General features: G+C 72.4%; 53 protein-coding genes, 1 tRNA gene and 1 pseudogene (1 of these 55 running past the window's edge). 33 read left to right on the top strand and 22 right to left on the bottom strand.

All coding sequences use genetic code 11. The features are described from left to right. A protein-coding gene (locus tag ACZ42X_RS15065; protein WP_468289095.1) for a class I SAM-dependent methyltransferase crosses the window boundary here: on the top strand, positions 1–665 show its 3' portion. 643 nt of this gene lie to the left of the window's left edge; 665 of the gene's 1,308 nt are visible here — the last part of the coding sequence; its start codon lies beyond the left edge, outside the window; its stop codon occupies positions 663–665. 65 nt (positions 666–730) lie between these two features. On the opposite strand, the gene ACZ42X_RS15060 is transcribed toward ACZ42X_RS15065, so the two are convergent. Both ACZ42X_RS15060 and ACZ42X_RS15055 read right to left on the bottom strand, forming a co-directional pair. Beyond that, complete coding sequence (locus ACZ42X_RS15060; protein WP_468289092.1) at positions 731–3,259, bottom strand: ABC transporter permease; 2,529 nt, start codon at positions 3,257–3,259, stop codon at positions 731–733. Between the two features lie 84 nt (positions 3,260–3,343). Continuing rightward, on the bottom strand, positions 3,344–4,114 hold the full coding sequence (locus ACZ42X_RS15055) for an ABC transporter ATP-binding protein (RefSeq protein WP_468289089.1): 771 nt from the start codon (positions 4,112–4,114) through the stop codon (positions 3,344–3,346). A gap of 483 nt (positions 4,115–4,597) precedes the next feature. On the opposite strand from ACZ42X_RS15055, the gene ACZ42X_RS15050 reads away from it, so the two are divergent. Beyond that, a tRNA-Leu gene (locus ACZ42X_RS15050) sits at positions 4,598–4,678 on the top strand. 245 nt (positions 4,679–4,923) lie between these two features. Then, entirely contained in the window at positions 4,924–5,802 is an 879-nt protein-coding gene (locus ACZ42X_RS15045) for a Bax inhibitor-1/YccA family protein (RefSeq protein ID WP_468289086.1), read from the top strand. Between the two features lie 95 nt (positions 5,803–5,897). On the opposite strand, the gene ACZ42X_RS15040 is transcribed toward ACZ42X_RS15045, so the two are convergent. Further along, complete coding sequence (locus tag ACZ42X_RS15040; RefSeq protein WP_355362153.1) at positions 5,898–6,128, bottom strand: DUF4287 domain-containing protein; 231 nt, start codon at positions 6,126–6,128, stop codon at positions 5,898–5,900. 99 nt (positions 6,129–6,227) lie between these two features. Here ACZ42X_RS15040 and ACZ42X_RS15035 point away from each other — a divergent pair, with 99 nt between their 5' ends. Further along, the gene (locus ACZ42X_RS15035; RefSeq protein ID WP_468289083.1) at positions 6,228–6,563 is read left to right on the top strand and encodes a hypothetical protein; all 336 of its coding nucleotides are present in this window, start codon (positions 6,228–6,230) and stop codon (positions 6,561–6,563) included. On the opposite strand, the gene ACZ42X_RS15030 is transcribed toward ACZ42X_RS15035, so the two are convergent. The 3 genes from ACZ42X_RS15030 to ACZ42X_RS15020 all read right to left on the bottom strand — a co-directional run bounded on the left by ACZ42X_RS15030 (position 6,547) and on the right by ACZ42X_RS15020 (position 10,235). After that, positions 6,547–7,416 carry a hypothetical protein gene (locus ACZ42X_RS15030; protein WP_468290124.1) on the bottom strand — a complete coding sequence of 290 codons (870 nt, stop codon included), beginning with the start codon at positions 7,414–7,416 and terminating at the stop codon, positions 6,547–6,549. The genes ACZ42X_RS15035 and ACZ42X_RS15030 overlap by 17 nt on opposite strands. A gap of 429 nt (positions 7,417–7,845) precedes the next feature. Then, the gene (locus ACZ42X_RS15025; RefSeq protein WP_361418325.1) at positions 7,846–9,066 is read right to left on the bottom strand and encodes an acetyl-CoA C-acetyltransferase; all 1,221 of its coding nucleotides are present in this window, start codon (positions 9,064–9,066) and stop codon (positions 7,846–7,848) included. 140 nt (positions 9,067–9,206) lie between these two features. Further along, on the bottom strand, positions 9,207–10,235 hold the full coding sequence (locus ACZ42X_RS15020) for an SGNH/GDSL hydrolase family protein (RefSeq protein WP_468289080.1): 1,029 nt from the start codon (positions 10,233–10,235) through the stop codon (positions 9,207–9,209). A gap of 105 nt (positions 10,236–10,340) precedes the next feature. Between ACZ42X_RS15020 and ACZ42X_RS15015 the strand changes: the two genes are divergently transcribed. After that, positions 10,341–11,726, top strand: coding sequence for a cystathionine beta-synthase (locus ACZ42X_RS15015; protein ID WP_468289076.1), 1,386 nt, complete (start codon positions 10,341–10,343; stop codon positions 11,724–11,726). A 281-nt stretch (positions 11,727–12,007) separates the two neighbouring features. On the opposite strand, the gene ACZ42X_RS15010 is transcribed toward ACZ42X_RS15015, so the two are convergent. Beyond that, positions 12,008–12,625: a hypothetical protein gene (locus tag ACZ42X_RS15010; protein WP_468289073.1), complete on the bottom strand. Its 618-nt coding sequence runs from the start codon at positions 12,623–12,625 to the stop codon at positions 12,008–12,010. 127 nt (positions 12,626–12,752) lie between these two features. Continuing rightward, positions 12,753–13,496 (bottom strand): 3-oxoacyl-ACP reductase FabG, encoded by a 744-nt coding sequence (fabG, locus tag ACZ42X_RS15005; RefSeq protein WP_468289070.1) that lies wholly within the window; start codon positions 13,494–13,496, stop codon positions 12,753–12,755. Positions 13,497–13,740: 244 nt separating this feature from the next. On the opposite strand from fabG, the gene ACZ42X_RS15000 reads away from it, so the two are divergent. The 7 genes from ACZ42X_RS15000 (at position 13,741) to ACZ42X_RS14970 (ending at position 19,235) form a co-directional block, all read left to right on the top strand. Beyond that, complete coding sequence (locus ACZ42X_RS15000) at positions 13,741–14,220, top strand: helix-turn-helix domain-containing protein (RefSeq protein ID WP_361418340.1); 480 nt, start codon at positions 13,741–13,743, stop codon at positions 14,218–14,220. A gap of 185 nt (positions 14,221–14,405) precedes the next feature. Continuing rightward, positions 14,406–14,984: an ImmA/IrrE family metallo-endopeptidase gene (locus ACZ42X_RS14995; RefSeq protein WP_468289066.1), complete on the top strand. Its 579-nt coding sequence runs from the start codon at positions 14,406–14,408 to the stop codon at positions 14,982–14,984. Continuing rightward, the gene (locus tag ACZ42X_RS14990; RefSeq protein ID WP_468289063.1) at positions 14,981–16,177 is read left to right on the top strand and encodes an MAB_1171c family putative transporter; all 1,197 of its coding nucleotides are present in this window, start codon (positions 14,981–14,983) and stop codon (positions 16,175–16,177) included. The genes ACZ42X_RS14995 and ACZ42X_RS14990 overlap by 4 nt, the downstream gene beginning before the upstream one ends. 9 nt (positions 16,178–16,186) lie before the next feature. Continuing rightward, on the top strand, positions 16,187–17,107 hold the full coding sequence (locus tag ACZ42X_RS14985) for a DNA-binding protein (protein WP_468289060.1): 921 nt from the start codon (positions 16,187–16,189) through the stop codon (positions 17,105–17,107). Positions 17,108–17,177: 70 nt separating this feature from the next. After that, a complete protein-coding gene (locus ACZ42X_RS14980) occupies positions 17,178–17,648 on the top strand; it encodes a DUF3574 domain-containing protein (protein WP_468289057.1) in 471 nt (156 codons plus the stop codon). A gap of 75 nt (positions 17,649–17,723) precedes the next feature. Continuing rightward, on the top strand, positions 17,724–18,584 hold the full coding sequence (locus tag ACZ42X_RS14975) for a MurR/RpiR family transcriptional regulator (protein WP_468289054.1): 861 nt from the start codon (positions 17,724–17,726) through the stop codon (positions 18,582–18,584). An 87-nt stretch (positions 18,585–18,671) separates the two neighbouring features. Beyond that, complete coding sequence (locus ACZ42X_RS14970; protein ID WP_468289051.1) at positions 18,672–19,235, top strand: hypothetical protein; 564 nt, start codon at positions 18,672–18,674, stop codon at positions 19,233–19,235. Between the two features lie 7 nt (positions 19,236–19,242). Here ACZ42X_RS14970 and ACZ42X_RS14965 read toward each other — a convergent pair whose 3' ends face one another. From ACZ42X_RS14965 to ACZ42X_RS14940, 6 genes are all read right to left on the bottom strand, one after another. Next, entirely contained in the window at positions 19,243–19,614 is a 372-nt protein-coding gene (locus tag ACZ42X_RS14965; RefSeq protein ID WP_468289048.1) for a hypothetical protein, read from the bottom strand. A gap of 7 nt (positions 19,615–19,621) precedes the next feature. Then, a complete protein-coding gene (locus tag ACZ42X_RS14960) occupies positions 19,622–20,137 on the bottom strand; it encodes a roadblock/LC7 domain-containing protein (protein WP_468289045.1) in 516 nt (171 codons plus the stop codon). Next, a complete protein-coding gene (locus tag ACZ42X_RS14955) occupies positions 20,134–20,826 on the bottom strand; it encodes a transcriptional regulator (RefSeq protein WP_468289042.1) in 693 nt (230 codons plus the stop codon). The genes ACZ42X_RS14960 and ACZ42X_RS14955 overlap by 4 nt, the downstream gene beginning before the upstream one ends. Then, positions 20,823–21,272: a hypothetical protein gene (locus tag ACZ42X_RS14950; RefSeq protein ID WP_361418370.1), complete on the bottom strand. Its 450-nt coding sequence runs from the start codon at positions 21,270–21,272 to the stop codon at positions 20,823–20,825. The genes ACZ42X_RS14955 and ACZ42X_RS14950 overlap by 4 nt, the downstream gene beginning before the upstream one ends. Positions 21,273–21,428: 156 nt before the next feature. Beyond that, a complete protein-coding gene (locus ACZ42X_RS14945) occupies positions 21,429–22,790 on the bottom strand; it encodes an APC family permease (protein ID WP_468289039.1) in 1,362 nt (453 codons plus the stop codon). A gap of 28 nt (positions 22,791–22,818) precedes the next feature. Continuing rightward, complete coding sequence (locus tag ACZ42X_RS14940; protein WP_468289036.1) at positions 22,819–24,249, bottom strand: type III PLP-dependent enzyme domain-containing protein; 1,431 nt, start codon at positions 24,247–24,249, stop codon at positions 22,819–22,821. A 124-nt stretch (positions 24,250–24,373) separates the two neighbouring features. On the opposite strand from ACZ42X_RS14940, the gene hutU reads away from it, so the two are divergent. The 10 genes from hutU (at position 24,374) to ACZ42X_RS14890 (ending at position 36,777) form a co-directional block, all read left to right on the top strand. Beyond that, positions 24,374–26,038 (top strand): urocanate hydratase, encoded by a 1,665-nt coding sequence (gene hutU / locus ACZ42X_RS14935; RefSeq protein ID WP_468289033.1) that lies wholly within the window; start codon positions 24,374–24,376, stop codon positions 26,036–26,038. Positions 26,039–26,058: 20 nt separating this feature from the next. Further along, positions 26,059–27,249: an allantoate amidohydrolase gene (locus ACZ42X_RS14930; protein WP_468290121.1), complete on the top strand. Its 1,191-nt coding sequence runs from the start codon at positions 26,059–26,061 to the stop codon at positions 27,247–27,249. After that, a complete protein-coding gene (locus ACZ42X_RS14925) occupies positions 27,240–28,580 on the top strand; it encodes a formimidoylglutamate deiminase (RefSeq protein WP_468289030.1) in 1,341 nt (446 codons plus the stop codon). Before ACZ42X_RS14930 ends, ACZ42X_RS14925 begins: the two co-directional genes overlap by 10 nt. 83 nt (positions 28,581–28,663) lie before the next feature. Continuing rightward, on the top strand, positions 28,664–29,911 hold the full coding sequence (gene hutI, locus ACZ42X_RS14920; RefSeq protein ID WP_468289026.1) for an imidazolonepropionase: 1,248 nt from the start codon (positions 28,664–28,666) through the stop codon (positions 29,909–29,911). Between the two features lie 153 nt (positions 29,912–30,064). Further along, the gene (locus tag ACZ42X_RS14915; RefSeq protein WP_468289023.1) at positions 30,065–31,168 is read left to right on the top strand and encodes a GNAT family N-acetyltransferase; all 1,104 of its coding nucleotides are present in this window, start codon (positions 30,065–30,067) and stop codon (positions 31,166–31,168) included. Positions 31,169–31,183: 15 nt separating this feature from the next. After that, positions 31,184–32,491 (top strand): glycosyltransferase family 2 protein, encoded by a 1,308-nt coding sequence (locus ACZ42X_RS14910; RefSeq protein ID WP_468289020.1) that lies wholly within the window; start codon positions 31,184–31,186, stop codon positions 32,489–32,491. Further along, a complete protein-coding gene (locus ACZ42X_RS14905) occupies positions 32,488–33,282 on the top strand; it encodes a polysaccharide deacetylase family protein (RefSeq protein ID WP_468289017.1) in 795 nt (264 codons plus the stop codon). Before ACZ42X_RS14910 ends, ACZ42X_RS14905 begins: the two co-directional genes overlap by 4 nt. A gap of 200 nt (positions 33,283–33,482) precedes the next feature. Continuing rightward, complete coding sequence (locus tag ACZ42X_RS14900; RefSeq protein ID WP_468289015.1) at positions 33,483–35,240, top strand: hypothetical protein; 1,758 nt, start codon at positions 33,483–33,485, stop codon at positions 35,238–35,240. A gap of 14 nt (positions 35,241–35,254) precedes the next feature. Continuing rightward, positions 35,255–35,653, top strand: coding sequence for a hypothetical protein (locus ACZ42X_RS14895; RefSeq protein ID WP_468289012.1), 399 nt, complete (start codon positions 35,255–35,257; stop codon positions 35,651–35,653). Next, positions 35,650–36,777, top strand: a complete 1,128-nt coding sequence (locus ACZ42X_RS14890; RefSeq protein ID WP_468289009.1) for a glycoside hydrolase family 26 protein — start codon at positions 35,650–35,652, stop codon at positions 36,775–36,777. The genes ACZ42X_RS14895 and ACZ42X_RS14890 overlap by 4 nt, the downstream gene beginning before the upstream one ends. Here the strand turns inward: ACZ42X_RS14890 and ACZ42X_RS14885 are convergent. The 3 genes and pseudogenes from ACZ42X_RS14885 to ACZ42X_RS14875 all read right to left on the bottom strand — a co-directional run. Continuing rightward, positions 36,761–38,002 (bottom strand): annotated as a pseudogene (locus tag ACZ42X_RS14885) (lipopolysaccharide biosynthesis protein); the annotation flags it as partial. The gene ACZ42X_RS14890 and the pseudogene ACZ42X_RS14885 overlap by 17 nt on opposite strands. A gap of 46 nt (positions 38,003–38,048) precedes the next feature. Further along, positions 38,049–39,185: a DegT/DnrJ/EryC1/StrS family aminotransferase gene (locus ACZ42X_RS14880; RefSeq protein WP_468290118.1), complete on the bottom strand. Its 1,137-nt coding sequence runs from the start codon at positions 39,183–39,185 to the stop codon at positions 38,049–38,051. Positions 39,186–39,344: 159 nt separating this feature from the next. After that, positions 39,345–40,307 carry an RNA polymerase sigma factor SigF gene (locus ACZ42X_RS14875; protein WP_468289006.1) on the bottom strand — a complete coding sequence of 321 codons (963 nt, stop codon included), beginning with the start codon at positions 40,305–40,307 and terminating at the stop codon, positions 39,345–39,347. Between the two features lie 243 nt (positions 40,308–40,550). Here ACZ42X_RS14875 and ACZ42X_RS14870 point away from each other — a divergent pair, with 243 nt between their 5' ends. Both ACZ42X_RS14870 and ACZ42X_RS14865 read left to right on the top strand, forming a co-directional pair. After that, positions 40,551–40,919 (top strand): STAS domain-containing protein, encoded by a 369-nt coding sequence (locus tag ACZ42X_RS14870; protein WP_361428763.1) that lies wholly within the window; start codon positions 40,551–40,553, stop codon positions 40,917–40,919. A gap of 359 nt (positions 40,920–41,278) precedes the next feature. Continuing rightward, a complete protein-coding gene (locus tag ACZ42X_RS14865) occupies positions 41,279–41,902 on the top strand; it encodes an ATP-binding protein (protein ID WP_468290115.1) in 624 nt (207 codons plus the stop codon). A gap of 93 nt (positions 41,903–41,995) precedes the next feature. On the opposite strand, the gene ACZ42X_RS14860 is transcribed toward ACZ42X_RS14865, so the two are convergent. Beyond that, a complete protein-coding gene (locus ACZ42X_RS14860) occupies positions 41,996–43,501 on the bottom strand; it encodes a peptide MFS transporter (protein ID WP_468289003.1) in 1,506 nt (501 codons plus the stop codon). Between the two features lie 497 nt (positions 43,502–43,998). On the opposite strand from ACZ42X_RS14860, the gene ACZ42X_RS14855 reads away from it, so the two are divergent. Beyond that, the gene (locus ACZ42X_RS14855) at positions 43,999–44,676 is read left to right on the top strand and encodes a response regulator transcription factor (protein ID WP_361428759.1); all 678 of its coding nucleotides are present in this window, start codon (positions 43,999–44,001) and stop codon (positions 44,674–44,676) included. A gap of 40 nt (positions 44,677–44,716) precedes the next feature. Next, positions 44,717–45,982: an ATP-binding protein gene (locus ACZ42X_RS14850; protein WP_468289000.1), complete on the top strand. Its 1,266-nt coding sequence runs from the start codon at positions 44,717–44,719 to the stop codon at positions 45,980–45,982. An 11-nt stretch (positions 45,983–45,993) separates the two neighbouring features. Here the strand turns inward: ACZ42X_RS14850 and ACZ42X_RS14845 are convergent, their stop codons facing one another. After that, positions 45,994–46,524: a GtrA family protein gene (locus ACZ42X_RS14845; protein WP_468288997.1), complete on the bottom strand. Its 531-nt coding sequence runs from the start codon at positions 46,522–46,524 to the stop codon at positions 45,994–45,996. 149 nt (positions 46,525–46,673) lie between these two features. Between ACZ42X_RS14845 and ACZ42X_RS14840 the strand changes: the two genes are divergently transcribed. The 4 genes from ACZ42X_RS14840 (at position 46,674) to ACZ42X_RS14825 (ending at position 50,834) form a co-directional block, all read left to right on the top strand. Then, positions 46,674–47,825, top strand: coding sequence for a 5-(carboxyamino)imidazole ribonucleotide synthase (locus ACZ42X_RS14840; RefSeq protein ID WP_468288994.1), 1,152 nt, complete (start codon positions 46,674–46,676; stop codon positions 47,823–47,825). Positions 47,826–47,871: 46 nt separating this feature from the next. After that, positions 47,872–48,345 (top strand): 5-(carboxyamino)imidazole ribonucleotide mutase, encoded by a 474-nt coding sequence (gene purE / locus ACZ42X_RS14835; RefSeq protein WP_361428785.1) that lies wholly within the window; start codon positions 47,872–47,874, stop codon positions 48,343–48,345. After that, positions 48,342–49,556 carry a dipeptidase gene (locus ACZ42X_RS14830; protein WP_468288991.1) on the top strand — a complete coding sequence of 405 codons (1,215 nt, stop codon included), beginning with the start codon at positions 48,342–48,344 and terminating at the stop codon, positions 49,554–49,556. Before purE ends, ACZ42X_RS14830 begins: the two co-directional genes overlap by 4 nt. A 189-nt stretch (positions 49,557–49,745) precedes the next feature. Next, on the top strand, positions 49,746–50,834 hold the full coding sequence (locus ACZ42X_RS14825) for a dipeptidase (protein WP_468288988.1): 1,089 nt from the start codon (positions 49,746–49,748) through the stop codon (positions 50,832–50,834). Here ACZ42X_RS14825 and ACZ42X_RS14820 read toward each other — a convergent pair whose 3' ends face one another. After that, positions 50,835–51,209 carry a VOC family protein gene (locus ACZ42X_RS14820; protein ID WP_468288986.1) on the bottom strand — a complete coding sequence of 125 codons (375 nt, stop codon included), beginning with the start codon at positions 51,207–51,209 and terminating at the stop codon, positions 50,835–50,837. It lies immediately after the preceding gene. A gap of 29 nt (positions 51,210–51,238) precedes the next feature. Beyond that, complete coding sequence (locus ACZ42X_RS14815; protein ID WP_361428745.1) at positions 51,239–51,598, bottom strand: VOC family protein; 360 nt, start codon at positions 51,596–51,598, stop codon at positions 51,239–51,241. Positions 51,599–51,691: 93 nt separating this feature from the next. On the opposite strand from ACZ42X_RS14815, the gene ACZ42X_RS14810 reads away from it, so the two are divergent. After that, positions 51,692–52,198, top strand: a complete 507-nt coding sequence (locus ACZ42X_RS14810; RefSeq protein ID WP_468288982.1) for a CGNR zinc finger domain-containing protein — start codon at positions 51,692–51,694, stop codon at positions 52,196–52,198. A 486-nt stretch (positions 52,199–52,684) separates the two neighbouring features. Next, a complete protein-coding gene (locus ACZ42X_RS14805) occupies positions 52,685–53,029 on the top strand; it encodes a MerR family transcriptional regulator (protein WP_468288980.1) in 345 nt (114 codons plus the stop codon). A gap of 108 nt (positions 53,030–53,137) precedes the next feature. Here ACZ42X_RS14805 and ACZ42X_RS14800 read toward each other — a convergent pair whose 3' ends face one another. Then, complete coding sequence (locus ACZ42X_RS14800; protein WP_468288977.1) at positions 53,138–54,481, bottom strand: UDP-glucose dehydrogenase family protein; 1,344 nt, start codon at positions 54,479–54,481, stop codon at positions 53,138–53,140. A 178-nt stretch (positions 54,482–54,659) separates the two neighbouring features. Here ACZ42X_RS14800 and ACZ42X_RS14795 point away from each other — a divergent pair, with 178 nt between their 5' ends. Next, a complete protein-coding gene (locus ACZ42X_RS14795) occupies positions 54,660–55,817 on the top strand; it encodes an acyl-CoA dehydrogenase family protein (RefSeq protein ID WP_361428739.1) in 1,158 nt (385 codons plus the stop codon). Positions 55,818–55,940: the final 123 nt, after the last annotated feature.

Below are 55,940 nucleotides of genomic sequence, written 5' to 3'. Positions count from 1 at the left end.
ACGCCGCCCGCGAGTACGGCGCCAGAGTCGTCGGCGTCACGCTCTCCACCGAGCAGGCGGCCTTCGCGCGCAAGCGCATCGCCGAGGAGGGCCTCACCGACCGGATCGAGATCCGGGTCCAGGACTACCGGGACGTCAGGGACGGGCCGTACGACGCGATTTCCTCCATCGGGATGGCCGAACACGTCGGCGCCGTCCGCTACCGCGAGTACGCCGACGACCTGTACGCCCTGCTCAAGCCGGGCGGCCGGCTCCTCAACCACCAGATCGCGCGCCGCCCCGAGCCGGACGAGACCGCGTACCACGTGGACGAGTTCATCGACGCGTACGTCTTCCCCGACGGCGAGCTCGCACCCGTCGGCCGTACCGCCGCCACCCTGGAGGATGCCGGGTTCGAGGTCCGCGACATCGAGGCCCTGCGCGAGCACTACGCCCTGACCCTGCGCCAGTGGGTGGCCAACCTGGAGGCGAACTGGGCCCGGGCGCAGCGCCTGGCCTCCCCCGGCCGCGCGCGGGTCTGGCGCCTCTACATGGCGGCGTCCGCCGTCTCCTTCGAGCGCAACCGCATCGGCGTCAACCAGGTCCTGGCGGTGAAGACGCCCGAGAGCGGGGCGTCGGGCATGCCGCTGCGGGCAAGACGGTGGACCGGGGGCGGCGACCGCTGACACGCCGAAGGGCCGGGCCCCCGCACCACGGGGGGACCCGGCCCTTCGGCACATCACCGGCGGAGTTACTCGGCCTTGATGGCGTTCAGCATGTTCAGCTTCGCGGCGCTGCGCGCCGGCCACATCGCGGCGAGGACGCCGACCAGTGCGGCCAGGACCAGGAAGATCCCGATCCGGTCCCACGGGATGACCAGGGCGTAGCCGGGCAGTCCGGACTTGATGGACTGGCCGATCGCCCAGCCCAGGAACGTGCCGAGCCCGATGCCGACCACCGCGCCGAAGACCGAGATGACCACGGCCTCCAGCCGCACCATCCGCTTCACCCGGCGCCGGTCCAGGCCGATCGCCCGCAGCATGCCGATCTCCTGCTGCCGCTCGAAGACCGACATGGCCAGGGTGTTGACGACGCCGAGCACCGCGATGATCAGCGCCATCGCCAGCAGGCCGTACATGATGTTCAGCATCATGTTGATCATGCCGCCGAACTGGTCGCGGATGTCCTGCTTGTCCATGACGTTGATCGCCGGGTTGTTGCCCAGCGCGTCGACCAGAGCCTTGTCGTTCGCCGCAGTCTCACCGCCGTCCATCGTCACGAAGATCTGCGGCATGAACGGCTTGTTCTCGTGCGGCGCGACGACCTCGGTGGCCACCAGCGCCGGCGACAGGAACTCGGTGTCCTTGAAGAGGGCGCCCACGGTCAGCTCGCCCTTCTTCTCGTCGGCGAAGGTGACCGGCAGGGTGTCACCGACCTTCCAGTTCCGCTTGGCGGCGGTCTTCTCGGCGACCGCGATCCGCCCCTCGCCGAGGGAGGCCAGCGAACCGTCCACCACCTCGACCTTCAGCACCTGCTCGATGTCGCCGGGCGTGACGGCCGACGCGGAGATCCAGTCGTCCCCGATGTCGAAGGACGTGGCCTGCTGCGGCGAGACGGCCTTGACGCCCGGGGCCTTCTGCAGTGCGCTCAGCGCGGACTCGTCGAGGGCGCCGCCGCTGGCCATGGCGACCATGTAGTCGGCCTTGATCTGGTCCGTGGTCATCTTGTCCAGGGCCGTGCCGACCGTGACGCCCAGCACCGACAGGCCGGTGACCAGGGTGAGGCCGATGGCCAGCGCGGAGGCGGTGGCGCCGGTGCGGCGCGGATTGCGGACCGCGTTCTGCCCGGCGAGCTTGCCGGAGACGCCGAAGACGCGTACCAGCAGCGGGCGTACGAGGGCGATGACCGGGCGGGCGAGCAGCGGGATGAGCACGATCACACCGACCAGCGCGAGGAAGGCACCGCCGGCGATCAGCCACCGGCCGTCGGAGCCGGCCGCGGCGCCCGCCACGATCAGCGCCGCGCCGGCGGCGGTGATGAGCGCGCCGATGGAGTTGCGCACCACCAGGGACTTCGTCGTCGCCACCGCGTGGACGCTGCTCATCGCGGCCACCGGCGGGATCTTCGCGGCGCGGCGGCCGGGCAGCCAGGCGGCGAACATGGTGATCAGGACACCCACGGCGAGCGAGGCGAGCATCGGCGTCGTACCGATGACGAGCGACCCGTCGGGCATCTTCATGCCGAACGCCGCCATCCCCGAGCGCAGCCCCACGGCCAGGGCCACACCGAGCGCGAAGCCGACGACGGACGCGACGAGGCCGACCAGACCGGCCTCGGCCAGCACCGAGCGGGTGATCTGCTTGCGGGACGCGCCGACGGCGCGCATCAGCGCCAGCTCCTTGGTGCGCTGCGCGACCAGCATGGTGAACGTGTTGGAGATCAGGAACACGCCGACGAAGAGCGCGATGCCGGCGAAGCCCAGCAGCATCTGGTTGAGGCTGTTCAGCTCCCTCTCGATCATCTCCGCCTGCTCGTCCGCGAGCGCGGCACCCGTCTGCGCGGTGGCGCTCTCCGGGATGAGCGGCTTCACCGCGTCGAGGATCTTCGCGTCGTCGGCGCCGGGCGCGGCGGTGACCGTCAGCTCCTTGTAGTAGCCCGGCTTCAGGTAGAGCCGCTGGGCGACGGAGGTGTCGAACAGCACCAGGCTGCCGCCGGCGTTCACGGCGCCGTCCTCGGTGGTGAAGACGCCCGCGAGGGTGTACTCCTTCACCGGCCCGTTGGTGGCCACCCGCACCCGGTCGCCGACCTTGTACGCGCCCTTGGCGGCGGTGTCCTTGTCGAGCGCGATCTGGTCGTCCTTCACCGGGCCGGAGCCCTCGGTGAAGTCGTAGGCGGCGTCCTTGCCGTCCTTGCCGGGGGCGAAGTTGGAGCCCTTGTTGGACCAGCCGACGCCGATGAGCTTGCCGTCGGGGTCGGCGACGCCGGCGAAGCCGTCCACCCGACCGGTGACGGAGGCGACCCCGTCCAGCTTCCCGACCTTGTCGAGGGTCTGCTGGGAGAGGCCGGGCTCCTGCTTGGCGTCGTTCTGGTCGGCGTACGAGGTGACGGCGACGGCGACGTCGTCGTAACTCCTGGCCGACTGGTTGCGGAAGGCGTGGGAGAGGGTGTCGGTGAAGACCAGGGTGCCGGAGACGAAGGCCACGCCGAGCATGACGGCGAGCACGGTCATCAGCAGCCTGGCCTTGTGCGCGAGCACGTTGCGCAGGGCGGTACGGAACATGAGGTGAGTCCTGGGAGTGGGTGCGGGCGTACGGGGCGGTCGGCTGGTCGGCCGGCCGGCTGGGCAGCCGGTCCGGTCAGCCGGTCAGCTGGTGCGGCCCTTGGTGTCGAACTCCTTCATGCGGTCCAGCACGCCGTCCGCCGTCGGGCGGAGCATCTCGTCGACGATGCGGCCGTCCGCCAGGAAGACCACGCGGTCCGCGTACGAGGCGGCCACCGGGTCGTGGGTGACCATGACGACGGTCTGGCCGAGCTCGCGCACGGAGTTGCGCAGGAAGCCCAGCACCTCGGCGCCGGAGCGGGAGTCCAGGTTTCCGGTGGGCTCGTCGCCGAAGATGATCTCGGGGCGGGAGGCCAGCGCGCGGGCGACCGCCACGCGCTGCTGCTGGCCGCCGGAGAGCTGCGCGGGGCGGTGGGAGAGGCGGGCGGACAGGCCCACCATGTCGATGACCTTGCGCACCCACTCCTTGTCGGGCTTACGGCCCGCGATGTCCATCGGGAGGGTGATGTTCTCGGCCGCCGTCAGCGTCGGCAGCAGGTTGAACGCCTGGAAGATGAAGCCGATCTTGTCCCGGCGCAGCTGTGTGAGCTGCTTGTCCTTGAGGGAGCCGAGCTCGGTCTCACCGATGCGGACCGAGCCGGAGCTGAAGGTGTCCAGGCCGGCGACGCAGTGCATCAGGGTCGACTTGCCGGACCCCGACGGGCCCATGATCGCGGTGAACTCACCCTGTCCGAACTCCACGGTGACCCGGTCCAGGGCGACCACCTGGGTCTCACCCTGTCCGTAGACCTTGGACAGATCCGTGGCGCGGGCGGCCACCGTGGTGGCGCGGTGGGCGAGGGGGGTGGTGGTCACGAGGGTGCTCCTGTCGGGAACGGCGGTTCGAATCGAGTACTCGTCCATCGTCCGCGCCGGCCACCCCGCCGGACGTCCGTCCGCGTGCCCGTATCCGGGGCAGTCTCGAGTCGGACCGGAGGCCCCACCCCTCCTCCTGAGGTATGACACGACCCCTGAGACCCACCCCGCCACCGGGCCCGGTCGCCCCGCGGGCGGCCCTCGGTGCCCCCTCGCCGGACATCGCCCGGTCATCGGCCGGCCATCCGGTGGTCAGCCGGTGGTCGGCCGGCGGTCCGTGCGCCGGACCGGGGCGACGACTTTCCGTCATTCCTTTGCGCGGTTCTGTGCTGCCGCGAGCCCGACACGGCTACCGCGCCACGCGCCTCACCTGCGCTGACGCACCCTCAAGCGTCAATAAAATAAGACAACATCGGGCCAGCGTTCCGCTGTTCGAGGGACGCCTCCGGATAGGCTCATGTGCCATGCGGAGCCGCGTTCCGCGCCCGGGTGGTGGAATGCAGACACGGCGAGCTTAAACCTCGCTGGCCTTAGGCCGTGCCGGTTCGAGTCCGGCTCCGGGCACTCACCGTCCGCACCGCCGGGAGCGGTCCCACGGCTTGGCCCGGGACCCGCCCAGAAGGAAGCGGACGATGCCGTCCTCGTCGTTGGACGCCGTGATGTCGGCGCCCCGGAAAGGGCCGTACGCCTGCTGTGCGTGCGTTCTGTGCGTTCCGGCCCGAAAGATCCTCCCCGAGCACTAGGGTGTTTCCTTTGCGTCCCCATTACTCTTGTCTCAAGGCCGCGCACGGCGGCCATGGAGGAGTGAGATGAGGAGCAGCAACCCGGTCTTCTCGCGACGGGGGTTCAGCCGCGACAACGGCGGCTACGCGGGCTTCAACGCGCAGCAGCCGGCCGGGGGCCCCGCCGCTGGAACCAACCCGTACGCGACGAACCCTTACGCCACCAACCCCTACGCGCAGGACGCCGTCCAGCTCGGCGCCCCGCAGGCGCCGGCGCGCACGGGGGCCATGACGATCGACGACGTGGTCACCCGCACGGGCATCACGCTCGGTACGGTCTTCGTCACCGCGACGCTCGCCTGGCTCCTGCTGCCCGTCGACCCGGCGAACATCGGCACGTCGTACGGCATCGGCATCGGCGCGGCCCTGGTGGCCTTCGTCTGCGCGATGATCCAGGCCTTCAAGCGCAAGGCGTCGCCCGCGCTGATCCTGGCCTACGCGGCCTTCGAGGGTGTCTTCCTCGGGGTCATCTCCAGCGCCGTCTCCACGTACGTCACGCCGGGCGCGGTCCCGCAGGCGGTGCTCGGCACCATGGCGGTCTTCGCCGGCGTGCTCATCGCGTACAAGATGCGCTGGATCCGCGTCACCCGGCGCTTCTACGGCTTCGTGATGGCGGCCGCGCTCGGCTTCATCCTGCTGATGGCGGTGAACGCGCTGTTCGCCGTCTTCGGTGGCGGTGACGGCCTCGGCTTCCGCAGCGGCGGCCTCGGCATCATGTTCGGCGTGATCGGCATCGTCCTCGGTGCGTGCTTCCTGGCCCTGGACTTCAAGCAGGTCGAGGACGGCATCACCTACGGTGCCCCGCGCGAGGAGTCGTGGCTGGCGGCCTTCGGCCTCACCATGACGCTGGTGTGGATCTACCTGGAGTTCCTGCGGCTGATCTCGATCCTGCAGGGCGACGACTGACCCCGCCCACGCGGAACGCGTCACGCGGAACAGGGAAGGCCCCGTACCGGCGAGAGCCGGTACGGGGCCTTCCCGTCTGTCCCGTCCGAGTGCCGTCAGAGGAGTTTGCGCGCCGCCCGGCGCAGGTCGTACTCGTGGATGATCGCCTTGGCGTGCCCGTACGCGAGGTTGTGCTCGCCCCGGAGCCAGCTCACCTTCTCCTCGAAGCGGAGGAGGGAGGGGCCTTCCTCGACGGTGCGAAGCCAGTCGGCCACTTCACGGCCGGTGCAGGCGGGAATGCGCGCGAGCAGATTTCGGTGGGTCTCTTCGGAGAAGACTTGGGACATCGGCGCCTCCGGACGCTGTGCGCGTGTGCTCCTTCACGTCACCGTGCCTGAGCGTTCGCGTATTGGCAACAGTGCCGTACCGGCGCATAGGGTCGCGGCGTGGTGGACACGACTGAATTGACCCGTGCCGTGGAACGTTTCGCCGACTGGCTGCGGGCCGCCCCGCAGAGTCGCCTCCAGCGGGGCGCGGCCGCCGAAGGGCTCGCGTTGGCAAGGGAGTTGGCGCTGCGGGCGCAGCGCATCGAGGACCCGGGGGCGGAGCCGCGGACCATGCCGGACGCGGGGGTGTTCAGCGTCGCCGACCAACTTATGGTGGCCGGTAACGATCTGGCGGAGGTTCTGCGGACGGCCCCGGCCCCCGGCGGTACGGCCGCCGAGCAGCTGGACGAGGCCGTGGGGCTGGTGGAGCGGGCGGCGGCTAGAGCGAGGCTATGACGCGGTCGGCGAGGACGTAGACGTTCTCGGAGCCGCCGTCACCCTCGCCCGCGCCGTCGCCGCACGAGAAGGTCAGGGCGTACGCGCCGGAGACGCCGGAGCCGCCGAGCAGGACCGGTGCCGCGCCCTTGCGCAGCGCGTCCGCGAGGCGCTCGGCGGTCTCGCGGTGGCCGGGGGTCATGCACAGCGTCGTGCCGTCGGCGAAGACGTACACGTCGAGCGTGCCGAGGGGGCCGGGGCGTACGTCGGTGAGCGCCGTACGGGCCTCGGCGAGCTCCTCCAGGCGGGCCACGGTGCGCTCGTGGTCGGTGACGACGGGCGTCTGGACCGGCACGAAGTCCGGGTGCGAGGGGTGCCGGCGGCGGGCGGCGGCCAGCTCGGGGGAGTCCTCGGGGAACTCGGGGAGCTCGTACTCGGCGGCGTACTCGGCGTAGTCCGCGTCGTCGCGGTCGCGGTCGTGGTCGCCGTCGAGGCCCAGGGCCTCCAGGCCCACGAAGTCCGCCTGGCGCGGCACGAAGAACGGGCCGTCGTCGGGGAGGCCGGACAGGCCGCCGCCCAGCAGCGTGCCGGGGGCGTCGGCGGCGTCGCGGGCCTCCTGGGCGGCCCAGAAGGCGCGCGCCTCGGCGAGCTCGCGCTCGCGCTCCTCGGCCAGGGCCTCGGCGACGGCGGCGCGTATGTCGTCGGTGGTGGTGCGGGCGTGGGGCACGGTGGGGGCGTGGTCGGCGAGGTCGTGCGCGGCGGCGAGATCGGCGCGCAGGGCGACCACCTGCTTGCGCAGCCCGTGCGCAGCGTGCAGGGCGGCGGCGCCCACGGCCGTGGCGGTGGCCGTGGTCAGCAGCAGGGCGAGAGACATGGCGCTCACTGACTTACTCCCGGTTTCAATCGATCCCCCGCACTTCCTACATCAGCTTGTCGTGTCCTCGCGCCCCCTGTCAGTGCATTACGTCACGAATTGGACAGGTTTTTCGTCACCTGGATTTCACCCCTTCCCCAGTTGACCTGCATAAATGGATCTCCCCCGGGATGTAGGTCACATCCTGGGGGAGATTCGGTCACGACTGGGACGCGGTGCGATTAACTGCTCAGCTCAGCCGCTCGATCTTTTGGTCGCGCTTCGCTTCGCTACCGCTGCGGGCAGGTGCCGCCCTCGTTCCTCGGGCGCCCCCTACCCTTCGCTCCAGCTCAGCTCAGCCGCTCGATCTTTTGGTCGCGCTTCGCTTCGCTACCGCTGCGGGCAGGTGCCGCCCTCGTTCCTCGGGCGCCCCCTACCCTTCGCTCCAGCTCAGCTCAGCCGCTCGATGACCATCGCCATGCCCTGGCCCCCGCCCACGCACATGGTCTCCAGGCCGAACTGCTTGTCGTGGAACTGCAGGCTGTTGATCAGCGTGGTGGTGATGCGCGCGCCCGTCATGCCGAAGGGGTGGCCGACGGCGATGGCGCCGCCGTTGACGTTCAGCTTCTCCAGCGGGATGTCCAGGTCCCGGTAGGACGGGATGACCTGCGCGGCGAACGCCTCGTTGATCTCGACCAGGTCGATGTCGCCGATGGTCAGCCCGGCGCGGCGCAGCGCCTGCTTGCTGGCCTCGACCGGGCCGTACCCCATGATCTCGGGGGACAGGCCCGAGACGCCGGTGGAGACGATCCGGGCCAGCGGGGTCAGGCCCAGCTCGCGCGCCTTGGTGTCGGACATGATGACGAGCGCGGCGGCGCCGTCGTTCAGCGGGCAGCAGTTGCCGGCGGTGACGAGGCCGTCGGGGCGGAAGACGGGCTTGAGGCCCCGGACGCCCTCGAGCGTGACGCCCGCGCGCGGGCCGTCGTCCTGGGAGACGACCGTGCCGTCGGGCAGCGTCACCGGGGTGATCTCGCGCTGCCAGAAGCCGTTCTTGATGGCCTCCTCGGCGAGGTTCTGGGACCGTACGCCGAACTCGTCCATGTCCTGGCGGGTGACGCCCTTGAGGCGGGCCAGGTTCTCGGCGGTCTGGCCCATCGCGATGTACGCGTCGGGCAGCAGCCCGTCCTCGCGCGGGTCGTGCCAGTCGGCGCCCTCCTGCTGCGCGCGGGCCGCGGTGCGGGCCTCGGCCTCGGCGAAGAGGGGGTTGTGCGTGTCGGGCAGGCCGTCGCTGGTGCCCTTCACGGAGCGGGAGACCATCTCGACGCCGGCGGAGATGAAGACGTCGCCCTCGCCCGCCTTGATGGCGTGCAGCGCCATGCGGGAGGTCTGCAGCGAGGAGGAGCAGTAGCGCGTGACGGTGCAGCCGGGCAGGTGGTCCATCCCCATCTGCACGGCGACGATCCGGCCGAGGTTGTGGCCCTGCTCACCGCCGGGCAGGCCGCAGCCGAGCATCAGGTCGTCGATGTCGCGCGGGTCGAGCTCGGGCACCTTGGCGAGCGCGGCCTGGATGATCGTGGCGGTCAGGTCGTCCGGCCGCAGGTCCTTCAGGGAGCCCTTGAAGGCCCGGCCGATGGGGGAGCGGGCGGCTGAGACGATCACGGCTTCGGGCATCGGGGCTCCAGGTGCGGTGAGGCGGATGGCGGACCTGTGAGGTGAAGTTACCCGCACGTATCGCGCAGGTCACTGCACGGAACGTGTGATGAGCGCCGCATTTCTAAGCGCTCGCTCAGGCGTGCCGGGCGCACGGGCTGCTACGCGTGGCGCCCTCGGGCGTCGCCGCGGGCGTCCGGCCAGTCCGGCGACGGTGCCGGGCCCGTGACCGGGGGCAGGCGCCGGCGTCGGCGGTGCTTCAGGCGGGCCCAGGGGGCGCGGGCCGGGGTGACCTCCGTACCGGCCTCCTCCGCGGCCTCCGCCGCCGCCTTCGCGACCGGCAGGATGCCCTCGCGGCGGTCGGCCTCCAGCCGCTCCTCCTCCGGCCAGACGCCCAGGACGGCGCAGACCGTGGGCAGGACGGCCATCGCCGCCGTCGCGTACCCCTCCGCCGAGGGGTGGTAGTTGTCGGCGCCGAACATCTCGCGCGGGTTCGCCTCGAACTCCGGGCCCAGCAGGTCGCCGAGCGACACCGTACGGCCGCCCTGCTCCACGACCACGATCGTCTGGGCGGCGGCCAGCTGGCGCGAGGCCCGCCGCGCCACCCAGCGCAGCGGCTGGTACACCGGCTCGATCGTGCCCAGGTCGGGGCAGGTGCCGACCACCACCTCCGCGCCCGCCGTGCGCAGCCGCCGCACGGTCGTCGACAGGTACCGCACGGACTGGGTCGGCGACATCCGGTGCGTCACGTCGTTCGCGCCGATCATGATCACGCACACGTCGGGGATCCGCCCCGGGTGCGCGAGCAGCAGCGTGGCCTGGCGCTCCAGGTCGTCGGAGCGGGCGCCGGGCAGGGCGACGTTGCGCAGCTCGACGGGACGCTCCGCGACCGCCGCGAGCCCCGAGGCCAGCAGCGCACCCGGCGTCTGGCCGGCCCGCCGCACGCCCTGGCCCGCCGCCGTAGAATCGCCCAGAAGGGCGAGCCTGACCGGCTCGACGCCCTCGAAACCACGGCCGTACAGCCCGTCAGCCGCCGGTGGCAGCGGCGCCACCCCGCCGCCCACGGAACGCTTCGCCAGCTGGACCTCCGCCAGCAGCACCCCCACCGCCGCCGCGCCCAGCAGCCCGATGCCCCCGCCGCCGTACGCCGCGCCCGCGGCGATCCGTCGCGCCACCCTCGCCCTCGACATAGGGGCAGTCACCTCCTCCAGGCAATACAAGAGCTAACTGCCCCGTAACCGCCTCGTCCTACGCATACGCTGGCGGGACCATTACGGAGACCCCGGAGAACTACGGTGCAATTCCACGACTCGATGATCAGCCTCATCGGCAACACCCCGCTGGTGAAGCTCAACAGTGTGACCGAGGGCCTGCAGGCCACCGTCCTCGCCAAGGTGGAGTACTTCAACCCGGGCGGTTCGGTGAAGGACCGGATCGCCCTGCGCATGATCGAGGCGGCCGAGCAGAGCGGTGAGCTCAAGCCCGGCGCCACCATCATCGAACCCACGTCCGGCAACACGGGTGTCGGCCTCGCGATCGTGGCCCAGCAGCGGGGCTACAAGTGCGTCTTCGTCTGCCCCGACAAGGTCTCCACGGACAAGATCAACGTGCTCCGGGCGTACGGCGCCGAGGTCGTGGTGTGCCCCACGGCCGTCGACCCCGAGCACCCGGACTCGTACTACAACGTCTCCGACCGGCTTGTACGGGAGACGCCGGGCGCCTGGAAGCCGGACCAGTACTCGAACCCGAACAACGCCCGTTCGCACTACGAGACCACCGGTCCCGAGGTGTGGGACCAGACGGACGGGAAGATCACCCACTTCGTGGCGGGCGTCGGCACCGGCGGCACCATCACCGGCACCGGCCGCTACCTGAAGGAGGTCAGCGGCGGCAAGGTCCGCGTCATCGGCGCCGACCCGGAGGGCTCGGTGTACTCCGGCGGCTCCGGGCGTCCGTACCTGATCGAGGGCGTCGGCGAGGACTTCTGGCCCAGCGCGTACGACAGCAGCGTCACGGACGAGATCATCGCGGTCTCCGACAAGGACGCCTTCCAGATGACCCGGCGCCTGGCCAAGGAGGAGGGCCTGCTCGTCGGCGGCTCCTGCGGCATGGCCGTCGTCGCGGCGCTGCGGGCGGCGGAGGGGCTCGGCCCGGACGACGTGGTGGTCGTGCTGCTGCCGGACAGCGGCAAGGGCTACCTCTCGAAGATCTTCAACGACGAGTGGATGGCGGACTACGGCTTCCTGGAGGAGGCCGGCCCGTCCGCCAGCGTGGGCGACGTCCTGCGGCACAAGGAGGGCGACATCCCCAAGCTCGTCCACATGCACCCCGAGGAGACCGTCGGCGAGGCCATCGAGGTCCTGCGCGAATACGGCGTCTCCCAGATGCCCATCGTCAAGCCGGGCGCCGGGCACCCCGACGTCATGGCCGCGGAGGTCGTCGGCTCCGTCGTGGAACGCCAGCTGCTGGACGCCCTGTTCACCAAGCGGGCCTCCCTCGACGACCCGCTCGAGAAGCACATGAGCCCGCCGCTGCCGCAGGTCGGCTCCGGCGAGCCGGTCGCCGACCTCATGTCCGTGCTGGGCACGGCGGACGCGGCGATCGTGCTGGTCGAGGGCAAGCCCACCGGTGTGGTGAGCCGTCAGGACCTGCTGTCGTTCCTCGCGAAGGAAGGCAAGTAGCCGCGAGGCGGCCGCCCTTCGGGGCGGCTTCGCGCAAACGGTACGAGCACGTCATGTCACGGCAGCACCCGCTTAACACTGCTCGTGCACGGTAGGACGTGTCGGCGTCAGGAACCTCCGGAGCGGCTCCCGGACCTCCCGCACGCCACGGACGCGGAGACCGGCCCTGACCCGGCCCGCGTCCCCGCGGGGACCGCCGTCGTCCCGCCCCCCGGCAACGGGGGTGCGGCGGTCCCCGCGCTTCTCCCGTACGGTCCGTGCGGTCCGTACGGCCCGTGCGGTCAGGGGTTGTGGGTCTCGGCCCAGAGCATGGACATCCTCGCGATGCCGGCACGCACCGCGCCTCCCCGGGTGAGAACGGCCCGGTCGACTCCGGAGAAGAGGACCGCCAGGGCCAGATCGGCGGGCAGGACCCGGCCGTTCGCCTGGACGGAGACCTTCTTGTTCTTCCCGCGCCCCGACTGCCGCACCGTGAGGACGACGCCGGGGTCGTCGGCGTTGGGCGTCCGAGCGAGCGTGTACGCCTTCCGATCGATCGCCGTCAGCCTGTAGTGGTCACCCTGGTACGTCATGCGCAGGGAACGGCCCCTCTTCGTCATGGCGAACCTGTTCCGGCTCAGTGACACGAGGCCGTCGCCCACGCGCGCGGTCGCGCGGTTCAGGGTCGGCATCCCCACGAGTTCGGCGTGGATGCCGCGGGTCTCAAAGGTGGCCGTCGGAATGAGACCACCGCTCACCTGTGTGGTGATGAGCTCGTCCACGTAGGGAGGCGCGGGCCAGAGGACGCGCATGTCCCCGTATTCCGGAGACGTGCCCTGCCAGGCGCGCAGCAGCGGCTTGCCCCGAGACCGCTCCCCCTTCCAGAAAGTGAGCGTGAACGGGGTGAGGGTGGTGTGCATGGCGGTCCGTGACTGATCGAAGGGATGAGGGTCGCGGCCCGGCCTCTTCGTCCCGCCGGCGATCCCCGTCACCGCGTCGGACGTGGCCGGTCCGCCCTTGATCATGTCAGCGTCGCGGGTGGTCGGTTCAGAGGGTGACGCCCCCGTCGATGTGGAGCACGTTTCCGGTCATGTACTCCGCGGAGACCACGTAACCGACCATGTCGGCCACCTCCTCCGGCCGGCCGAAGCGGCGCAGCGGGATGGCCTGCAGTGCCTCGTCCCGTGCGGTCTCCGGCAGCGACGCGGTCAGGTCGGTCTCGATGAAGCCGGGTGCGATCGCGTTGGCGCGGATGCCGTACGGGGCGACTTCCTTGGCCAGTGCCTTGGTGAAGCCGATGATCCCGGCCTTGGAGGCGGAGTAGTTGGTCTGGCAGGCCTGTCCGTGGACGCCGGCGGCGGCGGAGATGTTCACGATGCAGCCGCGTCGGCGCTTCATCATCTCGAAGACGACCGCCCGGCTGACGTGGTACGTCCCGTCCAGGTTCGTGGCCAGGACCTGGTGCCACTCCTCCTCGCGCATCAGCGGCAGCGGGCTGTCCCGGGTGATGCCCGCCGCGGCCACCGCCACGTCGATCAGGCCGAGTTCGTTCTCGACCTCGCGGACCAGGGCGCGTACCTCGTCGGCCTGGGAGACGTCCGCGCGGCAGGCGAAGGCGCGCCGGCCCAGTTCGACGACCTCCTTCTCCACCTGCGCGGCGGCGTCGTCGTCGGACCTGTAGCAGAACGCCACGTCGTGTCCGTCGCGGGCCAGCCGGTGGACGACCGCCCGGCCGATGCCGCGTGAACCGCCGGTCACCAGGGCGACCGGTCGTACGTCCCATCCCCTCATGCACAACCCTTCTCGCTGGGTGGTGGCCGTCGCCCTGGAGAGCAGGGTCAGCACGCGGCGCGGACCACGCCTTGATCGATGAACTGGTGTGACACTTCAGCGAGTCGCCGCTCCAATACCAGTCGTAGTCGAGGCGTCACGCTAGTGCCGTCATGACAGGCCGTCAACTGGTGTTGGGAGATGGGCGACATGGACTGCACACCAGTGTGGGGATAGGTTGCAGTCACGGAGGTGAGGTGCGGCAATGACCAGTTCGTCGGACGTGCCGGGAAGAAAGAGTCTGGCCGACAAGATCAACCACCTTTTCGAGACAGTGGTTCCGGCCGGTCGCGGCCCCTACAGCACCGAGGAGGCCGCCCGGGCCATCAGCGAGCAGGGGGTGCCCATCTCGGGCAGCTACATCTGGCTGCTGCGCAAGGGGCAGCGCGACAACCCGACCATCCGGCACCTCGAAGGGCTGGCCCGGTTCTTCGGCGTACCCCCGGCCTACTTCTTCGACGACGAGGTGACGGCGGCCGTCGAGGCCCAGCTCGGCATGCTCGCCGCGCTGCGGGACGCCCAGGTGCAGCACGTCGCCCTCCGGGCGGCCGGGCTGTCCTCCAAGAGCCTGCGCTCGATCGCCGAAGTCATCGACCGGGTACGGGAACTGGAGGGCCTGCCCCCGCAGGAGGCGCCGCAGGACGGCCAGGACGAGCCCCGGGGACAGCCCGGACCCGGGAGCTGACGGGCCGTGGCGGGGGGCGCCTTTCGGTCAACCTCCGCCCGCCCGCCTCGGTCGGCCCTTGCGCCCGCCGGGACAGTTGGCAACGATCGAACGCCAACGGCACTGCCGGCATGTAGGCCGGAAAGGACACATCGGTGGGAGCATCTCCGCTACGCGTACCCGGTCGGCGCACCGCATTCCGGCAGATGCGCCGTACCTGCGAGAGGCTCATCGACGAGGCCGGCATCACCCCGGGCAGCGACATCATGGCCATCTGCGAACAGGTCAGCCGTCGGCGGGGCCGCGCCATCCGGCTCACCTCCATGGAGCTGGAGGACCCGTCGCTCCACGGACTGTGGATCGCCGTCCCGGAGACGGACATCATCGTCTACCAGGCGGACACCAGCAGGTCCCACCAAGAGCACATCATCGCCCACGAGTTGTCGCACATCATCTGCGGGCACGACGGCGAGGCGGCCCCGGCGACCACCGCCCGCGCGACCACCGCCCCCGCGACCACCGCCCCCGCGACGGCCGCCCCGGTGGCGGCGGCGCCCAAGCGGGTCACCGTTCCGGAACACCTCTTCCCCGACCTCGACCCGAACCTGGTCCGCAGGTCGCTGATGAGGTCCGTCTACTCGGACCGCGACGAGCAGGAAGCGGAGATGATGGCGTCGCTCATCCTGGCCGGTGCCCGCCAGGACGTCACCGGGGCGCCCCCCGCCCTCGCCCCCGAGATCGCCAGCGTCATGGCCCGCGTGGAAAGCGTCATCGGCCGCGGATGAACCTCTACGACGTGCTGGCGCACATCTGCGCCGCGGCCGGGCTCGCCGCGTTCTGCTACAAGCTCCCCGAACTGGTCCAGCGCAGGACCGACCCCGCCCTGTGGGCCCTCGCCGTCTACTTCCTGTGCTCCGGCGTCAGCTTCCTCATCGACTTCAACTGGCTGCGCGACCACGTCAACGCCCTCGCCGGATACGCCAACTTCACCACCATCCTCACGCAGGCCGCGGTCGTCGTCCTCACCGCGGCCCAGCAGGTCGTGCTGGTGCACTGGTCCCATCCCCCCGAAGAGGCACGCGTGCTGGCCAGACGGCGCATCCGGGCCTTCTCCGTCACGCTCGCGGCCCTCGTCGCCCTGTTCTTCATCGTCGAGCCCTACCGCAGGGACCCCTCCGCGGAGGGCACGCTGCTGCGGAACATGCAGGACCTGGACTACGCGGGCTACCTGCTCTTCTACATCACCATCTGCGCGGTGGGGCAGGTCGGAGCCCTGCGCCTGTCCTACCGGTACGCGCGCATCGCCCACCGCCCGTGGCTGCGCGTGGGCATGTGGACGGTGACCGCGGGCGCCTCCTTCATCCTGCTGTACTGCGCCATCCGCTACACCCAGACGATCGGCACCCAGCTCGGCTACGACATGAGCGCCTGGGAACCCGCGTACTGGCTCGCCGGGGACGTGGGCTCACTGCTCCAGGTCTTCGGTTGGACCGTCCCGTCCTGGGGGCTCGCGCTCTCCCGCTGGCTGTGGAACTACCGCTCCTACCTGCGGCTGCGCCCGCTGTGGTGGGCGCTGTACGAGGCGGCACCCGGCATCGCGCTGGAGCCGCCGCCGCCGAGGTGGCTGGACCGGCTGCCGCCGTACAGCCTCGAGTACCGGCTCTACCGGCGGGTCATCGAGATACTCGACGGGTTCCTCGCCCTGCGGCCGCACCTCACCCACGCCGCGGCGCTCCGCGGCGACGCGCCGGAGACCGCGCGGCGCTCCCCCGAGGACGAGGCCGGTTACCTGCACGCCGCCCTCAGGGCGCGGGCGGAGGACCCGGACGCCTCCGCGCCCTTCGTCCCCGGCACCGGGCCCTCGCCCGCCGAGAGCCGGGGCGACTACGCGAAGGAGGTGGCGTGGCTGGCCGAGGTGGCCACGGCCTTCGCCCGCACCGCGCCCAAGCGCCGTACCGCCCCGCGAAAGCCGAGGTGACCCGCTGGTATGGAAGGAACGGAGGAAACGTTCCGGTCCCCGCCCGGCATCGCGGCCATGACGGCGGAGCTGCTGGCGATCGACCGGGCGTCCGGGGCGCGCAGCGCCGCGCCCGTGGCCGTGCGCGCCGTCGCCGCGGTCCTGCGGCACCCCGGCCCGCCGCCCTGTGCGGCGGCTCCCGCCGATCTCGCCGTCCCGGCCGATCTCGCCGAGTTCTTCGAGGTCGCCGCCTGGATCCTGTTCGACGCCGAGCAGCACGCGCTCTCGTACCGCCTCAACCGGCGCGCCCTCGCCCTGGCCCGTGGACTCGGCGACGAGGACCGCTCCATCGAACTGCTGACCCTGTCCGTGCTGAGCATGCAGGCGGCCCACCTCGGGCGCACCGCCGACTCGCTGCGCATCTCCTCGGCCGTCCTCGCACGGAAGGGCCTGCCGACGCGGGTGGCCGCCCTCTTCCACGTACGCGAGGCCCGCGCCCACGCCCAGCGCCTGGACCGGCGTGCGGCGCGGCGGTCGCTGCGCATCGCCCACGAACTGCACGCCGACGGGCCCGGCGCGAAGGACCCCGAGTGGGCCTGGTGGTTCGACCGCGCCGAGCTCGACGGCCACCACGGGCTCGCCCTCGCCGACCTGGGCGATACGGAGCGGGCGGCGTCCTTGCTGCACACGGCCACGGAGGCGGGCGACGGGCCCGCCTACCGGTCCCTCTTCGCCGCCGAGCTCGGTCACGTCCTCGCGCGGGCCGGGGCGTGGCGCGAGGCCGACGCGTGGCTGTCGGGCCTGGTCGAGTCCGGGACGGTTCCGGCCATGGGGTCCGTACGCGCCCTCCGGGCCCTGGAGGCCGCGACGCGGGCCGTCGAACGCGGGCGCGGTGTGCCGCGTGGTCCGCGCGAGACGGCACGGTACCTCGCCCGCCTCCTGCCGCGCTGACCCCGTGCCCTGATCCGTCCGTGCAAGGAACCAAGGAACCCAGGAACCCGAGAACCCCCGGAGGACACCCGTGCTGTCAGGAACCACCTCGCGCCTGCTCCACCTCACCACCGCCGCCGTCGTCCTGGCGGGGGCGGCCGACACCGTCGCCGGCTGGGCCGCGCCGGCCGAGCCGGCGCAACAGGAAGCCGCCGCCCCCGTCCTGCGCGGTGAGCCGTACGTCGAGACGCACCTGTTCTTCGGCACCGGTCGCCACAACGGCGCTCCGCCGATCACCGAGGAGCAGTTCATGAAGTTCCTCAACGAGCACATCACGCCCCGCTTCCCCTCCGGCCTCACCCTCCAGGAGGGCCACGGGCAGTGGCGCGACAAGACCGGCTCCATCAACAGCGAACGCTCCTACGAACTGATCGTGCTGTACCCGAGGTCGGCGGCGCAGGCCCGGGACTCCGACATCGAGTACATCCGGGACCACTACACGCGGATGTGGGGCCTGGAGTCGGTGGGCAGAGCCGATGTGCAGGTGGTGGCCGACTTCTGAGCGGAGGGCATGGGCCGGGGGGTCTCCCGGGGGTGCAGCCGGTGCATAGAGTCATGCACACTTGTGCACGACTGAATGGACAGGGGGACGGACACCGTGAGCGACAGCCCCGCCGCGCGGATGCAGGCGCTCTTCGAAGGGCACCGGCTGACGCCGACGCAGCGCAGGATCGCGCACTGGATGGTGCGGCGCGCCGCCGACGTGCCGTTCCTGTCGAGCGTGGAGCTCGCCGAGCTGGCCGGGGTGAGCCAGCCGTCCGTGACCCGCTTCGCCGTCGCCCTCGGCTTCGACGGCTACCCGGGCCTGCGCAAGTACCTGCGCGAGGTGGCGCCCGCCGAGCCGGTGCCGGCCGGGGGCTCGGAGTTCAACGAGTACCAGCAGGCCGTCCACGCCGAGATCGAGAACCTGCGCCATCTCGCCGGGCTGCTCGCCGACCCCGAGCCCGTGGAGCGGGCCGGGCGGCTGCTCGCCTCCTCGCGGCCGCTGCCCGTGCTGGGGCTGCGGGCCGCCTCCTCGCAGGCGCGCGGCTTCGCGTACTTCGCGGCCAAGGTCCACCCCGACGTCCGGCTGCTGGACGAGGGCGGCACCATGCTCGTCGACCGGATCGACGGCGCCGTACGGGCCGGGGCCACGGTGCTGCTCTGCTTCGCGCTGCCCCGCCACCCCAAGGAGGTCGTCGAGGCGCTCGCGCACGCGCGGGAGGCCGGCCTGACGGTGGTGACGGTCGCGGACTCGGCGTTCGCGCCGGTCGCCAAGCACAGCGACGTCCTGCTCCCGGCGGCCGTCGGCACCGGGCTCGCCTTCGACACGGCGTGCGCGCCGATGCTGCTGGGGCGGGTGCTGCTGGAGGCGATGTGCGACGGGCTGCCGGACGCGCAGGCGCGCCTGGAGGAGTTCGACGCGGGGGCGGCGGCGCGCGGCCTCTTCGTGGAGTGATGGCCTCTCTCAGGAGACGTTAAGGGAAGGGCGCTAGCCTTCCGCCGCGACAGACGCAGCGGTGTCAGGAGTGGCGAGGAGGCGGACGTGGCGCGGGGCGGTCAGGCGCTGGCGAGAGTGGCCGTGGTCGTACGAGCGGGGGCGGCACCCCTGTGGTGGCCGGGGTTGCTGGCCACCGGGCTCGGGGCGTTGGTGCCCGGGCTGACCGGGCGGCGCATCGGACTGCTCGCCGGGGCCGCGCTGTTCCTGGTGACGGCCGCCGCGGTGGCCCTCGCGCGGCGCGCGCGGTACACGCGCCTGGCCGCGGAGGCCACCCGGGCCGCGCGCGCCGACTTCCTCCAGGACCGGGCCGTGACCGCCCGGGCCTGGCGCCGCTCCCGCCGCTGGTGGCTGCTGGGGGCCTTCCTGGCCGCGCTCGGCCTCTCCTTCGTGCTGCCCGGCGCGGGCGGGCTGTGGCTGGCCGGGGCCGGCGCGGGGCTGTGGCTGAAGGCCGTGTGGCTGGGCCGCTGGGAGCACCGGCACGAGACGCTGCTGTGGGTGTGTACCGACCGGCTCGCCAAGGGCCCGGCCGGCACGCCCGTGCGCGCGTACCGCACCACGGGCATCGCCGCGGGCGACGCCGCCCCCGGCGGGGCGCGGCGTCGCCGCTGAGCGCGGCTCACACTTCGAGTTCGGACTCGATGCGCCGCAGGTGGTGGCGGGCCATCGCCAGGTTGGACCGCTCCTTGTCGAGCGCCAGGTACAGGAACAGGCCCGCACCGCCGCGGCTCTTGAGGAGCCGGATGAGGTGGTACTGCGTGCCCAGGGTGATCAGGATGTCCTCGATCTCGTCCTTGAGGCCGAGCATCTCCATCGTGCGGACCTTGGCGCGGACGACGTCGGTGTTGCCCGCCGCGGCGATCGCCAGGTCGAAGTCCTTCCCGCCGCCTATCGTGCCGAGGGCCATGCCGCTGGTGTAGTCGACGAGCGCGGCGCCCAACGCGCCGTCGATCGTGGTGGTTTCCTTCAGGGCGGTTTCGACGTTGGCCATCGCTTGCTCACGCTTCCTTCGGTGTCGGGGACGGTGTCTGGGACGGCTGTGCGGGGGACGGCGGTGTGTGGGACGGGCGGGGCGGAATGGGGGGCCGCGCGGGCGGCCGCTGCTGCGGTACGAGCGCGGCGTCGAGCACGCTGCCGATACGGGCGCTGGAGCGCCGGGCCTCCAGGTGGAGGCGGCCGACGTTGACGCGGGGCTCCGCGAGGAGGGTGAGGACGGCCGAGCTACCCGCCGCGTACGTGGCGACGTAGCCTTCCTCGCCGCGGACCAGCAGCTCGCGGAAGCCGCCCTGGCCGGTCGCGTCGGTGAGCCGCTGGGCCACGCCGAGCGCGGCGGCCGTCAGCGCGGCGACGCCCTCGGCGGTGCTGCCGCCGCCCGTGTCGTGGGCGAGGACCAGGCCGTCGGCGCTCGCCGCGAGGGCCCCGGTCAGCTGCGGGAGCCGGGCCCGCAGGCGTCTGAGCTCGCCGAGCACCTGGGCTTGGGCTTCGGCGTGGGCTGCCGTGCGGGTCGTCGTCACAGGTGGGCCTCCAGGGCGTCGCGGAGCCGGCGGAGCAGGGCGGTGTCCGGGTCGGGGACGGACGGCGGCAGCCAGCGCGGGGGCGGCGGCGCCGGTTCGAGCGGCGTGGCGACCAGCCCGGCCGCCGCGAGCCGCCGCACCTCCAGCAGCGTGTGGAAGGCGGGCCGCCCCAGCGCACGGGCCAGCTCCACCGGCGTACGCGTGCCGTCGGCGTACGCGAGGAGCGCCCGCTGCCGCAGGGTGAGGGTCTGGCCGGGGGCCGCCGGGCGGGGCACCACGGGCGCGGCGTCCACCGCCGGGTACGGCCACACGCCGTCCAGCAGCTCGCGGCGGCGCCGGGTCTCGCGCTCCACGTCGACGAGCGGGACGGGGCGTACGGGGGGTACCGGGCCCGGGACGGCGACGGGCCCGTAGCGGAAGCGGGTCGGGCCGCTGCCGGGGGTCAGCGCGAAGAACGCCGCGTCGTACAGGGCGCCGAGGCGGCAGATCTCCAGCTCGCCGTCGCCGAGCCGCCGGTCCGGGGGCAGTCGGCCGCCCGCCGTGAGCAGGACGTCGAGGCCGGGTGCGACGGGGCTCTCGGCGTGCACCACGCGGCCGTCGACGAGGTGGAGCGTGCCGTGGTCGCGCAGCAGTGCGCCGGTGGCGCTTTCGGCGGCCAGCCGCAGCAGCAGGGGCGAGACGACGGTCATCCGAGGACCAGCCGTTCCGCGAGGTCGCGCAGGCGGAGGCGGGCGAGCGCGAGGTTGCCGGTGGAGCGGTCGAGCCAGAGGTGGAGGAACACGCTGCTGTCGAAGGTCGTCTCGACGAAGCGAAGGACGTGGTAGCCGGAGCGGGTGGTGACGATGACGTCCTCGACGGGCGGGCCCTTGGGGGAGCCGCCGTCGCGTAACCCGGCGTCAGGGAGCTCGTCGTCGGATAACGCGCCGTCGCGTAACTCCTCGGGCCGGGCGAACGACTCGTACTCGGCTGCAGCCCGCGCCAGTTCGGCCGTCTCGGCGGCGGTCGTCTCGTGGTCGCCCACCGGGGAGTCCCCGATCACCCCCAGCGCCAGACCGCTCGTCCAGTCGACGAGGGCCGCTCCCCGCGCACCCGGCACGGTCATGGCGTGGAGCAGGCACTCATCGATTCCGGGCACGCGGGCTCGCCTCCCTGTTCCCCGTTGCGTGGACACGGCAGTGACGGCGACGTTACGCAACGTTCGCCCGCCCGGAGGGAGTTCTGGCATTTTCCAACGGAACATGCGCCCCGGGCGGTACGGTTCGCCTCACACGTCGGACCCACGCCCCCGGCCTCACCCCTCGCCGCGTACGCGCAGCACCAGCTTGTTGACCGCCCACAGCGCGATGCCGATCGCCAGCAGCACGCCCGCCCGGACGTACACGTCCGCCTCCCGGTCCGCGAGCGGGCTCGCCAGGATCAGGGACGTGAGCGCCCCGAGGACCGGCAGCGCCGTCGGCGTACGGAAGTGCGCGTGTCCGACGCGGTCGCGGCGCAGCACGAGCACCGCGACGTTGACCACCGCGAAGACGCACAGCAGCAGGAACGCGGTGGTGTCGCCGAGCCCCTCGATCTCGCCCGTCGAAACGAGGCCGATGGCCAGGAGCGAGACGAAGACGATGCCGACGACCGGCGTGCGCCGCACCGCGAGCACGCGGCCCATGGCGCGCGGCAGGATCCGCTCGTTGGCCATGCCGTAGCAGAGCCGCGAGGCCATCATGATGTTGATCAGCGCCGAGTTGGTGACGGCGAACAGGGCGATCAGCGCGAACGCCTTGGGCGGGAAGTCCAGCCCGCCCGCCTTCACCACCTCCAGCAGCGGTCCGCTGGACTTCTCCAGCGTGCGGTGGTCGACGAGGAGCGAGGAGACCAGCGCCACCAGGACGTAGATGGTGCCGGTGACGGCGACGCCGGTGAAGATCGCCCGGGGGAAGGTGCGGACCGGGTCGCGGGTCTCCTCGGCCATGTTGACCGAGTCCTCGAAGCCGACGAAGGCGAAGAAGCCCAGCGCGGTCGCGCCGAGGACGCCGGTGAGCAGCGCGTACCCCGTGCCGGTCGCCGTGAGGTCGCCGAGGCGCGACGGCTCGCCCTCGCCCGTCAGGACCGCCCACGCGCCGATGGTGAGGATGATGAGCAGGCCCGTCAGTTCGACGACGGTGAGGACGACGTTCGTCTTCACCGACTCCGACACGCCCCGCAGGTTGAGCGCCGCGAGGGCGAGGATGAACAGGATCGCGATCAGCGTCGGCGGGACCGCGCCCCCGGTGAACTCGGCGAGGTAGTCCCCGCTGAAGGCCCGCGCGGCGGCGCTCGCGGACGACAGCCCCGAGCACATCACCATGAAGGCGACGATGAAGGTCAGGAAGGGGACCTTGAACGCCTTCTGGGTGTAGAGGGCCGCTCCGGCGGCCTTCGGATACTTGCCGACGAGTTCGACGTACGACGCCGCCGTCAGGATCGCGACGACGAAGCCGATGAGGAACGGCAGCCAGAGCGCGCCGCCGATCTTGCCGGCGACCTTGCCGGTGGTGGCGTAGATGCCGGTGCCCAGGATGTCGCCGATGACGAAGAGGATGAGCAGCTTCGGCCCGATGGCCCGCTTGAGCGCGGTGTCATCTCCGGGGCCCTGCTCCTGCTCGGGTACGTGCGTGGCCATGGGGAGGTTGTGCCCCGGAGCCACGGCGTCAGTCGGGCACTGGTACGTCTGGGCGCACCGGCGCGTCCGGGCGCACCAGCGCGTCCGGGTGACCGCCGCCCGCCTCGGCGACGATCTCGGCGACGCTCTGCGGCGGCCGCACGGTGGTGAAGCGGACCGTCCCGTCGTCGCCTGCGGTGTAGCCGTACACGCCGGGGCGGGGCAGGGAGTTGTACGCGTAGTGGTGCGCGAAGTAGTACGCCCCGGTGTCCAGCGCCGCCACCACGTCGCCCGGTGCGAGGAGCGGCAGCGGGCGCGCGACGGCGAGGAGGTCGCCCGCGAAGCAGGCGGGGCCCGCCACGTCCTGGTCGACGGCCGGGCCGTCCTCCTTGGGCAGCCCCTCCGCGTCGTACGCGGCGATCCTCAGCGGCCAGGAGGCGGGGTCGTAGATGGTACGGGTGGCGACCTGGACGCCCGCGTGGGTGACGGCGATGGGCCGGGAACCGGACGTCTTGGTGTACTCCACGCGGGCGAGGACCGTGCCGTGCTTGGCCAGCAGGGACCGGCCGAACTCGGTCACCAGGCCGTAGCGCCCGTCGAACAGCCCGGGCACCTCGGCGGCGAGGAGGCGGGCGTACGCGGCGTACGTCGGGGTCTCCTCGTCGGAGGCGAAGTTCACCGGGAGGCCGCCGCCGATGTCGAGGGTGTCGACCTGGCGGCGCCCGGCGGCGGCGTTGATCTCCTCGGCGAGTTCGTACGCCGCGCGGACACCGGCGACGAGGAGCGACAGCGGCAGGCCCTGGGAGCCGGAGTGGGTGTGCAGCCGGCTGAGCCGGGGGCGGTCGAGGTACGCCTGGACAACGCGGGCGCGGGCGCCCTCGTCGCGCAGCGCCACGCCGAACTTGGAGGTGGCGGTGGCGGTGGACAGGGCGTCGATGGTGCCGCCGCCGATCTGCGGGTTCACCCGCAGCCCGAGGGGCGAGGCGCTCGGCGCCTGCGCGAGCAGGGCGTCGATACGGGCGAGCTCCTGCGGGTTGTCGGCGTTGACGGCGATCCCGAGGGCGAGGGCCTCGCGCAGCTCGGCGGGCGTCTTCGCGGGCGAGTCGAGGACGATCCGGGCCGGGTCGACCCCGGCGGCGCGGGCCAGGGCCAGCTCGCCGGGGCTCGCGACCTCGGCGCCGAGCCCCGCCTCGTACAGCAGGCGCAGGACGGGGACGAGCGGGCAGGCCTTGACGGCGAAGGCGTGCAGCACGGGCGCGTCGGTGACGGCCGCGAAGGCGGCGCGCAGGGCGGAGGCGGAGGCGCGGACGCCGTCGGTGTCGAGGAGCGCGGCGACGGGCTCGGCCTCGGTGAGGAGGCCCTGGTCGACCGCGGCTCGCACGGCCTGATCGCGGGTTGCACGCCCGGCCTGCTCGCGCGGGGCTGGTGCGACCTGCTCGCGTGATGCTCGTACGGCTTGATCGCGACGGTTCGAAGCCATGTGCTCCAGCCAATCACCCGGCGTGCGCGACCGCAGCCGTTGACTACTTCTATTCAGCAGGCCAGTATGTGAATAACTGATTCTGCAACACGTCTTCGTGCAGTCGTTTCGAGGAGGCATCCCCATGTCAGGACCCCGCCCCGTACGGGCCCCGCGCGGTACGGAACTGAGCGCCCTGGGATGGCAGCAGGAAGCCGCCCTGCGGATGCTGCAGAACAACCTCGACCCCGAGGTCGCCGAGCACCCCGACAAGCTCGTCGTCTACGGCGGCACCGGCAAGGCCGCGCGCGACTGGCGCTCCTTCGACGCCATGGTCCGTACGCTGCGGACCCTGAAGCAGGACGAGACGATGCTCGTCCAGTCCGGCCGCCCGGTCGGCGTCATGCAGACGCACGAGTGGGCCCCACGCGTCCTCATCGCCAACTCCAACCTGGTGGGCGACTGGGCGAACTGGGAGGAGTTCCGGCGCCTGGAGCAGCTCGGCCTGACCATGTACGGGCAGATGACCGCCGGTTCGTGGATCTACATCGGCACCCAGGGCATCCTCCAGGGCACGTACGAGACGTTCGCCGCCGTCGCCGCGAAGAAGTTCGGCGGCACCCTGGCCGGGACCATCACCCTGACCGCCGGTCTCGGCGGCATGGGCGGCGCCCAGCCGCTCGCCGTGACGATGAACGACGGCGTGGCGATCTGCATCGACTGCGACCCGCGCGCCATCGAGCGCCGCATCGAGCACCGCTACCTCGACGTGAAGGCCGACTCCCTCGACCACGCCCTCGCCCTCGCCACCGAGGCCCGCGACGCCCGCAAGCCGCTCTCCATCGGCGTCCTCGGCAACGCCGCCGAGCTCGTCCCGCAGCTGCTCGCCATGGGCGCGCCCATCGACATCGTCACCGACCAGACCTCGGCCCACGACCCGCTGGCCTACCTGCCGGTCGGCGTCGCCTTCGAGGACATGGCGTCGTACGCCGCCGAGAAGCCCGCCGACTTCACCCAGCGGGCCCGCGAGTCGATGGCCCGGCACGTGGAGGCCATGGTCGGCTTCATGGACGCGGGCGCCGAGGTCTTCGACTACGGCAACTCCATCCGCGGCGAGGCCCAGCTCGCCGGCTACGACCGGGCCTTCGCCTTCCCCGGCTTCGTCCCCGCCTACATCCGGCCCCTCTTCTGCGAGGGCAAGGGCCCCTTCCGCTGGGCGGCCCTGTCCGGCGACCCCAAGGACATCGCCGCGACCGACCGCGCGATCCTCGACCTCTTCCCCGAGAACGAGTCCCTCGCCCGGTGGATCAAGATGGCCGGCGAGCGCGTCCACTTCCAGGGCCTGCCCGCCCGCATCTGCTGGCTCGGCTACGGCGAGCGCGACCGCGCGGGCGAGCGCTTCAACGACATGGTGGCGAGCGGTGAGCTGTCCGCGCCGGTCGTCATCGGCCGCGACCACCTCGACTGCGGCTCCGTCGCCTCCCCGTACCGCGAGACCGAGGCCATGCTCGACGGCTCGGACGCCATCGCCGACTGGCCGCTCCTCAACGCCATGGTGAACGTCGCCTCCGGCGCCTCCTGGGTCTCCCTCCACCACGGCGGCGGCGTCGGCATGGGCCGCTCGATCCACGCGGGCCAGGTGACGGTCGCCGACGGCACGCCGCTGGCGGGCGAGAAGATCCGCCGCGTCCTGACCAACGACCCGGGCATGGGTGTCATCCGGCACGTGGACGCCGGCTACGACATCGCCGAGACGGTCGCGGACGAGAAGGGTGTCCGGGTCCCGATGCGCGAGGGTGACGACGCGTGACGCTCCCGACCTTCCACGAGATGTGGCGGGACCTGCTGCCGGTGGGCCGGAACCCGGCCTCCGGCGGCTACCGCCGGTACGCCTGGACGGAGGCCGACCGCGACTGCCGCGCCTGGTTCCGGGCGCAGGCGGAGGCGCGCGACCTGACGTACGAGACGGACCGCAACGGCAACCAGTGGGCCTGGCTCGGCGACCCCCTCGGCGAGGGCGCGATCGTCACCGGCTCGCACCTGGACTCGGTCCCGGACGGCGGCGCCTTCGACGGCCCGCTGGGCGTGGTGTCCTCCTTCGCCGCGCTGGACGAACTCCGCCACAGGGGTGTGGAGTTCCGCCGGCCGGTCGCCGTCACCAACTTCGGTGACGAGGAGGGCGCCCGCTTCGGCCTCGCCTGCGTCGGCTCCCGGCTGACGGCCGGGCAGCTGACCAAGGAGGCGGCGTACGCGCTGCGCGACGGCGACGGCGTCCCGCTGCCGCGCGCCATGGAGGAGGCCGGATACGACCCGGAGGCCATCGGCCCGGACCCGGAGCGGCTCGCGCGCATCGGCGCATTCGTCGAACTCCACGTCGAGCAGGGCCGGGCCCTGGACCTGTCCGGCGACCCGGTCGGCATCGCCTCCGCCATCTGGCCGCACGGCCGCTGGCGGTACGACTTCCACGGCGAGGCCAACCACGCCGGCACCACCCGGCTGGTCGACCGGCGCGACCCGATGCTGACGTACGCCGAGACCGTGCTCGCCGCCCGCCGCGAGGCGGAGCTGGCGGGCGCGGTGGCCACCTTCGGCAAGATCTCCGTCGAGCCGAACGGCGTCAACGCCATCCCGTCGCTGGTGCGCGGCTGGCTGGACTCCCGCGCGGCCGACCAGGAGACGCTGGACACCGTCGTGTCCGGCATCGAGCGGGCGGCGCGCGAATACGCCGACCGGCACGGGATCGACCTCACGGTGGTCCGGGAGTCCTTCACACCGGTCGTCGAGTTCGAGCACGCGCTGCGCGACGAGCTCGCCAAGATCCTCGGCGGCGGCATCCCGGTCCTCGGCACCGGCGCCGGCCACGACGCGGGCATCCTGTCGGCCTCCATCCCGACGGCCATGCTGTTCGTACGGAACCCCACGGGCGTCTCGCACTCCCCGGCGGAGTCCGCGACCGAGGACGACTGCGTGGCGGGCGTCCACGCCCTCGCCGACGTACTGGAGGGCCTGGCATGCGCGTGACCACGTACTGGCTGGAGCACGCCTGGCTCGACCCGGCGGTCGAGTCGGGCGTGGTCCTCGAAGCCGGGGCGGACGGCCGGATCGCCGCCGTCCGCACCGGCGTCGCCACCCCGCCGCCGGGCGCGACCGTCCTGCGGGGCCTGACGCTCCCGGGCCTCGCCAACGCGCACAGCCACGCCTTCCACCGGGCCCTGCGCGGCTCGGTACAGGTCGGCAGCGGCACCTTCTGGACCTGGCGCGAGGTCATGTACGGGGTCGCCCAGCGGCTCACCCCGGACACCTACCACGCGCTCGCGCGGGCCACGTACGCCGAGATGGCGCTCGCCGGCATCACCGCCGTCGGTGAGTTCCACTACCTGCACCACGCACCCGGCGGCACCCCCTACGCCGATCCCAACGCCATGGGCGAGGCGCTCATCGCGGCGGCCGGCGAGGCGGGCATCCGGATCACGCTGCTCGACACGGCGTACCTGTCGAGCGGCTTCGGCGAGCCGCCCAACGACCACCAGCTGCGCTTCTCCGACGGCACCGCCGAGGCCTGGGCCGAGCGCGCCGCGCTGCTGAAGGAGCGGGAGCACGCCCGGGTGGGCGCCGCCATCCACTCCGTCCGCGCCGTCCCCGCCGACCAGCTGTCCACGGTCGCCCAGTGGGCCGCCGAGCGCCGGGCGCCGCTGCACGTCCACCTCTCCGAGCAGACGGCGGAGAACGAGGCGTGCCTGGCCGCCCACGGCCGCACCCCGACCCGCCTGCTCGCCGACCACGGCGTGCTCGGCGCGCACACCACCGGCGTCCACAACACCCACCTCACCGACGAGGACGTCGCCCTGCTCGGCGGCTCGGCCACCGGCACCTGCATGTGCCCGACGACCGAGCGCGACCTGGCCGACGGCATCGGCCCTGCCGCCGCCCTTCAGAAGGCCGGGTCGCCCCTGTCGCTGGGCAGCGACAGCCACGCGGTCATCGACCTGCTGGAGGAGGCGCGCGCGATGGAGCTCGACGAGCGCCTGCGCACCCGCACGCGCGGCCACTGGACGGCCGCCGCGCTGCTGCGCGCCGCCACCACCGACGGCCACGCGGCCCTCGGCTGGCCCGACGCGGGCCGCCTGGCGGCGGGCGCGCTCGCCGACTTCACGACGATCGCGCTCGACTCGGTCAGGACAGCGGGGCCGCCACCGCGTCTGGCAGCCGAGACGGCGGTATTCGCCGCGTCGGCAGCGGATGTGCGGCATACGGTCGTGGGAGGCCGCCATGTCGTGCGGGACGGGGCCCACGCCCAGGTCCCGGACGTCCCCCGGGCACTGGCGGACGCGATCGCCGCCCTGCGCGACTGACGCGACCGACGCGACCGGCGACGCGACCGGCACCACCCGCACCCGCACCCGCACCGGCACGACCGAAGGAGGCACCCCTCACCATGAGCAGCGGTCCGGAGACCACGAACACCCCCGCGGCGACGCCCGCCCCCGCCACGACGAACAGCGCCGTCGCGGCGACGGCGACCGTCATCACCAACATCGCCAGCCTGGTCACCAACGACCCCTCCCTCGGTGACGGATCCCCCCTCGGCCTGATCCGGGACGCGGCCGTCGTCATCGACGGCGACCGCGTCTCCTGGATCGGTGAAGCCAGCAAAGCACCCGCCACTGACAATCGGGTCGACGCCGGCGGCCGGGCCGTCGTCCCCGGCTTCGTCGACTCCCACTCCCACCTGGTCTTCGCGGGCGACCGCACCGCCGAGTTCAACGCTCGCATGTCCGGGCAGCCGTACGCCGCCGGCGGCATCCGCACCACCGTCGCCGCCACCCGCGCCGCCACCGACGAGGCCCTCGAAGCCAACCTCACCCGCTATCTGCGCGAGGCCCTGCGCCAGGGCACGACCACCTTCGAGACCAAGTCCGGCTACGGCCTCACCGTCGACGACGAGGCCCGCGCCCTGCGCATCGCCGCCCGCCACACCGACGAGGTGACCTACCTCGGCGCGCACATCGTCTCCCCCGACTACGCCGACGACCCGGCGGGCTACGTCGACCTCGTCACCGGCCCGATGCTGGAGGCGTGCGCCCCGCACGCCCGCTGGATCGACGTCTTCTGCGAGAAGGGCGCCTTCGACGGCGACCAGGCCCGCGCCATCCTCACCGCGGGCAAGGCGCGCGGCCTGCACCCCCGCGTCCACGCCAACCAGCTGTCGTACGGCCCCGGCGTCCAGCTCGCCGTCGAACTCGACGCCGCCTCCGCCGACCACTGCACCCACCTCACCCAGGCCGATGTGGACGCCCTCGCGAGCGGCAGCACGGTCGCGACCCTGCTGCCGGGTGCCGAGTTCTCCACCCGCGCCGAGTGGCCGGACGCGCGCCGGCTCCTGGACGCGGGCGTGACCGTGGCCCTGTCCACGGACTGCAACCCCGGCTCCTCCTTCACCTCCTCCATGCCGTTCTGCATCGCCCTCGCCGTACGGGACATGGGCATGACGCCCGACGAGGCGCTCTGGTCCGCCACCGCCGGCGGGGCCGCCGCGCTGCGCCGCGAGGACATCGGCCGCCTCACCCCCGGCGCCCGCGCGGACCTGGTCCTCCTCGACGCCCCGTCCCACGTCCACCTGGCCTACCGCCCGGGCGTCCCGCTGGCCGCGGCGGTCTGGCGCGGCGGCGTACGCGAGGTCTGACCACTCCCGCCTCTCCGACCCCTCTGGTCACCCCAGGCTTCCCATCGGTCACCACATGCGTAAGTAACCCTGTCCTACGGGGATTTGACCCGGTACCGTCTCGTCCAGCAAGGCTCAGGGGGAGACCGGGAAACCGGGACCGGGGGGTCGGAGTTGAGCGCTGCGCGTGAACAGGACGTCCGCGTCCATGTCGTCAGGCCGGGGGAGCTGACCGAAGGTGACCTGGAAACGTGGCGCGCACTGCGCGCTACCTCCGGCGTCCCCGCCAACCCCTTCATGGAGCCGGAGTTCACCCTCGCCGTCGCCCGCGTACGCCCCGGCACGGCGCGGGTCGCCGTCCTCTCCGAAGGCGGCGAGACGGCCGGGTTCCTCCCGTACGAGAACGGCCCCCTGGGCCACGGGCGGGCCATCGGACTCGGCGTTTCGGACTGCCAGGGAGGGGTGTTCCGGGCCGGGCTGAAGACGACGGGCCCCGCGCTGCTGCGGGGCTGCGGGCTGACCGCCTGGCGGTTCGACAACCTCGAAGCCGGACAGGGCCTGTTCGTCGCGGACGCCGCCGAGGCGTTCGCCTCGCCCGTCATCGACGTCGGGGAGGGGTACGCGGCCTACGAGACGGCCCTGCGCGCGCGGTCGCCCAAGTTCCTGAAGACCACCCTCGCCAAGGAGCGGCGCCTCGGCCGCCGGGCCGGGGAGGTGCGGTTCGTGTTCGACGAGCGCGACCCGGCCGCCCTGCGCACGCTCATGGCGTGGAAGTCGGCCCAGTACCGCCGTACCGGCCGCCGCGACCGGTTCGCACGGGAGTGGATCAGCGCCCTCGTGCGCGGCCTGCACCACACGCGCGCGCCCGGCTGTTCCGGCGTGCTGTCCGTGCTGTACGTCTCCGGGCGGCCGGTCGCCGCCCACTTCGGGTTGCGCTCCCGCACCGTCCTGTCGTGCTGGTTCCCGGCGTACGACCCCGCCTACGCCACGTACTCGCCCGGCCTGATCCTGCACCTGCGCATGGCCGAGGCGGCCGCCGCGGCGGGCATCGGGATGCTCGACCTCGGGCGCGGCGCCGCCGAGTACAAGGACGCCCTCAAGACCGGTGAACTGTGGGTCTACGAAGGGGTGTCCGTACGCCCCGGAGTGCGCGCGGGCCTGTACCGGATCGCCCGTGAGCCGCGCCGCCGCGCTCACCGCTTCGTACGCGACCGGCCCCGCCTCGCGGGATACGCCCGGCAGGCACTCAACCAGGCCGGCCGGCTCCGCCGCCGCTGAAGGAGGAGCTCCCTCATGCCGCACAGCCCGCCCCGGCCGCCGATCGCCGTCGCCGACCTCGACCTCGACGACCTCGACGACCTCACGGACCCGGACCCGGGCCCGGACCCGGACGGCGCCTCCATCCGCTCCTTCCGGTGCGCCGACGAGCCGACGGAGTGGGTCTTCGCTCTCGTACGGGTCCAAGGCAGGCCCGTCGGCACCGTCCTGGGCCGCGTCGCCACCACCGCGGACCCCGCCCGCGCGGTCGCGGCCCTCGCCCGGGAGCGCCTGGCCGGCACGGAGCCCCGGCCACCGGTGGAACCGTACGGCGACCTGCCCCGGACGACCGTCGTCGTCGCCACCCGCGAGCGCGCCGGGCAGCTCGCCCGCGCCCTGGACTCGCTCCTCGCCCAGGACCACCCCGACCACGGGATCGTCGTCGTCGACAACGCACCCCGCACCACCGCCACCCGCGAACTCGTCGCGGCCAAGTACCCCACCGTCCGGTACGTACGGGAGGACGTCCCCGGCCTCGCCGCCGCCCACAACACCGGCGCCGCCGTCGCCGACGGCACCGTCCTCGCCTTCACCGACGACGACGTGGTCGCCGACCCGCACTGGCTGTCCGCCCTCACCGCGCCCTTCGCCGCCGACCCGGGCACCGGCTGCGTCACGGGCCTGATCCTGCCCGCCCGGCTGCGTACGCCCGCCCAGGTCCTCCTGGAGAGCCACGGCGGCTTCGCCAAGGGCTTCACGCCGCGCACCTGGGACCCGGCGCGCCCGCCCGCCGACGAGCCGCTCTTCCCGTTCACGGCGGGCAGCTTCGGCTCGGGCGCCAACATGGCCTTCCGCGCGAGCGCCCTGAAGGCCGTGGGCGGCTTCGACCCCGCCACCGGCACCGGTACGCCCGCCAAGGGCGGCGACGACCTGTACGCCTTCGTCCGCGTCCTCGCCACCGGGCACCGCCTGCGCTACACGCCCGATGCGCTCGTCTGGCACCACCACCGCGAGACCTGGCCGGACCTGCGCCGGCAGGCGTACGGCTACGGCGCCGGGCTCACCGCGTACCTCACGGCCCTCGCCGTCCGCCGCCCCGCCCTGCTGCCCGCGCTCCTCGCCCGCCTCCCGCGCGGCCTGGCCCACGCCCGCGCGATGACCGCCGCGCGCGGCGCCGCGCCGGGAGTGGCCGCCCCCGGCGCACACGGGGCCCATGGCCAGCCCTGGCCGCGCTCCCTCTCCCGCCTGGAGCGGCTCGGCATGCTGTACGGGCCCGTCGGCTACGCCCGCGCGCGGCTGCGCCTCAGAAGCGGCGGAAGCGGCGGAAGCGGTGAGGCCCGATGAGAACGCCCGTGCCGGTGCTGCTGTACCACGCCGTGACGGACGACCCGCCGCCCTGGATCGCCGAGTTCACCGTCACGCCCGCCGACTTCGCGGCGCAGCTCGACGCCGTCGTGGCGAGCGGCCGCACCCCCGTGCCGCTCAGCGCCCTCGCCGCCCACCTCGCGGGGAAGGGCGGCCTGCCGCCCCGGCCCGTCGTGCTCACCTTCGACGACGGCTTCGCCGACCTGCCCGGCCCGACCGCCGAGGCGCTCGCCGCCCGCTCCCTGCCCGCCACCGCCTACCTGACGACCGGGGCCATCACCCCGGGCCGCGCCTGCCTGCTGCCGCCCGCGCCGATGATGGCGCTCACGCAGGCACCGCTGCTGGAGCAGTACGGCCTGGAGGTCGGCGCGCACACCGTCACCCACCCCCAGCTGGACGTGCTCCCACCCCGGGCCGTCCGCCGGGAGCTGCGCGACTCCAAGGCGGCCCTGGAGGACGTGCTCGGCCACGAGGTGGCCCACCTGGCCTACCCGCACGGCTACAACAGCCGCGCCGTACGGCGGGCCGCGCGGGAGGCCGGATACGCGTCCGCCGTCGCCGTACGGCACGCCCTCAGCTCCCGCACGGACGAGGCGTACCGCATCTCCCGGCTCATCCTGCGCCGTACGCACACCGTCGCCGACGTCGAGCGCTGGATGCAGGGCCGGGGCGCGCGGACGGCGCCGTACCCGGACTCGCCGGCGACCGTCGGCTGGCGGGTGTACCGGCGGGCGAGAGCGGCGGTTCACGGGCCGGAATTTCCGGGGTAGGAAGATCGCGCATTCCACCTGAAAGTGGAGGCTCGCCCCATAATTGTCTGAAACGCCACATTTATGGAGGGAGTGGCACAGTGCGGCACCGGCAAGACGTGCCCTCACCGGTCGCCACCCGGAGGACCGGCGAGGAAGTGGCGGACGCCCGGTCCGGCGCGCCCCCGCCCGGCACAAGGGTGGGACGGCCGTTGTGGACGGTGGTCACCGCAGTGCCGCTCCTCGTCGCCGCTGCTCTGTGGCTCTATGCGCTGCCCCGTATCGGTTTCCGCGATATCGGTGACTACGGGCTTCTCGACCGTTTCCCGGTGGCCTACTATGCCGCGCTCCTCGTCCTGACGGCAGGCTTTGTGTTCACACTGCGCCGTGCCGGGACCACGCCATGGTGGCCTGCCGGGTACTGCCTGGCCATGCTGGTCGCTCTCAAGGCGCCGCCGGCCGTGCTGTACGACGGGGCCCGCTATGCCTGGGCCTCCAAGCACGACGCCGTGATCAGCAGGCTGCTCGTGGAGGGCACGGTCTACCCATACGACGAACTGTCGGGCGGTATGTCGGCGTACGACCAGTGGCCGGGCTTCTTCGGCCTCAATGCGGCGCTGGTGCGCGCCTTCGGGTTGGAGGCCGCCACCCCGTACATCAACTGGGCGCCGGTCGTGTTCGGTGTGCTGGCCGTGCCCCTACTGGTGGTGATCTACCGCACCTTCAGCGGCGACTGGCGACTCGTGTGGACGGGCGTGTGGATCTACCAGCTCGCCAACTGGGTGGGTCAGGACTACCTCGCTCCCCAGGGCTTCTCATACCTGCTCTACCTGGCCGTCCTCGTTGTCGTGGTACGGCACTTCGTACGGCCGGGGTCCGCCCGGTCGCTGCGAGACCGGGCCAATCTCGACCCTGCGGCGGCGGACGTGCCCCCGTCGACCACCGTTTGGCAGCGCGCCGCCGGTGTCCTGTTCCTCTCCCCGCTCATCGCAGCCACCAACGCATCACACCAGCTCACCCCCGTGATGATGTTCGCCGCCCTCGCGGCGCTGTGCTTCACCCGCCGCTACCGAAACATCGGGCTGCTCGTGGTCACCGGAGTGATCATGCTCTTCTGGGACCTGACCATGGGCCGTGTGCTGTTCCTGGACACGCTGAGCACCCTGCGTGAATCGGCCGGCGACCTGCTCGGCAACTCCCGGGCCGGATACGCGGGAGAGCCCTCCGGCCCTGGGCCCGAGCTGGTCGCGACAGCCAACATCCTCATGGTGCTGTTCCTCGGCGCGCTGGCCGCCGCGGCGGTGCTGCTGCGCCGGCGGTTGGTGCGCAGCGCACTGCCGCTCTTGCTGGCCGTGGCGGCGCCGGTACCGATGTTCGCCGTCAACGATTACGGCGGCGAGATGCTCTTCCGGGTCTACCTGTTCGGGCTGCCCGGCACGGCCTTCTTCGCCGCCGCGGCGTTGGTGCCGGCGGCCGGGACGAAGCGGGGGGCGGCCCGCGTCGCCCGCAGGGGGGCGAGCGTGGCGCTGCCCGTCGCGCTGACCGCGCTGCTCGCCGGGTTCCTGCCCTCGTATTACGGCAAGGAGGGCTCGCACTACACGCCACCTGCCGAAACAGCGCTCGTCACCCGGACGTACGACAGGATCCCGGCCGGTTCGGTCATCCTGGCCGCGACAGGGGCGTATCCCGGCGCGTACATCCGTTACCCCGACTACGGCAGGTGGTACTTCGCCGAGCAGGAGAGAGCCGAGAACAAGAAGATGCTCGATGACCCGGCGGGCTACCTGGCGCGCGGCATTCCCAAGGGCTACCCGGCGTTCGTGATTCTCACCCCGACGCAGGAGAGAGCGGTCATCGGCGAGGGCTACCTGACGCGGGCCGAGTTCCGGGACATCAAGGCCGACCTCAAGCGGTCACCGCTGTTCCGGGTGCTGGAGGACGACGAGCACGGGCTCTTCCTGGAATACGTCCGAGGGTGAGAGGGGAGATCGCCATGCGTCTCAACCACGTACCGGCACGAGTGGTACTGGCGGCATCCGGGTGGCTGGCGCTGGGAGCCACAGCGCTGCCCGCGGGCTCCCCGCTGCGCTGGATCCCGGTCCTCGCCTTCGTCACCCTGGGACCGGGGCTCGCGCTGCTGTTTCCCCAACCGCGGGGCCTGCGGCCCGGGGACCGGCTGGAGGCGCTGGCGCTGGCGGCGCCGGTCAGTCTGTCGCTGGCCACGCTCACCGCGACCTCGCTCCTCCTCGCCGAGTCGTTCTCGTCGACCGCTTTCCTGGTGCCGCTGGCCTCCTTCACGACGGTGGTCACCGCGCTCCCGGGTGTTCGGCTCCCGGCAGCGCGGGCGCGTGCCGTCGAAGGTGTCCAACCCGACGGGGGAGGGGACCGATGAGCCGGCGGCGGGCCGACGGGATGACGAGCAGGGAAACGTCGTATCTGGTCCTGGTGATCGCCGTGGTGGGAGCACTGCTGCTCGGCCTCGGCGTCTGGTCCGTCACGCGGCAGGACGACGGACCGCCGACGGGCAACGGCCTTCCCCGCGACGCCGCCTCCGGCGACGCATCGGAAGGGCCCTGTGCGCCGACGGCTTCGCTGGTGCCCCCCTGCGGAGCCTGGTGGGGCGCCTACGTGCCGTACGCGGCGAACGGGTCCCTCACGGACGCGGTGCTCGACTTCGAGCAGAAGATCGGCAGGAAGCTCGATCTCGTCTACAACTACCACGACATGTCCGGCACCGAGCTCGACGGACAGCTCCTCACCCCCGACGAGCAGGAGCTCGGCCGCGAGCGGCTGCTGATGCTGGCGTGGGAGTCCACCGTCTGGACCGAGCCCCACCACGCCAACTGGACGGAGCGGCAGCTCGGCTGGAAGAACATCGCCTCCGGCGCGTACGACGAGGAGGTCATCGACCCGCAGGCGCGCCGCATCAAGGCGTACGGCAAGCGCGTCTTCCTCTCCTTCGACCAGGAGACCGACTTCCGCCTCAAGGAGGGCGCCGGCACCCCGGCCGAGTTCGTCGCCGCCTGGCGCCACCTCCACGACCGGTTCGAGCGGCTCGGCGTGGACAACGTGGTGTGGGTGTGGACGGTCTCCGGCTACCTGGGGAACGCGCGGCAGATGAAGGAGCTGTACCCGGGGGACGCGTACGTCGACTGGATCGGCATGGACCAGTACAACTACTACCTCTGCCACAAGACGACGACCTGGCTGGACTTCGAGCGCAGCCAGCGCCCCTCCTACGACTGGCTGCGCGCCCACATCTCGGCCGAGAAGCCCCTCATGCTGGCCGAGTTCGCCACCGCACCCGACCCGGCCCGGCCGCAGCGCCAGCGCGACTGGTACGCCGAGATCCCGAAGGTCGCGCCGACGCTGCCGAAGGTCAAGGCGCTGGTCCACTGGAACCGCCCGGTGCCGGGCGACGGGTGCGACCTCACCGTCAACGCCGGGCCCGGCCTGGAGGGGTACCGCCTGGCCGGCCAGGACCCCTACTTCAAGCAGCCCGTCCCGCCCCGGTGACCCCCTTCGGCCGCAGCGCCGCCCGCAGCCCCGGCGCCGCCACCAGCGCCATCACCGCCATCGACAGCAGCACCGCGAGCCCCGCCCCCGCGATCCCCGCCGACGCCGTCAGCACGGCCGCGCTCCCCAGCACCAGGACGCACATGGCGCCCTGCACGGCGGCCAGCATGCCGGTACGGCCCTGCACCCGCAGCACCCCGATGTACAGCTCCACGGCGACGCGCGGCAGCGCCGCCGCGGCCAGCAGCCGCAGCACGAGCGTGCCGTGCTCGGCGTACGCCGCCCCGAAGGGCGTGAGGATCCACGGCGCGAAGACGACGAGCACCGCCACCACCGGCACCAGCAGCAGCGCCATGCGGCGCAGCGCGCCGCGTACGCCCTCGGCGAGCGACTCGGGGCTGTGCGAGGCGTGCGCGGTGAGGGAGGAGGCCATGTTGATGGCCAGGAACTCCATGGTCCCGCCGACCGTGTACGCGGTGTAGAACCAGCCGTTGTGCGCGGCGTCGAAGCGGACGGCGACCATCACCGGCAGCAGGTTGATCATCGCCAGGCTGAACAGCGCGCCCACCGAGTCCCCGGCGAGGAACCGCCCCATCTCGCGTGGAGTCGGCGGCTCCCGGTCCCGGTCGGCGGCGGCCTGGCGCGGGATGAGCCGCCGGAACACCAGCCAGCCGAGCGGCAGCACCGACAGGGCGATGGCGACGGCCCACGAGACGAAGATGCCCAGTACGGGCAGCGCGCCCGCGAAGGCCACCAGCAGGAGCAGCTTGCCGAGCGAGAAGACGGCGTTGCCGACGGGCACCCACACGGCCGTGCGCAGGCCCGTCAGGACGCCGTCCTGGAGGGTGAGCAGCGCCCACGCCACGCACGCGACGACGAAGAACGCCCCGGCGGCCGGGCCGCGCAGCGGCGCGTACGACGGCCCCCACAGGTCCAGCGTCAGCAGGAACGCCACGCTCGCCGCCGCCACCACCAGCGAGCTGACGGCGTACGCGCGCCACACCAGCGGCCCCGTGGCCCGCCCCGCGCGCGGCACGTACCGCACCACCGCGCCGATCATCGTCGTGGCGGTGACCGAGGCGAGCAGCCGCATCGCGGCGATGGCGGCGGAGCCCTGCCCGACGGCCTCCTCGGTGTAGTGGCGGGCGGCGACCAGCCAGAAGCCGAGTCCGAGTGCGGCCGAGACACCGGTGGACAGCATCAGCGCGTAGGCGTTGCGGAACATCGAGTCGCCGCCGGGCGCCACCGCGGTGCCGTGCCGGACGGTCGTGTCAGCCACCGTGCGGGCCCGCCGGACGGGCGCCCGACGCGCGCAGCACCTCCAGGACCTGGTCCGCCCGGAGCGGATCGGCGGGCAGCGCGTGGCGCGCGAACCACCGGGCGCCCTCGGGCCGCGGTGAGGGGTCGGTGAAGAGGGGCCCCGCGTAGTCGTCCAGCGGCGGGTCGTACAGGTACCCGGTGGGCACCCGCGCCCGCGCGAGGGCGGCGATGGCCGCGTCCCGGTCCTCGACCAGCAACGGCACCCGGAAGAGTGGCCGGACGGGCGCCCGGGGGTCTCCCCAGGGTGACGCCAGCAGCTTCTCCGTACCGGCACGGTGGGCCGCCAGCGTCGCGTCCAGGCGCCCGAGGAGCCGCTCCGTACGGCGCAGGCGTACGAGCCCGGGGGCGAGCCGGTAGTCGTGCAGGTCCACCCGGACCCACGCGTCGAACGGTACGAGCCCGGGGGCGGCGGACAGGGCGTCCTTCAGCTCCGCCGGCCGCAGCGGCATCCGGATCCCCGCGCGCTCCTCCCGGCCGAGCGCCCGCAGCGCGGCCCGCGCGGCCTTCACGAGCCGCAGCCCGCGCACCGCCGCCTCGGCGTACGGACGTAGGGCGTAGGCGAGTTCGGCGGCCGGCCGCGACGGGAGCAGCAACGCGTCGCGCGCCCGCGCCAGTTCGCCGTACAGCGCGGGGTCGCGTACGGCGAGGAAGCCCCCGGTCTTCGCGCCGGTGTGCTTGGAGAGGCTGAAGACGGACGCCTCGCCGTACGTGCCGACGGGCCGCCCGCCGATCTCGCCGCCGATCGCGTGCGCCGCGTCCTCCAGCAGCGGGATGCCCAAGGTGCGGCACCGTTCGGCCAGTTCCGGGGCCGGGTCGGGGTTCCCGTACAGGTTGGTGGTCAGGACGGCGGACAGGCCGCGCCACACCGCCTCCGGGACGGCCGCCGGGTCGAGCGACCCGTCACGCGGGTTCAGCGGCGCCTGTACGGGGCGGAGGCCCGCGGCGAGGACCACGAAGAGGATGACGTCGTCGTTGACCGGGGACATGAGCACCCGGCCGCCGGGCGGGCACCAGTGGCGCAGCGCCACGTACAGGCCGAGCCGGCACGACGGCACGTACAGGCACTCCCTGCCGAGCCGCGCCCGCATGCGCTCTTCCAGACCCGCGTAGGCCGCGTAAGCCGCATACCGCATGTGACCCCCCTGCCCCCGGGCCAATGTGGCCCCGGGGGGACGACTCCGTCAAGACGGCCGAAGGGCCCGTCCCTTGACGGAAACGGGCCCTTCGGACAAGGGGTGGGGAGGGGGTCACTCCTCCACGGTCAGCCCCTTGCGGAGCTTGCCCAGGGTGCGGGAGAGCAGCCGCGAGACGTGCATCTGCGAGATGTTGAGCTCCTCGCCGATCTCCGACTGCGTCATGCCGGCGACGAACCGCAGGGAGAGGATCTTGCGGTCGCGGGCGGGCAGCGAGGCGATCAGCGGCTTGAGGGACTCGATGTACTCGATGCCCTCCAGGCCGTTGTCCTCGTAGCCGATGCGGTCCGCGAGCGCGCCCTCCGTGTCGTCCTCCTCGGGCTGGGCGTCGAGCGAGCTCGCGGTGTACGCGTTGCTCGCCGCCATGCCCTCGACGACCTCCTCCTTGGTGATGCCGAGTTTCTCGGCGAGCTCACCGACGGTCGGCGCGCGGTCCAGCTCCTGGGCGAGCTCGTCACCGGCCTTGGCCAGGTCGAGGCGGAGCTCCTGGAGCCGGCGCGGGACGCGCACGGACCACGAGGTGTCGCGGAAGAAGCGCTTGATCTCTCCGACGATGGTCGGCATCGCGAAGGTGGGGAACTCGACCCCGCGGGCGAGTTCGAACCGGTCGATGGCCTTGATCAGGCCGATGGTGCCGACCTGGATGATGTCCTCCATCGGTTCGCTGCGGGAGCGGAACCGGGAGGCGGCGAACTTGACCAGGGCGAGGTTGAGCTCGACGAGGGTGTTGCGGACGTACGCGTACTCGTGCGTGCCCTCCTCGAGCGTCTCGAGGCGGGCGAAGAGCGTCTTCGACAGGGCGCGCGCGTCGAGCGGTGCGACCTCGTCGTACGGCGGGATCTCGGGCAGGCCGCTCAGGCCGTTCAGACCGCTGAGGCCGTTCAGACCGCTCGGGCCGGTCTCGGCGAGAAGGCCGGGGGTGGTCTCGCCGATGTGGTCGTCGGGGGTGGGAAGGGGTTCGAGCGGAGTTATCGACGCCGCGTCGGGGGTACGCGTCTCGTCGAGCCGGGGTGACATGGTCTCCTCCATCGTTCTCGGCATAAGGCCGCCGATGCCGAATTGCGTCGCTGCGGTGTGCGGCGCCTCCAAAGCCGGCTGGGTGGGTGGATGGGTGTCCCTACTAGCCCTACCCGCTCTTCCTAGGTCGTTGCAAGTGTCAATTGTCCCATATGTCTGACTAACAGGGGAGTCCGACTACCGGCCGATCGGCAGAGGGCGTAGGGTTCTACCGACTCAACGGCATCGGCGAAGAGGGGCGGCATGGACCGCGGGACGGTCGGCAGCGCGAATCAGGGCCGGCTCAGCGTCGGGGTCCGGACGGTGGGCCGCAGTGAGATCGTCACACCGGTGGGTGAGTTGGATCACCACACCGCGGATCTCCTGCGCGAACCGCTGGATGCCGCGCTGGAGCAAGGACGTTCACGGTTGGTGGTCGACTGCTCGCAGCTTGCTTTCTGCGACTCCACCGGCCTCAACGTCCTGCTGGGGGCCCGGCTCAAGGCCGAGGCGGCAGGGGGTGGGGTCCATCTGGCCGGAATGCAGCCCGTGGTGGCCCGCGTCTTCGAGATCACCGGCGCGGAAGCGGTCTTCACCCTGCACGACACCCTGGACGAGGCGCTCGCCGACTGATCCGGCGCACCCTTCCCGCGCCGCGGCGCCGTCCGCTGCGCCACCGGGCCCTGCGATGACGGCCGACGGCCGTTACCGGGTTGCTCACGCGCATCGGCTGACGAACCGGGTGTCGTACCCGCAACTCCGGGCAGAAGAACCTGCGCGAGGGTGTGAAGGGTGGGACTTCGCGACTCTCCGTATCGAAACTTATTGGCAATGGCGAACTGGTGAATCGGTGAGGTGAAGCGCTGATGGGCAGCACCCAGCAGCATCCGCCGAGCGGCCTCGGCGGCGAGCCGGGCGGCGCGGGCGCCGGCGCGGGTGCCGAACCTGTCGCGGGCCCCGTCAAGGGTGTCGACGCCACGGCGTACCGTGCCGTGGCGGGCGGCGGGACCGCGGTCCGCGCCTCCTCCTCCGGGCCGGGTACGCCGCCGGGCAAGCCGCCCGGCTCCGGGGACAGGGCGCGCGCCGCGTCGGGCACGCCGTCGGGCGAGCAGTCCGGTACGCCGTCGGGCACGCGACCCGGCGCGCCGTCCGGCGCCTCATCGCAGGCCGCCTCCTCGCAGGCCGACGCGCCGGCCGCCTCCGAGGGCGGGCGGTTCCGGAGGCTCTCCCTGGGGAGCGCCAGCGGGATCGTTCCGCTCGCGCGCGACTTCACCCGGCAGGCGCTCTACGACTGGGGCTGGCTGCCCGCCGCCTCCGCCGACCGCCGCGCCGCCGCCGAGGACGTCCTGCTCGTCGTCTCCGAGCTCGTCACCAACGCCTGCCTGCACGCCGAGGGCCCCGAGGAGCTGCGCGTCTCGCTGGACGCCAAGGTGCTCCGCCTGGAGGTCGAGGACCGCGGCGCCGGCCAGCCCGAGCCCCGCACCCCGCACCGCGCCGGGCGGCCCGGCGGGCACGGCATGTTCATCGTGCAGCGCCTCTGCCTCGACTGGGGCGTCGTACGGACGGACGACGCCCCCGGCAAGACGGTCTGGGCGGAGCTCGCGGCCCCGGCGTAAGCCCGCGCGCGCCTCCCCGTACACGGCGAAGGGCCGCCGTACCGGACGGATCCGGTACGGCGGCCCTTTTGCGTGCCCCTGGAGGGGTACGGGTCAGTGCACGCCGCCCATGAGGGGCTGCACCTTCCGGCGGTACATGAAGATCGCGACACCGGCGAGCACCGCGAGCGCGCCCTGGCTGGCGAACCACCACGTGGTGTCGGTCGGCGCGCCCATGAGCTGGAGCAGCGCGATGACCGAGTCACCGGCGGTGACGGCCAGGAACCAGACGCCCATCATCTGCGAGGCGTACTTCTGCGGCGCCAGCTTCGTCGTCAGCGACAGGCCGACCGGCGAGAGGGTGAGCTCGCCGACGGTCTGGATCAGGTAGACCGAGCACAGCCACAGCGGGGTGACCATCACGCCACCCGCGGAGGCGGCCTGCGCCAGCATCATCACGAAGAACGAGGCGCCGATCAGCACCAGGCCCTGCGTGAACTTCACCAGCGTGCTGGGCTCCTTGGAGCGGCGGGCGAGCGCCACCCACAGCCAGGCGAAGACCGGGGCCAGCGCCATCACGTACAGCGGGTTCAGCGACTGGAACCAGCTCGCCGGGAACTCGAAGCCGAAGAGGGAGCCCGCGGTGTTGTGCTCCGCGAACAGGCTCAGGGTCGAGCCGGTCTGGTCGTAGATGCCCCAGAAGACGGCGGCGGCGACGAAGAACCAGACGTACGCCGACATCCGGGACCGCTCGACCTGGTCCAGGTCGGTGTCGCGCTTGATGCGGAACAGGTACCAGGCGGGCAGCACCAGGCCGAGGATGGTCAGCGGCCACAGCACCCAGTCGATGGTCAGCTTGCCGGCCAGACCGGCGGCGCCGTACGCGACGGCCGCGACGGCCAGCCAGATCAGCGCCTTCTTGACGATGCCGGTGCGCTCGGCGTCCGACAGCGGCGCGGGGACCTGGTTCGACTCCGGGGCCAGGTTGCGGAAGCCCAGGAAGTAGAACGCGAGGCCGAGGGCCATGCCGACGCCGGCCATGGCGAAGCCGTAGTGCCAGTTGATCTTCTGGCCCACGTAGCCGATGGTCAGCGGGGCGACGAAGGCACCGAGGTTGATGCCCATGTAGAAGATCGTGAAGCCGCCGTCCCGGCGCGGGTCGTTCTTGTCCCGGTACAGGTGGCCGACCATCGTCGAGATGTTGGCCTTGAGCAGACCGGAGCCGGCGGCGATGAGCGCCAGGCCGATGAAGAAGGAGACCTCCGTCGGCAGGGCCAGCAGGAAGTGGCCGGTCATGATGACCGTGCCGGAGATCGCCACGGTCTTCCGGGCGCCCCACACCCGGTCGCCGAACCAGCCGCCCGGCAGCGCGAGGAGGTACACCATCGCGTTGTAGACGGAGTAGATGGCGACGGCGGTCGCCGTGTCGAAGCCGAGACCGCCCTTGGCCACGGAGGCCGACAGGTAGAGCACGAGCAGGGCCCGCATGCCGTAGAAGCTGTAGCGCTCCCACATCTCGGTCATGAAGAGGTTGGCCAGACCGCGGGGGTGGCCGAGGAACGTCTTCTCAAGGCCGGCGGCGGTGCTGCCGGCCGGGTCCCTCGTCAGGCTGGACGCCATGGTCGATCCTTGCTTGCTCGGGACGCGCCATCCGCTTCGTGAGCGTGACGCGCCCGGTGGGGGGCGCGGCCGGCACCGGCGCGCGTTCCGTCCCGTCCCCCGACGCCTGGACAGGGGTTCGCCCCCGTGCGGAGCACGGAGGCGAGGGTTCGGACGCACCGGGATCCACGCCCCGACAGGCGCGTCGTCGCGCATCGGGGCCCGGCCCACAGGTCGTTCACTGCCTCAAGGCTGGCAGGGCCGGCCCCGGGCAGAAAAGAGACCCTTGGCGCTCTTGGCGGGCCAAAGGTCCCGGAGTACTGCATCAGGCGTCTCGCCACCATACGACACGACAGTGGCGGATAAGGAAGGACTTGAGATATGGATCACAGGGGTGCATGGAACCGACTGCCCATAATCGAAGGTGATAAGCAGGATGGCGTCCCATAGTCCCAGGCGATGATGATCAAGCGTCGTTCCCACCCCGGCGCGTACCCCGCGCGGACTACCATCACCCCATGACCCGTGTACTGCTCGCCGAGGACGACGCATCCATCTCGGAACCGCTGGCCCGCGCCCTGCGGCGGGAGGGTTACGAGGTCGAGGTGCGCGAGGACGGAACCACCGCGCTCGAGACGGGACTCCAGGGCGGGATCGACCTCGTCGTGCTGGACCTCGGCCTGCCCGGGATGGACGGGCTCGAGGTGGCGAGACGCCTGCGCGCCGAGGGGCACACGGTGCCGATCCTGGTGCTGACCGCCCGCGCGGACGAGGTCGACACCGTTGTCGGGCTGGACGCGGGCGCGGACGACTACGTCACCAAGCCGTTCCGGCTCGCCGAGCTGCTCGCCCGGGTCCGGGCCCTGCTGCGGCGCGGCTCCGCCGAGCCGGCCCCGGCACCCGCCACCCACGGCGTACGCATCGACGTCGAGTCGCACCGCGCCTGGATGGGCGACGAGGAGCTCCAGCTCACGGCGAAGGAGTTCGACCTGCTGCGGGTCCTGGTCCGGGACGCCGGCCGGGTCGTCACCCGCGACCAGCTGATGCGCGAGGTGTGGGACACCACCTGGTGGTCGTCGACCAAGACCCTCGACATGCACATCTCCTGGCTGCGCAAGAAGCTCGGCGACGACGCCGCGAACCCGCGCTACATCGCCACCGTGCGCGGTGTCGGCTTCCGCTTCGAAAAGAGCTAGGACCGGTAGGTACAGAGCTGAGACCGGGTAGGTACGCACGGTGCGCCGCCGACTGATCAACTCCACGCTCGCGGTGGTGCTCGTCGTCATCGCCGTCTTCGGGGTCTCCCTCGTCATCGTCGAGACCCGCACCATCAGCAGCAGCGCCCAGGAGAGCGTGGACTCCGAGGCGGTGAGCCTCATCTCCATCGTCGAGAGCCGGCTGATCGGCGGGGAGCCCGTCAACCCCGACATCCTCGCCGAGCAGAGCGGCGCCAAGCGGTACGCCGTGATCCGCATCCCCGGCCGGGCGCCCATCGAGATCGGCAAGCGCCCCGAGGGCGGCGTCATCCGCGGCACCGCCGAGGGCGAGCGCGGCGAGACCGTCACCGTCGAGGAACCGCGTTCCACCGTCACCGCCGAGGTCGGCCGCACCCTGCTGATCATCGGCGCCGTGGCGCTGCTCGCCGTGATCGCCGCCGTCCTCCTCGCCGTACGCCAGGCCAACAAGCTCGCCTCGCCGCTCACCGACCTCGCCGAGACCGCCGAGCGGCTCGGCTCCGGCGACCCGCGGCCGCGCCACAAGCGGTACGGGGTGCCCGAGCTGGACCGGGTCGCGGACGTCCTGGACGCCTCGGCCGAGCGGATCGCCCGGATGCTCACCGCCGAGCGCCGACTGGCCGCCGACGCCTCCCACCAGCTGCGCACGCCGCTGACCGCGCTCTCCATGCGGCTGGAGGAGATCTCCGTCACCGACGACCCGGAGACGGTCAAGGAGGAGGCGCACATCGCGCTCACCCAGGTCGAGCGGCTCACCGACGTCGTCCAGCGGCTCCTGACGAACTCGCGCGACCCGCGCACCGGCTCGGCGATCGCCTTCGACCTCGACGAGGTCGTCAAGCAGCAGATCGAGGAGTGGCGCCCCGCCTACCGCAGCGCCGGGCGGGCCATCGTCCGCTCCGGCAAGGTCGGCATGCGCGCGGTGGGAACCCCGGGCGCGGTCGCCCAGGTGCTGGCCGCGCTGATCGAGAACTCCCTGATGCACGGCGGCGGCACGGTCGCGCTGCGCACCCGCGTCACGGGCAACCAGGCGGTGGTGGAGGTCACCGACGAGGGCCCGGGCGTCCCGCCCGACCTCGGCGCGCGGATCTTCGAGCGGACCATCAGCGGCCGCAACTCCACCGGCATCGGCCTCGCCGTCGCCCGCGACCTGGCGGAGGCGGACGGCGGACGGCTGGAACTGCTCCAGCAGCAGCCGCCGGTCTTCGCGCTCTTCCTGAGCCGCGAGGTGCCCCGCCGCAAGGAGCACCCGCCGACGGTGCGCTGACCTCCGTGCGGCTACCGCCGGGGACCGACGGGCTCGGCGGCGGGCTCGTCGTGGTGCCGCCGCTGCTCCAGGAACGATTCGGCAGCGGGCGCCACGGCGGCCTCGGGGCCCGGCAGCGTACGGAACACCCACGTGCGGTACGACCAGAAGCGGAACAGCGTCGCGACACCGATGCCGAAGAACTTGAAGAAGTTGCTCTGCAGCGGGGTGTCCCAGCCGAAGCCGTACGTCGCGGCGAACAGCACGCCGTTCTCGATGACCATCCCCACCACGCTGAACGCCAGGAAGAGCGACAGCTCACGCGTACGGCCGCTCTTGTCACGGTCCCGGTACGTGAAGTAGCGGAAGCCCACGTAGTTGAAGGCGATGGCGATGACGGTCGCGATGAGGCTGGCCCGTACCACCGGGATCTCGGTGGTGTGCCGCACCAGGTTGAAGACCGCCATGTTGACCAGCAGCCCGAGACCGCCGACCACCCCGAATTTGGCGATCTCGCGGACGAGCCGGTCCAGCCGCACCCGCAGTGCGCCCCGTTCACTCATGGTGATCTCACAGCCCCGTCCGGTCGAGTGGGTCAACCAAGCCATGCTAACCAGGGCCCGCCGGCACCGCTCGGGGAGCGGAGGAGCCCCCTGCCCGGGTCCCTTCCCCGGGGAGGGGACCCATCGGCGGAGCCCGATACCCTAAGAGGGTGACGTTCCCGGTAGTAGGCATGGTGGGCGGCGGACAGCTGGCCCGGATGACCCACGAGGCGGGTATCCCCCTCGGCATCAGATTCAAGCTCCTCAGTGACACACCCCAGGACTCCGCGGCCCAGGTCGTGAGCGACGTCGTCATCGGCGACTACCGCGACCTGGACACGCTGCGTGAGTTCGCACGCGGCTGCGATGTGATCACCTTCGACCACGAGCACGTACCGACCGAGCACCTACGGGCCCTGGAGGCTGACGGCATCCCCGTCCGCCCGGGGCCCGACGCGTTGGTGCACGCCCAGGACAAGGGCGTGATGCGCGCGAGGCTCGACGCCATCGGTGCTCCCTGCCCGCGCCACCGCATCGTGGCGGACCCGGCCGACGTGTCGGCGTTCGCGGCGGAGGGCGGCGGCGAGGGCGACGGTTACCCCGTGATCCTCAAGACCGTGCGCGGCGGGTACGACGGCAAGGGCGTGTGGTTCGTACGCTCCGAGGCCGACGCCCACGAGCCCTTCCGGGCCGGGGTGCCGGTCCTGGCGGAGGAGAAGGTCGACTTCGTCCGCGAGCTCGCGGCGAACATCGTCCGCTCCCCGCACGGCCAGGCCGTGGCGTATCCGGTCGTCGAGTCGCGGCAGGTCGACGGCGTCTGCGACACCGTGATCGCCCCGGCGCCCGACCTCTCGGCCGAGCTGGCCGGGCAGGCGCAGGAGCTGGCGCTGCGCATCGCCAAGGAGCTCGACGTCGTCGGCCACCTCGCCGTCGAGCTCTTCGAGACCCGCGACGGCCGCATCCTCGTCAACGAGCTGGCGATGCGGCCGCACAACTCCGGCCACTGGACCCAGGACGGCGCGGTCACCTCGCAGTTCGCCAACCACGTGCGGGCCGTGCTCGACCTGCCGCTGGGCGACCCGCGCCCGCGCGCCCCGTGGACCGTCATGTGCAACGTGCTGGGGGGCGACTTCCCGGACATGTACCAGGCGTACCTGCACTGCATGGCCCGCGACCCGCAGCTGAAGATCCATATGTACGGCAAGGACGTGAAGCCCGGCCGCAAGGTGGGGCACGTCAACACCTTCGGTGACGACCTGGACGAGGTGCTGGAGCGCGCCCGTCACGCCGCCGACTACCTGCGAGGAACGATCGTTGAGTAACGCACTCGGGCCCAATGGGCAGAACGGCCCCCTCGTCGGCATCGTCATGGGCTCCGACTCGGACTGGCCCGTCATGGAGGCCGCAGCCGGGGCCCTCGACGAGTTCGAGATCCCGTACGAGGTCGACGTCGTCTCCGCGCACCGCATGCCGCGCGAGATGATCGCGTACGGCGAGCGCGCGGCGGACCGCGGCCTGAAGGCGGTCATCGCGGGCGCGGGCGGCGCGGCCCACCTGCCGGGCATGCTCGCCTCCGTCACCCCGCTGCCGGTGATCGGCGTCCCCGTCCCGCTGAAGTACCTCGACGGCATGGACTCCCTGCTGTCGATCGTGCAGATGCCGGCGGGCGTGCCGGTGGCGACGGTCTCGGTGGGCGGCGCGCGCAACGCCGGCCTGCTCGCCGCGCGGATCCTCGCGACCTCCGACCCGGACCTGCTGGCCCGCATGAGCGACTTCCAGCAGGAGCTGAACGACCAGGCCACGGAGAAGGGCCGGCGGCTGCGTTCCAAGGTGGGCAAGTGACGGCCTCCGCGGCCGGGGCCGCCTCCTCCGAGGCGCTCCTCGCCGAGGCGCGCGAGCTGCTGGGGGACTTCCCGGTGGTGGACGGCCACAACGACCTGCCGTGGGCGCTGCGCTCGAAGGCGCGGTACGACCTGGACCGCCTCGACATCGCGGCGGACCAGACGGGCCGGCTCCACACCGACCTCCGCCGGCTGCGGGCCGGCGGGGTCGGGGCGCAGTTCTGGTCGGTGTACGTGCGCTGCGAGCTGACGGGTGACGAGGCGGTCAGCGCCACGCTGGAGCAGATCGACTGCGTCGACCAGCTCCTCGCCCGCCACCCGGCGGAGCTGGCGCCCGCGCTGACGGCCGACGACATGGAGGCGGCGCGGGCCGCCGGCCGGATCGCCTCCCTCAAGGGGGCCGAGGGCGGCCACTCCATCAACAACTCGCTCGCCACCCTGCGGGCGCTGTACGCCCTCGGCGTCCGCTACATGACGCTGACGCACAACGACAACGTCCCGTGGGCCGACTCGGCGACCGACGAGCCGGGCGTCGGCGGCCTGTCCGCCTTCGGCCGCGAGGTCGTCCGCGAGATGAACCGCCTCGGCATGCTGGTGGACCTCTCGCACGTGGCCGCCACGACGATGCGCGACGCCCTGGCGGCCTCCGAGGCGCCGGTGATCTTCTCCCACTCGTCGTCCCGCGCGGTCTGCGACCACCCGCGCAACATCCCGGACGACGTGCTGGCGCAGCTGCCGGCGAACGGCGGCGTGGCCATGGTCACGTTCGTGCCGAAGTTCGTCCTCCCGGCCGCGGTGGAGTGGACGCGGCGCGCCGAGGAGAACATGCGGGAGCACGGCTTCCACCCGCTGGCCACCACGCCGGACGCCATGCGCGTCCACGAGGCCTTCGAGGAGGCGCACCCGCGCCCGGTGGCCACCGCGGCGGACGTCGCGGACCACCTGGACCACATGCGCGAGGTGGCGGGCATAGCCCACCTCGGCATCGGCGGCGACTTCGACGGCACGGCCTTCACGCCCTCGGACCTGTCGGACGTGTCGGGGTACCCGAACCTCATCGCGGAGCTCCTGTCCCGCAAGTGGTCCCGCACGGACATCGCGATGCTGACCTGGTCCAACCCGGTCCGCGCCCTCCGCGACGCCGAAGCGGTCGCCCGGGGCCTGTCCTCGCGCCCGCCGTCGAACGCAACGCTGGAGTCCCTGGACGGCTGAGGCCCCGCCCCCGGCCGCCCGCCGCACGGCGCGGCCGGGGGCGTCAGCCCCCGTGCAGCACCCGGTTTCGGGGAGGGGAGGGGCGGGGGAATCCACCCGGACGCAGTACACCGCCGGGCCCCCCGCTTCCGGGCGTGCCACCGTGGCCCTATGGCTCGCAACGCCGTTCACGGAGCCGGAGCCCCCGTCATGGCAGACCTGCAGGACCTTCCCTACGTCGCACCCGCCACGGCCGGTGAACTCGACGACCCGACGGGCGGCGCCACCGCCGCCGAAGCCCCCACGCCCGCTGAGACCGATCTCGCGCGGGCCCGGATTCTGCTCGCCGCGCAGCTCGTCGTGGACGGGCACAACACCCTCGCCCAGGAGCTCGACCGCACGCACCACCACGCCCTCCAGCACGGTGAGGCCGCGCTCGACACCGACATACCCCGGATCCGGGCCGGTGGCGTCGGCGCCCAGTTCTGGTCGCTGCACGTCCCCCGCTCGTACGGGGCGGACCGTCTGATCGGCGGCACCCTGGACCTGATCGACGCCGTACGGACCCTCATCGAGTCCTGCCCGGAAGCCCTTCGTCTCGCGCTCACCGCCGCCGAGATGGCCGCCGCCCGCGACTGCGGCCGTATCGCCTCGCTCCTCGGCCCCGTCTGCGGCGCCGCCCTCGGCGATTCGCTCGGGACGCTGCGCGCGTACCACGCCCTCGGCGTACGCAGTGCCGGCGTCGCGGGTGCCCGCTGGGCCGCGGGGCCCGAGGGGCTGACGCCCTTCGGGCAGGACGTCATCCGGGAGATGAACCACCTCGGGGTGCTGGTCGACCTCTCCGGCGCCTCCACCGACACCATGAGCCACGTCCTCGACGTCACCAAGGCGCCGGTGATCCTCTCGCACTCGGCCGCGTACGCCCTCACCCCGCACCCGTCGAACGTCACCGACGACGTCCTGCGCCGCCTGCGCGCCAACGGCGGCGTGTGCATGGTGAGCTTCGCGCCCGACCAGGTGGCCCGGCTCCGCGAGGCCCCGGCCACGCTGCAGGACGTCGCCGACCACCTGGAGCATGTCCGCGAGGTCGCCGGGCCGGAGTGCCTGGGGCTCGCGGGCTCGTACGGCATGGCGACGCACGCCCCGCACACCATCGGCCTGGAAGACGCCTCCTGCTACCCGAACCTCATCGCCGAGCTGCTGCACCGCGACTGGCCGGAGACCGACATCGCCGCGCTGACCTGGGGCAACGCGGCGCGTGTCGTACGGGAGGCCGAGGCCGTGGCGCGCGGGGTGTGATCAGGCGCGGCAGAGGCAGAACGGGTGGCCGACCGGGTCGGCGTACACCCGCCAGCTGCGCTCGCGGTCGTCCGTGTCCAGCGCCTTCGCGCCGAGGGCGAGCACCTTCTCCTCGGCCGCGTCGAGGTCGTCGACGTCGAGGTCGAGGTGGAACTGCTGGGAGTTCCGGTCGGCGCGGGGCCACTCGGGCGGCTGGAGTCCGGGCGACCGCTGGAAGGCGAGCCGCTTCCCGTCGGGCAGCCGCAGCTCCACCCAGTTCTCGCCGTCGTCCGGGTCGCTCTTCACCTCGCCGCCGAGCATCGCGGCGTAGAACTCGGCGAGCCGCTCCGGCTCCGGGCAGTCGATCGCGGTCAGGGCAAGGGTGGCGAAGCCCATGGACGTCCTCCTCGAGGCTCGGCCGGCGGTCAGCCGGCACACAGGCAGAACGGGTGCCCAGCAGGGTCCGCGTAAACCCGCCAGGTGCGGTCGCGGTCGTCCGCGTCGAGCACCGTCGCGCCGAGGGCGAGCACCTTCTCCTCGGCCGCGTCGAGGTCGTCGACGTCGAGGTCCAGGTGGAACTGCTGGGAGCCGTCGGGCGAGGGCCAGCGCGGCGGTACGAAGCCGGGCGCGGCCTGGAAGCCGAGCGGCGTGCCGGAGTGGCCGGTGACCTCGACCCAGTCGTCGTGGCTCTGCCGCGTACCGCCGAGGAGCTCGGCGTAGAAGGCGGCGAGGGCGTCGGGGTCGGGACAGTCGAGGACGACGGTGCTGAGCTTGGCGATGGCCATGAAGAGTTCTCCTGCCGTCGGGGCGTTACCGGTAACTGATGGCAACCGGTAACCGTGACCGTATGGTCCCGCAGAACGGGTAACGTCGCAACCATGAACGACAGAGCGCCCGCGCCGGGGCCCCTCGCCCTGGTGGAGGCCCTGGTGAACAGCCTCGACGTCGAGTCGGGCACCGACTCCCTCGACACGGAGGACGGCCGCGCCCGGTTCGGCCTCGCGCCCCACGAGGTCGAGACGGCCCGCGAGCTGCGCGAGGCCCTCCGCGCCGCCTGCCTCGCCCACGCCGGACACCCGCCGCACCGCCCGACGACACCGCTCGACGACCTGCTCTCCGCCGCGCCCCTGCTGGTCACGGTCGACCCCGCCGACGGCACGGCGGCCCTGCGCCCGGCGCCGCCGGACACCCTCACCGCGCGCGTGGCGGCGGCCATCGCGGCGGCCGCCGCCGACGGCACCTGGCTCCGCCTCAAGGCCTGCGAGGCCGCCGACTGCCTCTGGGCCTACTACGACCGCAGCCCGGCAGGCCGCAGCCGCTGGTGCTCCATGTCGGTCTGCGGCGCCCGAGCGAAGATGCGCGCGTACCGGGCACGCAGGGGCTAGAGGCTAGGGGCTAGGGCCAGGGGTCGTGGCCGACGGTGGCGCTCCCTCGAAGTGGCCTCCGTGCGGCAGAAATGCCCGTACCGGCTCAGGAGAAAATCTGTCGTGGCGACAGTAGACATTGGCCTGTCGCGAGGCTAACGTGTTCGTCGTACCCAAGAAGTCGAAGGGGGCACGGCAGAGACGAACTGCCGTGCAAGCAGGTCAAGAAGTAGGCAGTACCGCAGTACAACCGTGTAACCGAAGGTAAGGAGCAGAACGCCATCAGGATCGCCCGGGCGAGGAAGTGGCCGCCCGGGTACCGCAGGCCCCGGATTGGAAGGTGGTCCCCGGTCACGCATCCGCGATCCCCGCAGCCCCGCCCTCCCAGGCGGAACCTGCGGACAAGAAGGCCGGCGCGGTTTGCCGGTAGATGGTGTTGAAAGCTCGGGGCCCGGGTGCCAGTACGGCACCCGGGCCCCCCGACGCGTCCCCCGAAAGAAGAGGTCTATGCCCGCTGGCAGTTCCCGCCCCGTCGCCAACCTCGACGACGATGACTACCCCGCCTACACCATGGGCCGGGCCGCCGAGATGCTCGGCACCACGCCCGCCTTCCTCCGCGCCCTCGGCGAACACCGCCTGATCACGCCCCTGCGCTCGCAAGGCGGTCACCGGCGCTACTCCCGCTACCAGCTGCGCATCGCCGCCCGCGCCCGCGAGCTCGTCGACGAGGGCACCCCCATCGAGGCCGCCTGCCGCATCGTCATCCTGGAAGACCAGCTCGAAGAAGCCCAGCGCATCAACGAGCAGCTGCGCGCCGGAGGCGGCGAGTCGCAGCCGAGGGCCTCGGCCTGATCAGGCCACCGGTGCCGGCCGACGCGCGCGGGCGCCAGAGGCCCTACACCTGCGGGCGCCCTCCGCGCGAGGCCGCTGAGGCCCCTCCGCGCGAGGGTGCCGAAGGCCCTACGCGCGCGGGCGCCCCATCGCCCGGTACGTCCAGCCCGCCTCGCGCCACCGGACCGGGTCCAGGGCGTTGCGGCCGTCCAGGATGAGGCGGGTGTTGACGACCTCGCCCAGCTCGCGCGGGTCGAGGTCGCGGAACTCGCGCCACTCCGTGAGGTGCAGCACCACGTCCGCGCCGTGCACGGCCTCCAGCGCGCTGTCCGCGTACGCGAGCGTCGGGAAGACGCGCCGCGCGTTGTCCATGCCCTTGGGGTCGTACACCGTGACCTGGCCGCCCTGGAGGTGGATCTGCCCGGCCACGTTCAGCGCGGGCGAGTCCCGGACGTCGTCCGAGTCCGGCTTGAACGCCGCGCCCAGCACCGCGACCCGCTTGCCCAGGAAGGTGCCGTCGCCCAGCGCCTCGCGCGCCATGCCGACCATCTGGCCGCGCCGCCGCATGTTGATGGAGTCGATCTCGCGCAGGAAGGTCAGGGCCTGGTTGGCGCCCAGCTCGCCCGCGCGGGCCATGAAGGCGCGGATGTCCTTCGGCAGGCAGCCGCCGCCGAAGCCGATGCCGGCCCGCAGGAACTTCGCGCCGATGCGGTCGTCATAGCCGATGGCCTCCGCCAGCTTGGCGACGTCGCCGCCGGCGGCCTCGCAGACCTCCGCCATGGCGTTGATGAAGGAGATCTTGGTGGCCAGGAAGGAGTTCGCGGCGGTCTTCACCAGCTCGGCCGTCGGGAAGTCGGTCACCACGAACGGCGACCCTTCCTCCATCGGGGTGGCGTACACCTCGCGCAGCACCTTCTCCGCCGCCGCGCTCTCCACGCCGACCACGATCCGGTCCGGGTACAGCGTGTCCTGCACGGCGAAGCCCTCGCGCAGGAACTCGGGGTTCCATGCCAGCTCCGCGTCCGCGCCCACCGGCGCCCGCTCGGCGAGCAGCCGGGCCAGCCGCTCCGCGCTGCCGACCGGCACGGTCGACTTGCCGACGACGAGCGTCGGGCGCTTCAGGTGCGGGGCGAGGGAGCCGAAGGCGGCGTCGACGTACCGCATGTCACACGCGTACTCGCCGTGCTTCTGCGGAGTGTTCACGCAGACGAAGTGGACGTCGCCGAAGTCGGCGACCTCTTCCCAGGAGGTGGTGAAGCGCAGCCGCCCGGTGGAGCCCTCGATCCCGGCGACGTGCTTGCGCAGCAGGTCCTCAAGCCCCGGCTCGTACATGGGGACGCGGCCGGCGGCCAGCATCTCGATCTTCTCGGGTACGACGTCGAGGCCCAGCACCTCGAACCCCAGCTCCGCCATGGCCGCCGCATGGGTGGCGCCGAGGTATCCGGTGCCGATCACAGTGATCTTGAGGGCCATGCGGTTCTCCATTGACGAGCGGGAGGCGGTGCGCGCCCGAGCATAGTCGCGCCCCGCCCTGGGCACGTTTCCGCCGGACGTCTCCTGTCAGCAAGGTCACCTATGCCATTCGGTTCCGGCACACTAAAATTTGAGTTACTTAACGGTAGTTAGCACACGCCCAGGGGAGTGAGTGATCGTGGCGGGAACGCCTGATTTCGACCTGTACCGCCCGTCCGAGGAGCACGACATGCTCCGGGACACCGTCCGCTCGCTCGCCGAGGCCAAGATCACCCCGTTCGCCGCCGCGGTGGACGAGGAGGCCCGCTTCCCGCAGGAGGCGCACGACGCCCTCGTCGCCGCCGACCTGCACGCGGTCCACGTCCCCGAGTCGTACGGCGGCGCGGGCGCCGACGCGCTCGCGACCGTGATCGTCATCGAGGAGGTGGCGCGCGCCTGCGCCTCGTCCTCCCTGATCCCGGCCGTGAACAAGCTGGGCTCCCTCCCGGTGATCCTCTCCGGCTCGGAGGAGCTGAAGAAGAAGTACCTGGGCCCGCTGGCCAAGGGCGACGCGATGTTCTCGTACTGCCTCTCCGAGCCGGACGCGGGCTCGGACGCGGCCGGCATGAAGACCCGCGCGGTACGCGACGGCGACTTCTGGGTCCTCAACGGCGTGAAGCGCTGGATCACCAACGCGGGCGTCTCCGAGTACTACACGGTCATGGCCGTCACCGACCCCGAGAAGCGCTCCAAGGGCATCAGCGCCTTCGTCGTGGAGAAGTCCGACGAGGGCGTCTCCTTCGGCGCCCCGGAGAAGAAGCTCGGCATCAAGGGCTCCCCGACGCGCGAGGTCTACCTCGACAACGTCCGCATCCCCGCCGACCGCATGATCGGCGCGGAGGGCACCGGCTTCGCCACCGCGATGAAGACCCTGGACCACACCCGCATCACCATCGCGGCCCAGGCGCTCGGCATCGCCCAGGGCGCGCTGGACTACGCCAAGGGGTACGTCCAGGAGCGCAAGCAGTTCGGCAAGCCGATCGCCGACTTCCAGGGCGTGCAGTTCATGCTCGCCGACATGGCCATGAAGATCTCCGCCGCCCGCGCCCTCACGTACCAGGCCGCGGCCGCCTCGGAGCGCGGCGACGCCGACCTCACCTACCTCGGCGCCGCGGCCAAGTGCTTCGCCTCCGACATCGCCATGGAGGTCACCACGGACGCGGTCCAGCTGCTCGGCGGCTACGGCTACACCCGTGACTACCCGGTCGAGCGGATGATGCGCGACGCCAAGATCACCCAGATCTACGAGGGCACCAACCAGGTCCAGCGCATCGTGATGGCGCGCAACCTGCCGTAAGCTCCTCCGGCTCGGGCCCCCCCCCCCACCCCCCCCCCCCTCCTGGGGCGAACCACCCCCCCAGGGAGGTACCAAGGGGCGGACACCCCCTCCCCCCCCTCCCCCCCCCTCCTAACGAACCCC

This window comes from Streptomyces sp. NPDC030862 (assembly GCF_055571835.1).
This window is presented reverse-complemented; position numbering and strand designations above follow the sequence as displayed.

Bases quoted from the DNA above. Each gene is read 5' to 3' on its own strand.
- ACZ42X_RS15060 (WP_468289092.1), bottom strand. From the start codon at position 3,259: ATGTTCCGTACCGCCCTGCGCAACGTGCTCGCGCACAAGGCCAGGCTG.
- ACZ42X_RS14905 (WP_468289017.1), top strand. From the start codon at position 32,488: ATGAGAACGCCCGTGCCGGTGCTGCTGTACCACGCCGTGACGGACGAC.
- ACZ42X_RS14965 (WP_468289048.1), bottom strand. From the start codon at position 19,614: ATGGCCAACGTCGAAACCGCCCTGAAGGAAACCACCACGATCGACGGC.
- hutI (WP_468289026.1), top strand. From the start codon at position 28,664: ATGAGCAGCGGTCCGGAGACCACGAACACCCCCGCGGCGACGCCCGCC.
- ACZ42X_RS14860 (WP_468289003.1), bottom strand. From the start codon at position 43,501: ATGGCGTCCAGCCTGACGAGGGACCCGGCCGGCAGCACCGCCGCCGGC.
- ACZ42X_RS14810 (WP_468288982.1), top strand. From the start codon at position 51,692: ATGAACGACAGAGCGCCCGCGCCGGGGCCCCTCGCCCTGGTGGAGGCC.
- ACZ42X_RS15020 (WP_468289080.1), bottom strand. From the start codon at position 10,235: ATGTCGAGGGCGAGGGTGGCGCGACGGATCGCCGCGGGCGCGGCGTAC.
- ACZ42X_RS14940 (WP_468289036.1), bottom strand. From the start codon at position 24,249: ATGGCTTCGAACCGTCGCGATCAAGCCGTACGAGCATCACGCGAGCAG.
- ACZ42X_RS14985 (WP_468289060.1), top strand. From the start codon at position 16,187: ATGGAAGGAACGGAGGAAACGTTCCGGTCCCCGCCCGGCATCGCGGCC.
- ACZ42X_RS14805 (WP_468288980.1), top strand. From the start codon at position 52,685: ATGCCCGCTGGCAGTTCCCGCCCCGTCGCCAACCTCGACGACGATGAC.
- ACZ42X_RS14855 (WP_361428759.1), top strand. From the start codon at position 43,999: ATGACCCGTGTACTGCTCGCCGAGGACGACGCATCCATCTCGGAACCG.
- ACZ42X_RS15025 (WP_361418325.1), bottom strand. From the start codon at position 9,066: ATGCCCGAAGCCGTGATCGTCTCAGCCGCCCGCTCCCCCATCGGCCGG.
- purE (WP_361428785.1), top strand. From the start codon at position 47,872: ATGGGCTCCGACTCGGACTGGCCCGTCATGGAGGCCGCAGCCGGGGCC.
- ACZ42X_RS14825 (WP_468288988.1), top strand. From the start codon at position 49,746: ATGGCAGACCTGCAGGACCTTCCCTACGTCGCACCCGCCACGGCCGGT.
- ACZ42X_RS14880 (WP_468290118.1), bottom strand. From the start codon at position 39,185: ATGCGGGCGCGGCTCGGCAGGGAGTGCCTGTACGTGCCGTCGTGCCGG.
- ACZ42X_RS14895 (WP_468289012.1), top strand. From the start codon at position 35,255: ATGCGTCTCAACCACGTACCGGCACGAGTGGTACTGGCGGCATCCGGG.
- ACZ42X_RS14800 (WP_468288977.1), bottom strand. From the start codon at position 54,481: ATGGCCCTCAAGATCACTGTGATCGGCACCGGATACCTCGGCGCCACC.
- ACZ42X_RS15010 (WP_468289073.1), bottom strand. From the start codon at position 12,625: ATGCACACCACCCTCACCCCGTTCACGCTCACTTTCTGGAAGGGGGAG.
- ACZ42X_RS15030 (WP_468290124.1), bottom strand. From the start codon at position 7,416: ATGTCTCTCGCCCTGCTGCTGACCACGGCCACCGCCACGGCCGTGGGC.
- ACZ42X_RS14945 (WP_468289039.1), bottom strand. From the start codon at position 22,790: ATGGCCACGCACGTACCCGAGCAGGAGCAGGGCCCCGGAGATGACACC.
- fabG (WP_468289070.1), bottom strand. From the start codon at position 13,496: ATGAGGGGATGGGACGTACGACCGGTCGCCCTGGTGACCGGCGGTTCA.
- ACZ42X_RS15000 (WP_361418340.1), top strand. From the start codon at position 13,741: ATGACCAGTTCGTCGGACGTGCCGGGAAGAAAGAGTCTGGCCGACAAG.
- ACZ42X_RS14975 (WP_468289054.1), top strand. From the start codon at position 17,724: ATGGACAGGGGGACGGACACCGTGAGCGACAGCCCCGCCGCGCGGATG.
- ACZ42X_RS14995 (WP_468289066.1), top strand. From the start codon at position 14,406: ATGCGCCGTACCTGCGAGAGGCTCATCGACGAGGCCGGCATCACCCCG.
- ACZ42X_RS14955 (WP_468289042.1), bottom strand. From the start codon at position 20,826: ATGACCGTCGTCTCGCCCCTGCTGCTGCGGCTGGCCGCCGAAAGCGCC.
- ACZ42X_RS15040 (WP_355362153.1), bottom strand. From the start codon at position 6,128: ATGTCCCAAGTCTTCTCCGAAGAGACCCACCGAAATCTGCTCGCGCGC.
- ACZ42X_RS14845 (WP_468288997.1), bottom strand. From the start codon at position 46,524: ATGAGTGAACGGGGCGCACTGCGGGTGCGGCTGGACCGGCTCGTCCGC.
- ACZ42X_RS14890 (WP_468289009.1), top strand. From the start codon at position 35,650: ATGAGCCGGCGGCGGGCCGACGGGATGACGAGCAGGGAAACGTCGTAT.
- ACZ42X_RS14990 (WP_468289063.1), top strand. From the start codon at position 14,981: ATGAACCTCTACGACGTGCTGGCGCACATCTGCGCCGCGGCCGGGCTC.
- ACZ42X_RS15045 (WP_468289086.1), top strand. From the start codon at position 4,924: ATGAGGAGCAGCAACCCGGTCTTCTCGCGACGGGGGTTCAGCCGCGAC.
- ACZ42X_RS14910 (WP_468289020.1), top strand. From the start codon at position 31,184: ATGCCGCACAGCCCGCCCCGGCCGCCGATCGCCGTCGCCGACCTCGAC.
- ACZ42X_RS14870 (WP_361428763.1), top strand. From the start codon at position 40,551: ATGGACCGCGGGACGGTCGGCAGCGCGAATCAGGGCCGGCTCAGCGTC.
- hutU (WP_468289033.1), top strand. From the start codon at position 24,374: ATGTCAGGACCCCGCCCCGTACGGGCCCCGCGCGGTACGGAACTGAGC.
- ACZ42X_RS14815 (WP_361428745.1), bottom strand. From the start codon at position 51,598: ATGGCCATCGCCAAGCTCAGCACCGTCGTCCTCGACTGTCCCGACCCC.
- ACZ42X_RS14820 (WP_468288986.1), bottom strand. From the start codon at position 51,209: ATGGGCTTCGCCACCCTTGCCCTGACCGCGATCGACTGCCCGGAGCCG.
- ACZ42X_RS14875 (WP_468289006.1), bottom strand. From the start codon at position 40,307: ATGTCACCCCGGCTCGACGAGACGCGTACCCCCGACGCGGCGTCGATA.
- ACZ42X_RS14930 (WP_468290121.1), top strand. From the start codon at position 26,059: ATGTGGCGGGACCTGCTGCCGGTGGGCCGGAACCCGGCCTCCGGCGGC.
- ACZ42X_RS14925 (WP_468289030.1), top strand. From the start codon at position 27,240: ATGCGCGTGACCACGTACTGGCTGGAGCACGCCTGGCTCGACCCGGCG.